A 57,671-nucleotide genomic window follows, 5' to 3' on the forward strand; every position below is an offset into this window, starting at 1 on the left:
TTTCTATCTCGTATGCCAAAAGTATATAGTCAGCGGTGTTATGGCGGGTGCCGTAAAGGGCTGATACTAAATTGCGTATACTAAGCAGCTGTACAGTTTTAGCTGTATGGCTGCTTTCGTATAACAGTGTACTGTGTTTGATGCTAATTAAATTCAATTTAATTTAATCGCAGGTGCTAAGGAGTAGCTATGAATTGGCTTTCGCCCGACTCGCGTTTTATGCAGGCGTGGGGTAATTTTACTGATGGAATTATCATCAATATCTTGATGATTCTTACATCAATTCCTGTGATCACGATAGGGGCGTCTCTTACTGCTGGAAACGTTACAGCTCGAAAGACTCTGTACGGTGAAGGTAGAGGAGTGCTACGCAATTACTTTACTGCACTGCGTGAGAATTTGCGTCAGTCAATTGTGCTGTGGCTGCCGTATATGATCGTAGGGATTGCTCTAGGGTATATGTGGTTTTTCGTGCATATTCGTGAGCTATTAATTATCCAATATGGCTTAAGTATCGTATGGGTTATCGGATGTGAATGGACATTCGCTACTCAAGCACGTTTTGAAAATTCTATCGGACGTACATTATTTAATGGATTAGTTTTTGGAGTGACACACTGGACGACGACCATAGTTCTTGTCATTATTGATGCGATTTTTGTTGGGATAATTATCGCTACTTTCATGTATATGCCACGTTTTCTTTTCCTCGTAATAGTTATTGGATATGGAAGTATGCTTATGCTTCATGTGCCGTTGACAGAACGTGTCTTCAAAAAGTATTATGCATAACGAAAATACGGCGGTTGCATTCCGTATAGCGTGCTAATGTAATAAACATGCCTACAGATCTTTTGGGACGAGAGTACGAAGCTTTCCCAGCACCGCGAACGCTTGAGCAGCATGGTCCAGCTCGAATTATTGCTATGTGCAATCAAAAGGGCGGTGTCGGTAAAACGACAAGTAGCGTTAATATCGCAGGTGCTTTGAGCCAGTATGGGCGACGAGTGCTCATAGTTGATTTTGACCCTCAAGGGGCTGCATCGGTAGCTTTAGGCGTTAACGCTAACAAAGTTCCGAATACTATATATACCGCTATGTTTAATCCACGTATGGATGTGCATGAGGTAATTCAGCAAACGCGTTTCCCAAATCTTGACGTTATTCCAGCAAATATTGATTTGTCTGCTGCTGAAGTTCAGCTTGTTACGGAAGTTGGTCGTGAACAAGTATTGGCATCGGTTTTGCGTCAAGTGAAGAATGAGTATGATCTTATAATTATCGATTGCCAGCCTTCTCTTGGTTTGCTCACAGTTAACGCACTTACAGCTGCTGATGGCGTTATTATTCCTGTAGCAGCAGAGTTCTTCGCATTGCGTGGTGTGGCTTTGCTCATGGATTCTATCGATAAGGTGAAGAGCCGTATTAATCCAAATTTGGAAGTTTACGGTGTACTCGTAACGATGTATACGCGTACATTACATGCGGAAGAAGTTCTTCAACGTATTCAAGAAGCTTTCCCAGGAAAGGTTTTCCATACGGTAATTACACGCTCGATTAAAATTGCAGATGCATCTGTTGCAGCGAAACCAATTACGATGTTTTCTCCTCAACATGCTACTGCTAAAGAATATCGTGAGGTTGCTCGCGAAATCGTAGCTAAAGGAATTGTTGCATAGTACGAATTGGGCGGTTAGTGCTTGTGCTACTACGTATAATGCGATTTACTAGCCAGTTCATGAGTATCTGAGTATCGGAATAAAGCGAGAGAAGCAAGAGTGGCAGAGGTCTTTAACGTTAACTTGAAAAGTTATCAAGGGCCTTTTGACGTGCTGTTGAACCTATTGTCTCAAAGACAGCTTGAGTTAACTCAGATTTCGTTGTCGGAAATTACTGAGGAATTTGTGGACTATGTTAAGCACCTCGATATGGCTCGAGACGCTGACCAGGTTAGCTCTTTTATTGATGTCGCGTCCATCCTCGTAGAGGCGAAGTCTGCTAGTCTTATTCCACGAGATGATGAAAACTCGGATCTCGATATTAATCTCGAATCCTTGCAAGAGAGGGATTTGTTGTTTGCAAGGCTTTTGCAATATCGTGCGTTTAAACAGGCAGGCGAAGATTTTAGACAGCGCATTGCGGCGAATTCGGGACGATTTGCTCATCCCGGTGTTTTGATGGAAACGTTGCAATCCTTGATGCCGCAGCTAGAGTGGTCTATGCCAGCTGATGACTTTGCAAAGCTTGCAGCAGAAGTTATCTCTAACGCTCCAGCAAGTGAGGTATCTATACGTCAGCTTCATGTGCCACTTGTCGATTTGCGAGCTCAAGCAGCAGTTGTTCGAGATAAACTGCGTGCTGCTGGTAATAAAAAAGACATTACATTTAGTCAATTGATAGCTGATGCTACACACAAGATAGAAATCGTTGCTCGCTTCCTTGCGTTGCTCGCTTTCTTTAAGCAAGGAGTTGTCCAATTTAAGCAAGATGAGCCATTTGATGAACTACATGTGCGTTGGCTTAGTGATAACGATACTGCAGAAAATACGGACGTGGTCGCAATTTCAGAGGGAGATTTTGCATGAGTGAGCGCGAAGAAAACTACATGGACAGCAATTCGCCCGTTTCCCAGGATGCGTTATATCCTGTATTAGAAGCTATTCTTATGGCATCTGATCGCCCGATCGAAGCGAATGAACTTGTACATGTCCTTGTGCAAACAGGCTATATTTCTGAAGAAAACGGTGATAATGAAGACAATATTGAGCTAATCAATCAAATGCTCGACAAGCTTAGTCAGTCCTATGACCATGAAAAACGAGGATTCGAACTCCATCATAGTTTGCAAGGATGGCAGCTGATGAGTGCTCAAGAATTTGAACAAGTGGTTGCAAAATTTATTACCGATGGTCAAACATCACGGCTTTCGCAAGCTGCTCTTGAATCTCTTGCTATTATCGCGTACAAGCAGCCTATTACAAGAGCTCAGGTAAGTGCTATTCGCGGAGTGAACTCAGATGGAGTTATTCGATCGCTTACTGTACGAGGACTTATTCGTGAGCAGGGCGAAGATGAACAAACACGTGCTTCTTTGCTCGTGACTACGGGTCTATTTTTAGATAAAATGAATATACAAGGAATAGAGGAGCTACCAAGTCTTGCTCCATTCCTGCCACAATCAATTCCGACAGATGTTTCTGATGACGTTGCTTAAGGATATCGCTTGATGACGTTTGTTGATAACAGTTCTCGATAATGGTTATCAAGTAGGCGTGCGCGGATGCCTGCAGGGGTATGTAATCGTGTGTCTTTAAGCAAGCGTAAGCTTACAAAGGTTTTTATTAAGTAATTAAAGAGGTTAAATCAATGGCAATCCGCTCTAATATCCGTAATGTGGCTATCGTCGCACACGTAGATCACGGTAAGACCACTCTCGTAAACGCGATGCTTCAGCAGTCCAACGTTTTCTCTGAGCGTGAGGAAGTTCCAGACCGTGTTATGGATTCTGGTGATATCGAGCGCGAGAAGGGTATTACTATCCTTGCAAAGAACACAGCTATCGATTATAACGGTCCAGCAGCTGCTGAGCTTGGCGAAAAAGACGGTATCATCATTAACGTAGTTGATACCCCTGGCCACGCTGATTTCGGTGGTGAGGTCGAACGTGGTATTTCCATGGTTGATGGTGTTGTTTTGCTCGTCGATGCTTCCGAAGGTCCTTTGCCACAGACTCGTTTCGTATTGCGTAAGGCGCTTGAAGCAAAGCTCCCAGTAATTTTGGCCATTAATAAGACCGATCGTCCTGACGCTCGTATTAGCGAGGTTGTTTCCGAAGCAACAGATTTGCTTCTTGGCTTGGCACAAGATGTAGTTGAAGAAGGTATTGAGCTTGACCTTGATTCATTGCTCGATTTGCCAGTAATCTACTGCGCTGCTAAAGCTGGACGTGCATCTGTAAATCAGCCAGCTGATGGAGATGTTCCAGACAATGATAATCTTGAGCCACTCTTTGAGATGATTGTGAAGAATATTCCTGCTCCACATTACAACGAAGATGCTCCACTTCAAGCACACGTTACGAACATTGATGCATCCGATTATTTGGGACGTTTGGGACTCGTACGTATTTACTCTGGTGAACTTGTGAAGGGAAAGCAGTACGGTCTGTCGCGTACTGATGGAACAATTCAAAACTTCAAGCTTACCGAGATTTTGCGTACGGACGGACTTGATCGCGTTCCAGCAGAAACCGCTGGTCCTGGCGATATCGTTGCAATCGCTGGTGTTAACGATATTATGATTGGTGAGACGATTGTCGATCCAAGCGATCCACAGCCATTGCCTCTGATCCACGTCGACGAGCCAGCTATTTCGATGACTTTTGGTACCAATGATTCACCTCTTGCAGGTACTGAGGGTAAGGATCATAAGCTTACAGCTCGTATGCTTAAGGATCGCCTTGATAAGGAATTGATTGGTAACGTTTCTATTCAGGTACACGATACTGATCGTCCGGATGTGTGGGAAGTACGTGGCCGTGGCGAACTTGCTTTGGCTGTTCTCGCGGAAGAAATGCGTCGTGAAGGTTTCGAACTTACCGTTGGTCGTCCTCAGGTAGTGACGAAGAAGGAAGATGGTAAGACTCTCGAGCCATTTGAGCATTCGACAATTGACGTTCCTGAAGAATACATGGGTGCAGTTACTCAGCTTATGGCTGCGCGTAAGGGCCGTATGGATTCAATGACTAATCACGGATCTGGTTGGGTACGTATGGAGTTTACTGTACCAAGCCGTGGTTTGATTGGATTCCGTACCCAGCTTTTGTCAAGCACACGTGGCACTGGTATTGCTTCCTCCATTTCTGCTGGTTATGATCAGTGGGCAGGCGAAATCGTGGTGCGCCAAAATGGTTCCATGGTTGCAGATCGTCAGGGTAAGGCAAGTCCATACGCAATGCAGAAGTTGCAAGCACGTGGAAACTTCTTCGTACAGCCACAGTCTCCGGTATACGAAGGTCAGGTAGTAGGCGTTACTGGTAAGCCGGGTGATTTGGATATCAATATCACCTTGGAAAAGCATATGACCAATATGCGTTCGGCAACTGCTGATGTTCTTGAAACATTGACACCTCCAATTCAAATGAGTTTGGAAGAATCCCTTGACTTCGCAAATGATGACGAATGTGTAGAAGTAACGCCAGAATCCATCCGCGTACGCAAGATTATCTTGAGTCGTGATGCATGGTACAAGTGGCATGCTCAGCAGCGTCGCCAGTCCAAGCAAGGTCAGTAAAACTAGAATAGAAGTAGAATTACTGGTTACATAACCGTAAGTAAGTAAACGGTAAGGAAATAAAGTGCCTTCTCAATCAATTATTCGAGATGTCTTATGCACAGTTATCTCAGCTCTTGTAATTGGTATAGTAGGCACTTTTACATACCGTTTGGGAGCTGCTTATAACGTCCCGTATGGGTTGGTTCTTAGCTTATTAATTGTTGCCTTTTTTGCATTTCTAGCGGGAGTGCGTGGCGGTATCTGGCATGAGTTGCTCCATGCTGTGATCGCTAGTTGTGCAGCGTGGTATCTTGCTTTACAAGGTAGTATTACGAGTACCCTTGTCGTCACTGGGGGAGCTGCGTTAACGACATTTTGGTCTATTAATGCTGCGTATATATGGCTCTACGGAATTATTTTCGTTCATGTGGTAGTTGCATTTTTACCAAGTAAGTGGTTAAGAGCATTCAGAGACGACGAGTAGGATTCGCCATTATGAAGCTTTTTTATCTAGGTCCTGAAGGTTCCTTTACATTCCAAGCGGCCCGTATAGCAGGCACAAAATGTTTTACAAACAATGAAATTGAGTACGTTGCCTGCGCGAGCGAACGAGAAATTTTTAATAATGTCGAACAAGGTCGTGGCGACGGCATAATTGCGTGGGAAAACAATGTCGAAGGATATGTGGCAACGAATCTCGATCGACTTATGAATTCCCATAACGTAGCAGGAACGCAGCGCATTAGCCTTAACATACAATTTGATGCATTTGTACGTCCTGATTGTGGCGAAATCACTGAAGTGACAGCGCATCCTCATGGACTAGCCCAATGCACTCAATTTATAGAAGAGCATAATTTACGTGAAGTTCCATCTTCTTCTAATAGTGCTGCTTGTAAAGATCTTAAACCGCATCAGGTTGCTTTGGCGCCTCACAAAAGTGGCGAGTTATACGGACTTCATACTTGGCAGGAAAGTGTTCAGGATTATGCTCATGCGCATACAGATTTCCTGCTCCTACAATCACGTGAAAAAGCCTTGGACACTAATACTATTCGTGAGAATTGTGGAATCGAATGTGAAACTATTCTTACAGTTATTCCACTGTCGATTGGTCCAGGCGTTATTGCTAATTTGCTTGACGTTTTTCGCGATAATGGATTAAATATGACGAGTCTTATTTCGCGTCCTATTAAAGGCGTGGATGGCACGTATAGCTTTGTTATAACAATTGATGCAGCACCTTGGGAATCTTCAGTCCAGCATGTATTTCAGGAAATTGAGGAACATGGCGATTGGTTAAAAATTATGGCGGTGTATCCTCAGCGTACAACTCATTCGCTGCCCATTAAGCAATGGAATCTCCCACACAGGGGTATCAATGCAATGCTAACGCATATGAGAGTGTCACAGGAGCATGGATTAAGCACCGACTGTGATGGAGAAAGTGGGGAAGAGCAAGCATGAGAATTGCTATCGCTGGATTAGGTCTCATCGGAGGATCTCTTGCCCGCATCTTAGTGAATTCAGGCTATGATGTAACTGCATGGAATCATAGAAGTCAGTCATATGAGGCTGCTCGGAAAAATGGTATCGTATGCGTGAAAAGCCTTCCAGAGCTTGCAGCATCTCAGCCAGATATCCTCGTACTTTGTACGCCTCTTAAGGCTATGGATTCTGTTTTAAAGCAGCTATCCGACAAACTCGCTCCATCGACGACCCTGACGGACGTTGGGTCGGTAAAGCGAGAAGTGCTCGCTACTGTAAGCAGATACGGGCTGCGTAAGCAATTCGTGGGTGCCCATCCGATGGCAGGTAATGAACTTGCTGGGTTTGATGCTTCCGATGTTAGCCTTTTTGATAATGCTACATGGGCGATTACTGTAGAGAATGATACTGAGTTTGAGCATTTCTTAAAGGTCGCACGAATGGTATGCGATGGAGTACATAATCGTTTTGTTGTCGCAAGCGCTGATGATCATGATCAAGCGACAGCTCAAATATCACATATGCCACATGTGGTTGCTACAGCTCTCGCTGCCCAAATTGTGCGTAATCCTCAGTCGAATCTTGCATTAGCTTTATCGGCGGGTTCGTGGAGAGATATGACACGAGTAGCTTTAACAACTCCAGATAGAACGTTTGCGATGGTTGATGAAAATCCAGATAACGTTGCGAACCTATTGCATGATATTTCTCAACAGTTGAGTGATATCGCCGACTTGCTTGATAAGCGCGAAACTGAGCGAAATATATACGATAAAGGTCTCGAACAATTCTTTGAGAGCGCACAACCTTATAGAGATGTACGTGCAAAATTGAAGGATAAAGTTCCTGAAGGTGTGTATTCGCTTGCTCTTTCAACGAGTTCTCATGAATGGGCAAATCAGTTGGTTCAAGCCTCACGCAAAGGTGGGCGAATTGAATTCATTGACTCTGTTGAAGCTATAGTGCGCCACTTTCCACATTTGCGCGACGAATAGGGATAATGGGACGGGAATACCTGTAACTGTACAAGTGTTCGTGCGGCTTCTGACGCTCAATCGATCTTTTTCAAAACTGGTCGTTCTGGGATTGGTTTGAGTCGTACAATTTTTGCGAATGGTATGTCAACAATTTCAGAAGGACGATGACCGTTTGCTGAACCATCTCGATTGAGAACGATCGAATTATCGGTTGTATGGTCTACGTGGCCTACATAATCGCGGTATTGAATTCTGCCTGAGAACTCATCTATACCGTCATGCGTGCGAATTACTACGCGTGCACCTTGTGGAATGTTTGCATATTTTTTCGCGATATCCATATAACTATTGTAATTTCAAGAGGACAATATATGAAGGTGTCAGAGAATAATTATCGCTATCATGAACTTTGATATGCGCAGTACTGTAGGGGTGAGCTACGTGACAGATAAAGAATTGTATACGCTAAGTCCAGCAGTACAAGAATGCGTTGATGCATATAGTGAGTATTTGACGATTAATAAAGGGTTGAGTGCTAACACGGTAAAAGCGTACATCTCTGATATTGAGCAGGCAATGCATATTTTGCATTTGCGAGGAATAGATAAATTGGATGATGTTACTCGTGATCAGCTTCGATCTTGGATGGCGCACGCTTTGCATGCAGGGATGAGCAAGACCTCGCTTGCTCGAAAAGTTGTAGCTTTACGTGGCTTTTTTGAATATGCTCATGGTCACGACATGGTTCAATCGAATCCTGCAGCTAATCTTGCGACTCCTAAACAGGCATCTCGACTTCCGGAAGTACTCAATAAAAGTCAAGCTCAAGCGATAGTCGAAACTCAAACTGTACGCGAACAAGAAGAAGACCACAGTGCGATCGCTCTTCGTGATAATGCAATGATGGAGCTCATGTATGCCACTGGGGTGCGCGTAGCCGAATTAGTTTCGCTCGATTTAGGTGACATCGATTTAGATCAACGAATAGTTCGAGTCACAGGTAAGGGCAATAAACAACGCGTTGTACCATTTGGTCTTCCGGCTATGCATGCTCTGGATAGTTGGATAAATAGTGCAAGAGTGCAACTTGTAACAGAGGAGACGCCATCGGCTGCTCTATTCCTAGGCTCTCGTGGAGGGCGTATTAATCAGCGACAGGTGCGTTCTATAGTTCATGAAAGAGCTCGAGCGGCTGGAGTTCCTGACATTGCACCTCACGCGTTACGACATACTGCTGCGACGCATCTTCTGGATGGAGGAGCAGATTTGCGCGAAGTTCAAGAAATGTTAGGGCATTCTTCTTTATCTACGACTCAACGCTATACACACGTTTCTTTGGAACAACTGAAGAAAAAATATGAGCAGGCTTTTCCTCGTGCATAAAACTGGTACAATGAGTAATAATTAGTTAACAAATTCGTAATATGTCAAATTCAATAACACGATAATCTCGCAAATAAGTAATGAAATCTCATTATGTGATACAAATGGATATTTTTATAAATATTCATGAATAATGGCTATTTTCCTCAGTTTATGCATGTTTTTATACAGTACATTGTATAAATATTTAAGAAAAAATATGATTGTAAACGAAATATGACTTGTATTGAAACATTTTTCTGATACATTATTCGATACGTTCAAAAGACGCAATCATGTCACATCGTTTTTTATGCGTATTTTCCTTAGCGGATTCACCTAAGGATAACTAAAAGAAAGAGAAATCATGAAGAAGTCTAAGATTACAATGATCACCGCTGCAGTTGCTGCTGCAGTGTTGGCATTGGGTGCTTGCGGTGCTGGGAATAATAACAGCTCTTCAAATTCCGCATCCACTGATGCTGTGATTACTGCATATGGTTCCGAACCAGAAAACACACTTATTCCAGCAAACACTAATGAAAATGGTGGTGGCCGAGTAATTCAATTGCTTTTCTCCGGTCTTGTTGGTTTTGATGCTGATGGCAATGCGCATAATGAAGTTGCAAAGTCTATCAAGGCAAACGATGATAATACTAAGTTCGATATCGAGATTAATCCAGATTGGACCTTCTCGGACGGTACTAAGGTAACAGCAGAGTCCTTTACCAAGGCATGGAGCTATGCAGCAGTAGTAACTAATGCACAGCTTAACAATTCTTGGTTCTCTAATATCAAGGGTTACGATGATTTGCAGGCTGATGGAACTGCTTCAGATGCTCAGCTTTCTGGTTTGAGCGTAACTGATGCAACTCACTTCAGTGTAGAGCTCACTGCTCCATCATCTACATTCCCAATTCAGGTTGGCTATTCTGCATTCTCGCCACTTCCAGAATCCTTCTATAAGGATCCAAAGGCATTTGGTGAGAAGCCAGTAGGTAACGGTCCATACAAGTTCAAGTCATGGACTCACAATCAGTCTATTTCTTTGGAAAAGAATGATGATTACAAGGGTAATTTCCCAGCAAAGAACGCAGGCGTAGATTTCAAGATCTACACTGATGTCGATACTGCTTATGCAGATATTCAGGCTGGAAACCTTGATGTAATGGATACTGTCCCTTCATCAGCAACTACTACTTTCGAGTCTGATTCCACCATTCAGGCATTTAACAAGCCAGGTGCTACAATTCAGACAATCATCATTCCTGCAACTATTGAACACTTTGGTTATAACGAAGAAGGTCGCTTGCGTCGCCAGGCTATCTCTCGCGCTATTAACCGTGAACAGATTGTACAAAAGGTTCTTGGTGGGACCGGTACTCCAGCTGTTGACTATATCAGCCCTGCGATTCCTGGATACTCCGAAGACCTCAAGGGGAACGAAGTTTTGAAGTATAACGCTTCTGAAGCTAAGAAGCTTTGGGATCAAGCTAATGCAATCAGTGATTGGGGCAACTCTAAGCTCACATTGGCTTACAATGCTGATGGTGGTCACAAGGACATCTTTGACGCTTATGTCAACTCCATTAAGAATGCATTGAATATTGATGTAGCAACTAACCCAGTAGCTACCTTCCAGGAGCTTCGCCAGGAAATTAACAATCGTTCCCTGAAGTCTGGTTTCCGTGCAGGTTGGATGCCGGATTATCCATCAGCTGAAAACTACTTGCAGCCTCTGTACAGCTCTTCGGCAGCAGACGGTCACGGCTCGAATGATGGTGACTACAAGAACCCAGAATTCGATGCATTGCTCGAAAAGGCAGCAGCAGCTTCTAGCACAGAAGACGCAAATAAGATCTACCAGCAGGCAGAGGAAATCTTGCTCCAAGATCTTCCAGCAATTCCTATTTACTATCGCAATAACACTGGTGCAGCAGCACAGGGTGTAAAGGGCTTCAACATCGGTTGGAACTCTTTGCCAGACTATGCAAACATTACCAAGTAAGGTATTGCGAATAAGTAGCGAACGCATTTATAATGATGGTGCTCATTTCGTTTCATGAGATGAGCACCATTGATGATAAAAAATTTGAATTTTATAATTTAATACTTGTATTAATATGTGTGGCATAAATTAAGAAGGCAGCATGATGCGCTTACAAAAACTTAAGTTTTGTAAGCACGTGTTGTGCAAGCAATATATATGCCGCTGAGTTTTCATCGCAAATATTTGATGAATCGATGGAACAAAACGAAGAATCTCGAACGAGAGTCTTAACTGCTTTATAGCTCAAACTTTTACAAGAGGGAAAAGCACAAGGAGAAGATATAATATGTGGAAGTACTTTCTGCGCCGCGTGCTACAAATGATACCTGTTATCTTGGGCACGACTTTGCTGATTTACGCATTGGTCTTCGCACTTCCAGGTGATCCAGTTGTGGCAATGTTTGGCGATAAGCCTGTAAATCAGGCAATTGCTCAACAGATTCGTGCTGAGTACCATCTCGATCAACCATTTATTATTCAGTATTTCTACTTTTTGAAGAATGCACTGACATTTGATTTTGGTAATACGCTTCGCGGCAATCGCCCAGTAATTGACGTTATGGCGGCCGCATTCCCGGTAACTATCCGACTAGGCTTGATGGCATTCGTCTTCGAAGCTATTTTTGGTGTTATTTTTGGTATTGTTTCCGGACTCAAGAAGGGCAAGTGGTACGACTCCGTTATCTTAATTGTCTCACTCTTGCTCATTTCTGTACCAACCTTCGTAACTGGTTTCGTTATGCAGTACTTCCTTGGTGTGCAGTGGCATATCTTCCCGGTAACCGCAGGAGCAAATCCAGGATTTATCGATTTGCTTATGCCAGCTATGGTTCTTGGCTCAACTTCCATGGCATACATTATTCGTTTGACTCGTACTGAGGTTGCATCTAATAGAACACTTGATTATGTGCGTACCGCACGTGCAAAGGGCCTGAGCAATCGTAGCGTTATCGTTAATCATATTTTGCGCAACTCGCTCATCCCAGTGGTGACATATCTTGGAGCTGATTTGGGTGCCTTAATGGGTGGCGCTATGATTTCTGAACGCATCTTCAATATCAACGGTATCGGTAATACTTTGTACAAGGCAATTCTCCAAGGCGAATCGAACTTGGTCGTATCCATAGTTACTGTGCTTGTACTTATATTCGTTGTATGTAATTTAGCGGTTGACATGCTGTATGCGGCACTCGATCCACGAATTCGTTACGCGTAAGGAGAGGCTGAACATGACTAATACTATTTCTGCACTGCCAGGTCAAGAGCGCTACGTGGCGCCAATTGAAGAAACTCCGTTACGTGCTGTCGATGCTGTAGACACCGATGCTCCTGCTACAAGCATGTGGGCTGACGCGTGGAGAACTCTTCGTAAGAATCCGCTGTTTATCATTGCAGCATTGGTGATTCTTTTTATTGCATTTGTGGCTGTATTCCCACGAGTATTTACGAATCTTGATCCGAACTATTGTACATTGGATAACTCTAGGGGAGCGGCAACTGCTGGTCATCCTTTTGGATTTGATTTACAGGGCTGCGATATTTATGCTCGCGTTATTTACGGCACACGTACATCTCTTACTGTTGGTATTGCGACCACGCTGATCGTTATCTTACTTGGTGGAATTATTGGTGCAATCGCAGGTTTCTTCGGCGGTTGGATTGATTCTATTCTTTCCCGTATCGTAGATATCTTCTATGCAGTTCCGCTGCTTCTCGGTGCTATCGTAGTTCTTCAGATGTTCCGTTCATCTACTTCCATTTGGAAAATCATTTTGGTAATGGCAATGTTTGGTTGGGTTTCTATCGCTCGTATCGCTCGAAGCTCTGTTTTGGAAGCAAAGAACCTTGAATTTAACACTGCTTCTACTGCATTGGGGTCGACACCAATGCGTAATTTGTTCCGCCACATTATTCCAAACGCGTTAGCGCCAGTTTTGGTTGTGGGTACAACGTCGCTTGCTAGTTATATCGTTCTTGAAGCTACATTGAGCTTCCTCGGTTTAGGTATGCCTTCAGGGAATGTGAGCTGGGGTGGCGATATTTCTACAGCACAAACCATGCTTCGTACTCAGCCAATGATTTTGTTCTATCCATCTGCTGCATTGGCTATTACAGCTCTCGCATTCATCATGCTTGGTGATGCAGTGCGTGACGCATTAGATCCAAAGAGCCGTACTGAGTAAGGTCGAGGAGTAAATAATGACTGAAAATACAAATATCCCTGAGCCAATACTCGAGGTCAAGGATCTTCAAGTTGAATTCAATACTTCAGCTGGAGCAGTTAAAGCAGTTCGTGATGCAACTTTCAATGTTTATCCTGGTCAGTGGGTGGCAATTGTAGGTGAGTCGGGATCTGGTAAGTCTACATCGGCTATGTCTGTCCTAGGTTTGCTCCCGGGTACTGGTCATATCACTGGTGGAAGCATTAAGCTTGAGGGCAAAGAAATTTCTCATTATACCCAAAAGCAGTTTGAAGCAATTCGCGGTCTGAAGATGGGCTTAGTTCCACAAGATCCAATGTCTAACCTCAATCCTGTGTATCGTATTGATACGCAGATTAAGGAAGCTCTTAAAGCGAATAATATCGATATTACACGTGAACAGCGCATTAAAATTGCTGAAGGTCTAAACATGACCGAGGCTGAAAGAATTGCATATGAAAACGTTCACGATGATTCTGACGAACTCTTCTTGGGTTCTGATAAGCGTTCAGCTTTACTTGAAGCAGCTAAGAAGGCTGGAGAAGGAATCATCTCTGATGAGACCTTTGACACTTGGGATAAGGAGTGGACTGCAGGATCCGTTACTCGATGGAATGTTCGCCATGACATGGTGAAGGCAGGGATTGACGAGAAAAAAGCTGAAGAAATAGCTAACGAGTATGTGACTGGTTCCTCGATGAGTGATCGTATTGCGGGGCTTCTCGATGAAGCTGGTCTTCCTGACGCTGCTATGCGTGCACGTCAATATCCTCATGAATATTCAGGCGGTATGCGTCAGCGTGCACTCATCGCTATGGGTCTTGCTGCTCGTCCTCGTTTGCTGATTGCAGATGAGCCTACTTCTGCTTTGGACGTAACAGTTCAAAAGCGAATTTTGGATCATTTACATACTCTGACTGATTCATTGGGAACAGCTGTTCTATTCATTACTCACGATTTGGGATTGGCGGCTGAACGTGCTCAGCATATCGTGGTTATGTATAAGGGACAGATTGTAGAATCTGGTCCTAGTTTGGAAGTTCTCCAGCACCCTCAGCATCCATACACTAAGCGTCTGGTTGCTGCTGCACCATCTTTGGCATCTAAGCGATTGGAATCTACAAAGGAACGTGCTGAAGTTCATTCAAAGCAGCAAGAGAGCGGTCATCCTGAGAATATTAGCGATACCGTTATCTCGGTGAAGAACCTTGTCAAAGAATTCAAGGTACCGGGACGTCGTGAGCTGTTTAAGGCAGTTGATGATGTGTCCTTCGACGTTAAGCGTGGCACGACATTAGCTATCGTAGGTGAGTCTGGCTCAGGTAAATCAACAGTTGCAAATATGGTTTTGCATTTGCTTAATCCGACTTCAGGTACTGTCACGTACGAAGGTGAAGATATTCATAGCTTCAATGCTAAGCAATTACTTGATTTTAGACGTCATGTGCAGCCTGTGTTCCAGAACCCTTATGGTTCATTGGATCCTACATACACGATTTATCGTTCTATTGAGGAGCCACTTCGAATTCATAAGATAGGTGATCAGAAGTCTCGTGAAGCACGTGTACGTGAATTACTTGACATGGTTGAGATGCCTCAGTCTGTTATGAGTCGTTATCCAAACGAACTTTCGGGTGGGCAGCGCCAGCGAATTGCAGTTGCTCGTGCAATGGCATTGAATCCTGACGTTATCGTAGCTGATGAAGCTGTGTCTGCTTTGGACGTACTTGTTCAAGATCAGGTGCTGCATTTGCTTAATGATTTGCAAGCAGAACGTGGATTGACGTATTTGTTCATTACTCACGATTTGGCTGTTGTACGCCAGATTGCTGATGAAGTCGTGGTTATGCAGCACGGAAAACTAGTCGAGCATGCAACTACTGACGAGGTCTTCAATAATCCACAAACCCAGTACACGCGCGATCTCTTGGATGCTATTCCTGGTGGAAAGCTTGAGCTAGGTTTGGACTAGAAAAAGGCATAATGATACATTACTGTGAGGTTGAATTCTTAATGAGTTCAACCTCACATTTGTTTATGGATGATTTGGGCATGTTGGTCAGTGTTGCCGTTAGAGTAGTCCTATGACCATTTCTATCACCACGTCGAATTTGAACGGTATCCGAGCAGCGAAACGTAAGGATATGTACGCTTGGGTAGAAGAGCACACTCCTGATATTTGGGCAATGCAAGAAGTGCGCGCTCCTCAGGATGAAATTGATCCTATCTTTGATGAGATTAGCGCGATTTATATGCAATCTGCGCGCGGCGAATCTATGAGTTCACCTTTGAATAGGCAAAATGAAGTATGCCGGATTAAAGGACGCGCGGGAGTAGGATTGTTATCGGCTTTACCTGTGACGTCACAACGGTATGGCTTACCTGGGCTAGAAGAAGATGTAGATTCTGGCCGTTGGATCGAATCTGATATTGTCACTCCCGATGGATACACCATCACAGTCGTGAGCGTTTATGTCCACGCGGGCAATGTGGATCATCCAGATAAGATGGAGCAAAAATTCCGTTTCCTTGACACTATGACCGAAAGAATGCGTGAGCTACAAGATATAGCCGCGGCGGGCGGAAATCAAGCAGTATTGTGCGGAGATTTCAATATCGCACACACGCCAATTGATATCAAGAATGCGAAAGCAAATGAGGAGTCTTCCGGATTCCTTCCTGAAGAACGTGTCTACATTGATAAGTGGCTCAATGAGCTCGAGTATGTCGATGTAATGCGTGACCTCGCCGGTGATATTCAAGGTCCATATACATGGTGGTCTCAGCGTGGAAAAGCATTCGATAATAATACAGGCTGGCGTATTGATTATCAGTTTGCTACACCAGAATTAGCTGACAGCGCACGGGGATTCGTTATTGATAGAGCACCTTCTTATGATGCTCGTTGGTCTGATCATGCGCCGCTGACTATTACATATAACGTTTAGGAATAATTCGCCAGCACCGTGTATAAGCTGCGCGATGCGACATTCAGACACTTTTAAGGTATGTGCTGTATTCTTAACAACCAGTGACATATACGAAGAAAATTGTCGAAAGGGACATAATGCGATTTTTCGGATTCGGTAAGAAAAAGGATGCCGAAGTTGACGATGAAGTCATTGAGGATGCTGTTGCTGAGGAAACTGCTGATGAAGCAGATGAAACAGTAGAGCCTCACGGCCCATGGGATATTAACGATGATAATGCTCCAGATTACGACGAGTATCTTAATATGGGGGCACTTTATTTACCATTCCTCTTTGGAATTGAACTTCGTTTGAAGGCAACGAATCCTGAAGGTAACATCATTAGCGCGACAATCACATATGAGAAGTCGTCGTTAGAGATGGAAGTTTTCGCAGCCCCTAAGTCGAGCGGTATTTGGGATGAAATTCGTCAAGAACTCTTGGATAATCGTATGAAAGCTCAAGAGGTCAATGGAGAGTTTGGTAAGGAAATCCTTCTTCCAGTGCAAGTGCAGGGGCGAGAAGTAACTTCTCGAATCGTGGGAATTGATGGTCCTCGCTGGATGGTTCGTGCTATTTTTACTGGTCCGGCAGCGACTGAAGAAGATTCCGAGGAAAAGAAAGCACTTGATAAGTTCCTGTCTGATGTCGTCGTAAATCGTGGGGAAGAACCACTCGCTCCTCGAGATCGTGTTTTCTTAAGCAGACCGCTTACTCCTTCTCAGATGCGTGAGATGGAAAAGGCAGCTCAGGAAGCTGAGGAAGTTGACGAGGACCATAGCGAACTGATTTTGCCAGATGATCCTAACGGATATGGCCAGCAAAGTCAGGTTCAGCATACGCTTCGACGCGGTCCTTTATTCTCTGAAATGCGTTAATAAAGAGTATGTCATCGTTAGCTCTCTGCTTTACTGCAGGGGGCTAACTTGTTCAAGGTAATTGATTTTTATGGTTCAAAAGCAGCATAATACTGGTATTAAATCCCTCGCCGATTCTACAGAAGAATTTTCAGTTTGGGATAGTATCGGGGGATGGCGAGGAATCTTCGAAGCTGTTATTCCTGTGCTCGTTTTTATAGTTGCATATACAATAAGCGCGAATCTTGGTGTGTCGTTGACTTTAGTGGGTGTGATTATCGTCGCCATCATCGTAGCTCGATTAATTCAACGACAGACTTTAATGGGGGCATTGTCAGGAATCGTTGTCACAGCTATCTCCGTAGTTTTCGCATTACTTTTTAATTCTGCACGCGATTTTTATACACCGGGAATTTTTATTAACATCGCAGCTGTCATTGTTTTACTCGTTTCCATAATCATTCTTAAGCCGGGTATTGGCTGGATGCTTGAACAATTTACGAACGATAACGCTATGCATGAGCTTTTTAAACCGTACATGTATGCAACGTGGGTCTGGATTGTGGGATTTAGTATACGACTAATTGCTGAAATTCCACTGTATCTTACGCACAATGTGGGAGCACTGGGTGTGACTCGAATTATCACCGGTGTACCGCTCTTTGCGCTCATGCTTCTAGTATCATGGTTGATTATTGCTCCGCAGCGTAAGAAACTTCTTACAAACCGTGACATGAGTGAGAAGTAAAATTAAGCATACGCAACTACAAACTGCATACAATAGATAATGACTAAGGTAAATTTTTCCGCGAAGGGGAAGAAAATGGTTGATAATGCACAGATAAGCGATTCCTTTTCGCAACTCGAATCAGTAGGAGATGGACGTCTTGAAGCGGACGTGACGATAGAAAGATTTGCTGATCAAGGTCGATGCGTGGCACATATTGATGGGCGAGTAGTTTTTGTAAGATTTGCTTTACCAGGTGAAAAAGTTCGAGTGCGTATCGATGAGCCTCATAATCGCCGAGATCGTTTTTGGACAGCAGAAGTAACTAAAGTTTACGAAGAAAGCCCGTATCGTGTCGAGCCTAGCTGGTTACTGGCTGGACCTCTTGCATGGGGAGGCGGAGTAGGCGGTGCTGATCTGACCCATGTGTCTCTTGAAGGGCAACTTCTATGGAAACGAATGAGCATTGAAGAACAGCTTAAGCGAATTGGCAAGGTTGAAGACCCAAGTGTGCCAGTGCTGAGAGTACCTGAAGATGAGGGCGCTCAGGGGCTTCATTGGCGTACACGCGTAGAGTTTATCGCTGACGATTTGGGATATGTTTCGATGCGACGTCGTGAATCGCACGATCGTGTGCGTGTTAAGGAAATGCCATTGGCAAGCGAACAAGTACTTGCCGTAGCTGATGAATTAGGATTATTTACCCGTCGTTTTGAGCCAGGAGCACATATTCGTATCACGGCTCCAGAACCCCGTGAAGGTCAAAGCCCGGTACTTGAGAGTGGAAACTGGGCAATGATTGTTAACCGCGAACTTGCTGAAGGGCATGAGTATGTACGCGAACGCGTTGTCCTCGCCGATGGAAAAGCATATGAATACAGTGTTCTTGCATCGGGATTCTGGCAAATGCATCGTATGGCTCCACAGGTACTCGTACGCGATGTCGTGAAGCAAGTGCAAGATTTCGCTGTTAAAAATGGTGTGCTGTCTGAGAACGGAACTATCTGGGATTTGTATTCTGGATCTGGACTTTTTACTATGCCGCTTGCTTCACGTTTCGTTCCGCGCGGGCAGGTGCTTGCAATCGAGGGGGCTGAGCAAGCTGTTTCTTCCGCAATGAAGAATGCAAAACGAAATAATATTTCGAACGTAACTGAAGTTGCTGGTGATGTCTTACAATCTCTACGCCACGTGAAGAATAATTTCCCAGAACTTGCAAAACCTGATGTGGTTGTGCTTGATCCTCCTCGTGCTGGAGCAGGAAAGAAAGTTGTTGAGCAAATTGTTCGAGCTAAAGCGCCTGTAGTTGTTTATGTATCATGTGATCCTGCATCTTTGGCTCGAGATATAGCGGTATTTCGTGAGAATGGGTATGCTTTGAGCTTTATTCATGCGCATGATATTTATCCAATGACCCATCATGTGGAGACGGTGGCTGTACTGACAAAGGCATGCTAAATATAAGCTTCTCGAAGGCTTGGGTAACTGTACCTGTTTAGACGTTGCGTTATCAGTTATTCTGTGCGCTATTATGAGTTCCGTAGATGTGCCTGTAGCATCATGTCACGGAACTCATATGTTAGAGCTAGCTATCAGCATCTTACTGGCTATAAGATTATCCAATCCACGGTCAACGCATGAGTAGAACTGATTTCCTAACATGAACGCATGGTGATAGGAATATTCATAATCTATGAAGCTTCAAGAATAATTCGGGTATAGATTCTCAATACAAAGCCGAGCTATCAATGGAATCACAATCGCCACAAATAGGTATATGATTTGATGATGATGAAGCCAGATTATATGATAAGTATTTAGTGTGATATCTAAAATTCAAGGTGGATCTGTCAGGATAGTTGGTTTTTATAGGTGCATCGTTGTAAAGATGTACAGGTTAACTTATAAAGTTTTAGCTATATAAAAGCTGTCATGTTCTAGGGAAGATTTATGAGCGATTTTGTTGTTAATGATGCCGAATTGAGAAAATTGAAAACCGATATTCAATCTGCTAAACAAAATCTTTCAGATATGACAGATATCGATATTAGCGCAGGAAAAATAGAACATCCTGATGTGGAGAAAGCATTGTCAGATTTTTTGGACGGCGTTAAACTTCACAAGAAAAACATTACAAAGGGTGTTGAGGTATGGCTACCGCAATTGATAACGCTCTTGATAATACGGATAAAGCATATACTGAAATGGCAAGTTCTCTCCAAGGATCAGGTTCGGAAGAATAAGTATGAAGAGTGTCCAGTACACGTTAATGATTCCACCACAATGGAATGAGTTTTCTCTTACTGAGAAAAATATTAGTAAGGTAGCTCGCAAGAGCACAGATAATATTATTAAAGCTATTCCAAGTTTAGAACGTAAGCGAGCTCAACTTCGTAATTTTTGGCAAGAGCAGCTTTCTCATGCGAAGTCGGTAGGCATCAATCATGTTGCTAGTTATTTTGAACAGGCAGAGGATAACGCGATTATCTTACTTATGCAGGTTCAAATTATGCCGTTACCAGTTGTAGATCCAGACGATACGGTATTAGATACTTTGTATGATGCATATAGTCGTCCAGATGAAAATTCTCTCCGGCTGCCTGATATAGCGATTATAAATCATCCTAATGTTGGTAAGGGAATTAGAAGTATTTCATACCAATTTTTGGATGAGGAGCGGACGATTAGTGATCTCGAAATGGTTGTGATGAGATCAGTCTTCCCGCTGAACACATGCGTTTTTGCGGTTAATTTTATGACACCGAATGTTGGAGAAATTACGCCACTCATGGAACTATTTGAATTAATAGTATCAACACTTCACGTATCGGAAGAAACGGAGGACTGAACATGTCACGTCACGATATTTCTGAATGGAATGAAGTTGGCTACTCTAAGGATCAGGTTCCTGGAGATAGTGAGTCAATTGCAACGCTTTCTGCTAAATTTGCTACTAATGCAAATAGTCTTATTGAGCTTGCTGGACTACTAAAAAAGGTTAATGGCAGTGCTTCTGATGGTGCAATTTGGACTGGTAAAGGTGCTGAAGAATTTAAGAAGGAATATAAAGATTTTGATACAAAAGTTACTAAGGTAGCTGACAGTTTTGAGAAAGTAAAGACTCAGCTTAATACGATGGCTGATACTGTGAGCCAATATCAGCCGCTTGCTAATAATGCGTTGGATGAAGCGCTTGAAGCAAAGAGACGTATGAAAAACTTGGGAAATGAGATGGTGTCTGCGAATGCTACGCTAAATCGAGCTAAACATGATGTACAGGTTGCTAAAAGTCTACCGCCGTCTGATAAAAGTGCCCACGATAAGCAGTCGCAGGCATCTTCGGCTTTGAGTAGTGCTCAATCGCAATTAGATATGTTTAAGGCACAGCTAAGCTCAGCTCGTAATGATTTAGATGACGCAAAGCGACGAATTAATTCTTATCATGACTCATATGACGAGGCAGCACAAAATGTTGCGACTCAGATTCGTGATGCACAAAATACGGGTGATTTAAAAACAGGATTTTTTGAAAAATGGTATTACTCGGATGTGTGGAGAGGGATCGTTAAGGTTGCTGAAGTTGTTGGATTTGTGGCTGGTATTGCTGCAATATGTCTTGGCGGTGGTGGTCTTATCATTGCTGGGATCCTTCTTGCAACGAGTTTGATTTCTTTTGTAGATACCGCAGTTGGATATCAAGTTGGTGATAAAGACGGTTGGGATGTTTTATTTAGTGCAGTTGCACTGGGACTTTCAGTAGTTGGTATGAAAGGTGCTGCATCAGAGTTTGAAACAGGACTAAAAGCTGTGAGATCTAGCGGATCTCCAGTGAAGATGGGGCAAGCGCTGTTGGGACGTTTTGATAAGGCTTCAAGTGTATTTATTGTTGGTACAGAGGGTGCTTCGCAAACAGTGAAGCATACGGCTACATGGGGTAATTATATTAAAAATAATCTTAAAGGATATGGTGCAAATCTCATCAATCCGTGGTATATGAAGACTGAAGTGGATACGCTAACTGGCTTTGTGGGTAAAAGTAAGTTTGTGGGGCGCTCTGAATTTATCAAAGGTGCTGTGGAACATGCTAATGAGTTAGGTAAAGGTATTCATGGCATGGTAAATGATTTGACAGGTGATAAGAGTGCCAGGGAGTCAGGTATTAGTACGTCTGTTGAATTAGTTAAATCAACGTCAAGCAACGTATTTGGAGAGATATACGACAAGTTTGTTGATGGTCCAAAGAAAATCGGTGAGCTCATTACAGGAGAGTGGTAAAAATGGCTAAGAGTGAGGGTTGGTATGAGAGAAATCCTTGGGCGAAGGATCGTGCTTCTTTAGATTATGATACGTTTGATGTTAGTTATGTTGATAATCTTTCGTTGATTATGAAAAGTTTCCTTCCTGCACCGTTGTTTTTAGTGAAGAATAATGAGAAGAAGGTATTTTCTGTAAAAGGCGTGAAACTTAAGGCTCTTGGGTATTTGGTATGGCTAGCTCTTGCGTTTGTAGTGTCGTATTTCTTTGTTGATTTTGATGTATCCCAGCAGACGGATAGTCAGAAGATGATTTCTTTTATCTTTATCATTCTTATACCTGTGTGGTTTGCTTTGCCGATGTGGCTGAATGGACACTATACCGTGATAGCGTTTATTTTTTCGCGTTTCTGTGAGTTGGCTTTTCTTGCTACAGTTGGGTATCTTGCTGCTAGTGGTGTGACATCTCGTCCTTCAACATTGCCGCTGGTTATTGTTGTGTTTACTGTTTCTGTGTTATGTGTATTGTTTATTGATAGACTCACTGGAAGTAAGGTTGGTTTGCTTACTAGGACGGTGGGTGTTTTAGGAGTTTCGATTAGTGTTGCTTATTTTCTGAGTAGATTAGCTGTTGATGTTCCTGTTTTCTCTGTTTTTGCTGGATTGTTCCTAGCTGTGTTTGCGATTCTTTCATTTTATATGGATAGCCGTGTTGCAAAGGTGATAGCTGATTATGGTAATGTGCATAGTCGTTATGAATGGGCATTTGCTTTTTGCTTGGTCTTCGATGTTGTGCTGTGTGTAGTCGGCTTGGTAAAAGCAACTGGGAAGACATCAAGTGATATTTCAAGTTCGAATATTCCGCGTTAATTTCAAACAAATTTATAAAAGGAAGAGTAATTTTAAAACTCTCGATTCATAAAAATACTTTAAACTCAGCAATTTGAACGACTTAGGTATGTAACGTTGCAAGAGCGAAGGAACTAGCTATCAGATAGTCGAAAAAGTATCTAAAATTAATATGTGTAAGTGCGCATAATAGGAGGGGATTGATGAGTATGACTAAGAGTGAGGGTTGGTATGAGAGAAATCCTTGGGCGAAAGATCGTCAGGAGCTTGAGCTTGGTGATTCGTGGAAAAGAAGTGATTTATCTGTTTTGATGGATCAATTATTGCCTGAGCCATTGTTTAAAGTTCGCAATCAAGGTGAGGTCGCATTTTCTTCTCGTGGTGTGAAGATTAAAGCATTGGTATATCTTGCTCTTCTGACTATTTCGTTCTTTAGATCGTATTTTTTTGTTGATTTTAATAATATTCCTGACAAGAATGATGCGATAAAAGCAATGATGATTGTGCCGGTTTTTGTTGCTATCGTTGCTTTTTGCTTCTTATTCTTGGTTGAACATATGTATTCAGTTTGGGGATATGCCGTCTCTCGTATTTGTGAGATTATATGGGTTGGTGTTTTCGGATATCTCTTTGCGTGGGGTGTTCATGATCGTCCTGAGACTTTGCCTATTGTGATTTCTATTGTGTGTATATCCGGGTTATGTATTGTACTTTCTGGGAATTTAGCACGTGCTTTGGGTAATCGTCGTGAGTTATTGCGCATCGTGGGGATAATGCTTTTGGCGTCCACGTTGGTGTCGTATTTTTTGAGTTTGGTGATAGCTGGGAATCAGATTATTGGTAGTATTGCAGGTTTAGTTGTATCTGGTTTTGCAGTGGTATCTTTTATCATGGATCTGGCATCGATTGAAGCCTTATCGGGCTCGCGAGAAGTTTATCGTGGATATGAGTGGGTAACAGCATTCTGTTTGGTTTTTGACGTCGTTCTATGTGTGGTGGGTATGGTAAAGGCGACGAAGAGTAACTAAATAGCTACACATCGTGAAAAGCAGAACTTACTGTTGATAGTTCGATGTCTATTTTTCTACGGATTTATATCGTTCGGTTATTGTTAAGCATCACACCGGTTTTCATACTATGAAAACCGATATTGCTGTTAAGGGCAGCGTGAAGGACAATCAGAATTTTAAAGGTTGGTTCGTGATAATTATAAGAGTAAGAATCTCAAGTTGTTGGCTGTGAAATCAACTATGCAGATTGCTGGTAGTACCTGGATGCAAGTGAGCAGTGAAAGCTATTCGAAGTTGTGTGATGGGGGCTAAGAAAGAAGTGGAGTTTTCCAAAGGAAGTGGGATTAGGCTACGCGTGAGGATATACGCAGTGAACCGATGCCGGATATTACCACTTCTGATGTGGATTATAATGTGTTTGAGTTTAAGGGTTCGTATTAGCGTTCTGATTTGTCATATATTCTTGATGCTGTTTTACTGGAAGATTTATATTATCTTGATAGTGCTCATACACCGTTTACGAGTAAAGGGGTGAGGGTAAAACATTATTCTTTAATGCAGTGATGAGTATCGTTTTTTGCTACTCGGTACATGTGTGAGTATTAATCCCTATGTACAAACAGATTTAGATAAAAGCATACCCGGAATTGGTATTCTTATTTCTTTAATCATGTTTGGACTATACCTATGTTGGTTTGCGTGTTTATGTAAAGTTGGGTTTTGTTCTGTTACGCGGAAGTGATTGCTTTGTGACTGACGGAGTGGCTTCTTATTTGCTGTTTTTTTGTTTAGTGTTTTCTGATGAGTTAACGGCTGCTTCTATTGGTAGGAGGGTTGCTCGGTTTATGGATATCACGTCAGGGTTTAATCAGTGGTGCTATCGCTGTGATAGATAAAGAATCAAGTGAACACACGATATGAGCTCGATATTTTTGAATCAAGTTAGATACGTAGGTAGTCTATTTTCGTTATCTCATCAATGTGGATACGGGTGTACTGTCATATTATTGAAAAACTTTATAGCTCGTAGCAGAATTTCGATGAAAGATATGCTTAATAGCGTTGGAAATACAGGTCTTACTGATTCGAAATTTAAGTTGTCATAAAATAATTGACAAGTAGAAAAAATCGTGTATAGTTGTTGGAAGTTGTAATAAAAGTTATTACAAACTGACAAAGGGGATATCATAATGAAGGTAGCAGTAGTAGCAGCAAACGGAAAGTCAGGAAAGCTTATCGTTGAAGAAGCAGTAAATCGTGGTATGGATGTTACTGCAATTGTAAGAAGTGAGAATAAGACAGTAGCACCTCATTCTATTGCAAAAGATCTCTTTGATTTGACAAGTGAAGATCTCAAGGGTTTTGATGCAGTAGTGGATGCATATGGTAATTGGACTCCTGATGCAATTAACCTCATTCCAGAAGCAACAGTGCATATGGCGGAAATCCTTTCAGATAGTGATACTCGCCTCCTTGTAGTGGGTGGAGCTGGAAGTCTTTTTGTAGACCCAGAGCATACTAAGACTGTTGTCGATGTGACGCCTTTCCCAGAGGAAGCTTTACCAGTGGTAAATGGTCACGGGAAAGCTCTCGAAGAGCTTCGTAAGTTCAATAATGTAAAGTGGACGTATGTAAGCCCTGCTGGAGATTTCCGCGCTGAGGGTGAACGCACTGGAGAATATATTCTCGGTGGCGATGAATTGGTTCTCAATAGCAAGGGGGAAAGCGTTATTTCTTATGCTGACTATGCTATTGCTGTGGTTGACGAAATTGAAAAGGGTAACAACATCAACGAGCGAATCAGCGTTGTAAGCGAATAATGCACGAACGGTATGCAAATTACAAGTAGATTTACGGTAGCAATTCATGCTTTGGCATTCATAGATTTGTTCCAAGATAAGATGCGCGTTACGAGTGCTGTGCTAGCGAGAAGTACTCAGGTTAACCCCGTTATCATACGAACAGTTCTTTCTAAATTGAAAGAAGCTGGTGTTGTTGATGCGCGCAGGGGAAGCGGAGGCTTTAGACTAGCCAAACCTCTCACAGAGGTAACGTTCTATGACGTCTACGCGGCTACGGACACAGTAGATAAGACCGGGCTTTTTCATTTCCATGACAACCCTCATCCTGATTGTGTGGTTGGTGGGAATATTCATGCGGCTCTTGATGGCAGTCTTGTGGCTGTCCAAAAATCTATGGAAGACGAAATGAAAAAGATCTCGGTGGAAGATATTGTTAATAATCTTCGGCATGAGATACAGATGCGAGGTCAATCTATTTCTTAGCTAATCAATGCAAAATCAAATATTAACGCCTGTAGTTTTACTGCAGGCGTTTGCTTTTAGTGTATTTATATTTATTCGTGATGATGCGCAGTACGTGTTTGTATGGACCGAATTTTGGCCGAAAATATGTCCGAGTTCTTCAAGAAAACAATGGAAGCAAAATAGCGAACTCTAAACATGAGTGTTGATATGTGACGTTTGTAGAGAAGTTACTTTCCGTATCAAAAAATTGATAGAGCGGTGAAGCGAGAACACTTACTCGTATTCTCGCTTAGATCCTTATCTACGATAATTTACCGATTCTAGTGGATACGGATTCGGGTTCAAGACAACCCAACTGACTGCAAGCTCGCATAAGCGATCTGCTGCAGTAAAGTCAACCTCACCATGAGCAAGGATGTGCGAAGCAACGTTTTTCGTCTCTTCCAACTGTTCTTTGGAAAGCGGGGTACCAGTAGCGAAATGATGGGGAAGTGAATTAAGCATATCTCTATAATTTCGATCCCAATTTGCTCCACCATTTCGTGTAATCTCATCATGAATTCTACCTGCGATACGAATGACTTCTCCCTGGACTGTCTGTGCTACTCCCTGTGAAGGAACGAGCAAATCCCACAAGTCGTTGTATTGATGCTGCCAAGAATCTTTTTGTATTACGATAGGTGAAACTCCATCATGAATGACACGGTGTGCAACAGGCTGTACGCCGAAAATATCGTAGAGTTCTGTCAGAGCTTCTTCTGTTTGTGGTAAATTAGCTTTGTTAAAACCATCTTTGTAGAATTCAAATTCCTTTCCAATTGTCGAAACTCTTTCTGACATAGCAGGCGTAACGGTAGCACCTGCAGAAATTAGCATGTTAGCAATTTTGACCGTAGGGATAATGTGCTGGCCTCGGCACGATATGAGAGCAAGCGATAAAGGAGTTTGTCCTCGTTGATTCTGTGCATGAACATTCGCGCCTTTTTCAATGAGGAAACGGACTGTTTCAACTCGAAAATACTCAGCTGCAGCATGAAGTGGTGTATTACCGGATTTATTAGCGAATTGGATATCTGCACCGAGCTCATAGAGTAGCTTAACCGTATCTTTCCCGAACGTAGCCTGAGTATATAACGGTGAACAACCATAATAATCAGGTATATTCACATCCAATCCCTGTTCTACAAGCCATGTAACAAGTTCATCGGGAACATTACTGTAATGCAAAGCCGTTCTCAAGCTGTATCTACCACTATGGACTGTGAGTTCACATTTATCATAGACTGCTTTGAGAGCTTCAACGTCACCTGATTCGATGAGTTCGTCGAAATTTTTAGGTAAAGTAATCCGCTTCTTCGCCATATTCGCTCCTTGAATTGCTTGCCTATGGTAGGTACATGCTTTTGACAATGCTGTTTTTATTTTATAACAGTGAAAAACGTATAACTGGAATGATAATTGAACAAACTTTCAGTTGCATACCGATATAAGTGAAATCTGGAAATTGAGATAACGGTGGCAAGCGGTTATATGAATCGAAGAGGACAAGTCATTTTCTAGACTAGAACGCAATTTATCGAATCGCCGTGCACAAATGATATTGGGCAATGGATAAAAACGAGCGATGCTACTCATTCTTATATTAAGTATAGTTCAGGCGTTAGTAATTTGTGATTTGTGGTATATAAGTTTGTTGCTAAGCACAATGAGTGTTGGGTTTGTGATTACTTGGTCGAGTGTACAACTGACACAAAAAGTTCCTTTAGAAAATATCTATCGATATCACAACATGGTAATGACGAACTGTTATGGATATAGAAAAGAATTGGCGATATAAGTGATGCGAAGAAACTGATATTGCGATTTAAGATTAGTTTGTGTTGGAAATCATATTCGTGCAGTTTTATTCCTAGAGATTATGACACCGATGATTGTGCGAGGTTACATGGTAGATATGGTATAACGTTATATTGGGGTTGCTATCCCTGAGTTTTAGTATTCCTAATCTAGTTTAGTCAAGTAACAGTTTGATTGGGGTTTATTATAATAATGATTTTTATGCTAAATAAACTGTCTCCCTTTTTTGGGAGGTTGTTTATTTGTGTCAGGCTGTGAGTACCTGTGTTTTGTATTCTACTGGGGGTTAAACCGTTAAGTTGTACTTGCCGGCGTTTAGTGTTCCAGTAGTGAATATAGTTGTTGAGGTCTGTAGCGAAGTCTTCAAAACAATCCCATGACTGTCCCGTGAAGAATTCGTCTTTAAGATGTCCGAATACTTGCTCGGTAGCAGCGTTATCCGTACACATGCCTTTACGACTCATAGACTGACGAATACCATGCTCGTGTAGTGTTGTGACCCAATACTGGTGTTGGTATTGCCATCCCATATCGCTATGTAGCACCGGGTATGTTCCTTCGGGCATGCGCTTGATGAGTTGGTTGAGCAGTCGTTTTGGCTGATCAAGATTAGGACTCATGCTAATATCCCACGCGATTATTTCTTTACTTGCAAAATCATAGACCGGAGCCAGGTATGCTTTACCCCACGCGTGTTTAAACTCGGTGACATCAGTTCCCAGCTTAGCCCAAGGCCGCTCGGCATGAAAATCACGGTTAATAATATTAGGTGCGGTATTACCCACGATACCCTTATACGAGCTATACTTCTTATTCTTATTACGGGAGCGAATCTGACAGTACAAGCCTAAAAGCTTCATAATTTTTAATACAGTCTTATTCGCAATCCTGATCTCGTATTCGTGTCTCAGACACATGGCTATCTGCCGGTGTCCCATACCATTAGCCGTACGCGAGTAAATAGCTCGGATAGTATCATAGAGCTCAGGGCGAGGCATTTTCTTTTCGTGACTCTTATCGTAGTAATACGTTGAAGAAGCAAGCCCTGCTACCTGGAGCAGAAGAGAGACTGGGTAGCGCTCTGAAAGCGATTGGATAGCGAGTGTTTTCATCCTAGGAGTTACCTGCTGGCTTTCAGAGCCTGTAATTTTTTTAAATACGCGTTCTCCGCTTCCAAATACTCGATACGTGCTATAAGCTCGTCATGCTCACTCGTATCTGTTGCCTGACTCTTACTACCCTGGGGTCTGCCGGCTGCGCGTGGCTCTAAACCAGCAACACCGTGCTGTTTATATGCTCGAATCCATGATTTAAGACTCGTCATTGAGCGTATATGTAAACGCTCTAACACGCTGGCTTTACTCTCCTCATTGTCGATAACTGCAAGGACTGCTTGAAGCTTAGTCTCTAGCGAATATGTCTGCTGCTTGCTCATATTATGCTCTGCCTGACTGCCTTGTGATCGATATGTGTAATAGTATTCTTTCGCACTATAAACACTCATATCAAGCACGCGAGCAACATATTTATACCCATATCCTTGAGCAAACAAGCTGAAAGCCTGCCCTCTCACACTCTTACTATCTACGTTCACGGAGGTCTCCTATTCCCAACCTCCAAAAAACGGGGAACAGTTTAAAATAGGGGGGGGTGAATAGGAACATATAAAAGTGAAAGACTTAAAGAGTAATATAGGATATATGACTTATGAAGAAGATAAGAATGTAAATGAAAAAAAATGAGTATTCAAAGGAAATCCTTGGCAATTCTGATGAGCTATTAAAGGTAGATAGAAATGCAATAGATTATGAACGGCTTACATGTATAACTGAATCCATAGGCAGGGCCTTTGCTTCTGTATCAAATTCAATAGATATTAAACCACTATCAAATGCTTTAGAGATGTTGGGAGAGAGAGCAAAAATAAATTTTGATAGTACGATACTTAATAATATTACGGAAAATATTAAACCAGTTATTCCCACTCCAAATTTCTTGTCTAAATTAGCGTTCAACAACCTTAATTTTGAAGCCTTTGATTCAATAAGTAAGGAGCTTAACGTTTTCCTAGTTAGCTACCAAGAATCTGTCCTAAAAGAATTATCAGAACAAATTAAGAAATTCGCTCAATATGAGAATGCGATACGTGAGAAAATAATCATTAAGAATTTGGCAGAGAATGGTTGGGTCTTATATTACAACGATAGTGAATGGACCTATAATATCGGCTCGAAGAAAATAGAATCTGTACAAAGCCATTGGATTAGATTGTTGACGGAGGATATTGAACGTGCTGAAGTTATAAAGGAATTGAAACAAAGTGAATTTATTCCAGAGATACTTATCGATTCAATGATTCAAAGCTATCGGTCTCAGAATTATTATGCTGCTTATACACTTGCAACTATTATCATTGACGGCGCTTTGAATAGAATTGCCGAAAAAACTTACGATGCATCAAGACATGGTAACCGTAAGGTGATTGTTGGATATAAGACAATTTCTATATTGAATTCTCAAATCATCAATCTTTCCATAAGCGATTATGGGTTAATGATTTGGCTAGGACAATTTTATGCAGATACGAAAAACTTTACAATAGATAATCCCAACAGGCATATGATTAATCATGGACGCTGGGAGAAAGAAATAAGCAAAGAAGCATTTCTTAAAATTTTTAATTCATTATTATATGTTGAAAAGCTGCTTAAGACCAGAATAAGTTATGAATAATCGTGAAAATGGTAGTTATATACTATTCAAGTACGATAGCTATTTCTGGGAAAGTGACGTGTCCCGTTACATACAATGGCTGTTACTATTGCACCAATAATCGATTTACTTGGTCGTATGTGGTCTCTGCTCGTTCGAGTAATGCTGCAAGTAGATTGATAATCTTTCAAGATAATAGGTAAACAAATATAAGTAATAAAGATTGAAGGAAATGATGAACGTCTTTTTAAGCAATATAACTGCAATCCTGTCAATAATAATTTCTATTGCTACTTCAATATATACAGTTATACGAGATCATCGTAATGATAAACGATTAGAACAAACTGAAAAAATTAATAAAGAGAATCAAAAATGGAAGAAGGATTTTGATTTATTCAAAGAAGATAATAGACAAAAATATTTATTAATTCAAAATTTGCTATCGAGACAGCAAACTCGGGCATCAATTATTCCGTATTTCAATATTGTGCTCAAAGATAATAGAATTAGAAGAGACAAAAATAGCTTAATTTTAGAGATAGGTCTCATAAATATAGGAAAAGAAAGTGCAACAAATATACAGCTATCACCATACTCTTCGAATGAAAATAAGCTAGTATATTTTAAAAATAAACAGGAATTTAAGTGGCAGTATTATATTAATGAATATCTAAGTCAGTATTATGCTTTCCCGGGAGATGAAGTTACATATAAAATCTCTGTAGATTTGAACGATAAAGAAAAAATTAATGATTTTTTAGAATTCAAAATCAAGTATTCAGATCTCATAGGAAATGTGTACGAACAGGGCTTTAAGTTTGGAATTCATTCGACATATCAAAGTGGTCTAGAGAAGATTTTTTATAATCATGCTAATAGCTCACGCAAACCTACTCTTATCCAACAATCAGAATAGTAATAATACGAAACGCAGTGTTTTGCGTTGGCATAGTGCTTATCTTTCTAGTAATGAGATGATGTTGTAAATTTGTCGGTAAAATCGAGCAAACCTCAGGAGATAATTACTTGTGCTATAGAACTGAGTATCGTTCGTTTGTCTGTTTTGGTGGTTAGGGTGGTGGTTATGGGTGATTTTGTTGTTTGTGAGCAATCGTTGGGTGAGTTGAAGAGTTCTTTAACTATGGCTAGTGGGAGTGCGCAGCCGTATACTCATCAGGTGACTGGTTGTGTGGGTGGCAAGCTTACGAAATCGTGTATGGACAGTATTGATACGGGTATGGTTGCGGCTCAAAAGAAGCTTGCCCTGGGTATTGAGGCGTGTGTGAAGTTGATTGATGCTGCGGGTGTGGAGACGACGAATTTAGATGATGTGTTGGGGCGTTCTGCTGGTTCGGAAAAATAGAAAATAGGTTAGAGATAGGTTAGGTTTTTGTTATGGCTTCGTATAGCGCGAATGATGACTGGTCAATTTTAGGGGTTGCAAATGACCCTACTCCTGGTAAACCGGAGGAAATTGCACAGCTTGCAGCTGAGTTTTCGCGCGCGTCGTCGACTTTACTCACTACGGTTCAGGCTTTGCGTTCGACGTCGGGTACGTATGTGAAGTTGAATGGTCAGTTTTATCAGGCTTTTAGTGCTAAGAAGGGTGAGGTTTCTCGTCTTGCTGAGAGTGTGAAGGATGAGTCTGATCGTGTGAAGACTACGTTGGATTCGTGGGGTAGCACGGTTGCTGATTGTCAAGGCAAGATTGCGGGTGAGTTAGAAAAGGCGAAGCAGGCGAAGGAGACGATTGATCTGCAAAATCTTGCTATTACGGAAGCTCGAAATGATAGTGATGAGGCTCATCGTGAGAGTAGTAGGACAGTTATTGAGCGTGCGCAAAAATTGAAAGCTCAAGCCCAAACTGAGTTGAATGATTGTAAGAGTCGTGCGGCTCAAATTGTTAATGAGTATAATCGGGCGGATAGTGCGTGTAATGCTCGGCTTCAGGGTGCTGTTCCGACTGCTTTGGCTGGTATTGCTGGTTTTGCTGGGCTTACTAAGGGTGTGCGTTCGTTTGGTTCTCGTGGTATTAAGTTGTACAAGGGTGCGAAGGTTTATAAAGAGCTTAAAGGTAAAAGGTTTAGTGTTGTGTCTCATCGTGTGGGTAAGAAGGGTCGTTTGGATCATGATGTGATGATGGGTAACCATAAGATGTATGAGAAGAATAGGAGTAGGTATTCGAAGATTGGTCGTAAGTATGCTGAGGAGTTTAAGAAGCGGACGGATGTAGATTTTACTACTATTCGTTACGCACGTACTGCTGCTGGAAAGATGGACTGGTCGGAAGTAGGCAAGGCGGCGAAACGTGGGTTTAAGGATGGTCTTAATATTGCTAGTGATTTTAAGGGGTATAAGAATGCGAGTTGGTTAACTAAGAGTGGTAAAGCCCTGGGTGCTGCGGGTACTGTTTTGAGTGCGGTTAGTAATATTAAGTCTGATTTTATAGATGATACTAAGTCAAGCACAGCTGAAAAAACCAAAAACTTTGTCGTAGATACTGCTGTTGATGTTGGATCGGGCGCTGCTGCGGGCGCAATAGGAGCGGCAGCAGGGAGTTTAATCCTGCCACCCGCTGGAACTATAGCAGGATATGCTGTAGGAATTGGAGCCAGCATATTAATGAATCAGAAATTTGGTGGGCAGTCTTTGACAGGAGTAGTGAAATCGGGTTTGAAAGGAATGTTCCACTTCTAATGAGTAAAAATAAAAATAAGTCAAGTAATCTACAAGCTAATCATGATGAAGAAGTAATAGAGGAGAGGTTTTTCTTCCCTCTCTTAAGTGGATATATGACTCCTGACGTTTTAAGGCTTTCATGGTTAGGTGCAATTCTATGGGGCATATACAGTGCGATATGTATTGTGCTATTAGATTGGGTGCCAATTTACTCGCAAATCTGTTTAGGGTTCTTTATTTATTCATGCGTATGTTTGTTTCTGTCTTTTATCCGCCCATTTGTCGAGCAAGCGCAATCCTTGTGTCTTATACTTTTTAGTTTGATGTGGGTTACGTGTATTTTAGCGTTTATGATGATTGGCTGTATTGCTACTTTTAGCGAGGGTGATGAGGCAATCTTAGATTCTTCGCGAACTGTCCCGTTTATGCTGTGGTGGAGTGTTTTTGCGGTGGTGATGGGATGCGTGTACGCGTATTTTTATGTGCACCAAGATAAGCATGTGCATTGGTTGGAGAAGTTACGTGAGCAGGATTCCTCTGCATTTCTCAGCTTTGGTATGGTGTTTTTCGTTGTAGCTATTGCGCCAATGGTTATGTCGTTGATAAGCGCGGGTATTCAGCACATTATGTGGATTCTGTTCACGGCACTTTTCGCAGGTATTTTCCCAGTTGTAGTTGTAGACGCAATTTACGGTGCTATCTGGGTAAGGAAACATCCGTATGTATTCGCTGATGGTGATGAGTAAAGTCATTCGTAAATGAAGAAAATCAATAATAACTTGTGAGGAAAACTTATGCATACCGAGTCGAAAACCTTAAGTATCATACAAGCTATTGGGTTTACACATGATTACAATGGACGGTCGAAACCGGAAGAATTATGCGAAGAAATTTTTGAACAGACTCAAAATTTCATTGCAAAAATGATTGATACCGTTTACTCAGACGGTCCTGTTTACTTTGTGTGGAAACCGTTTAGTGATGAAACTCATAACGCATTGAAAATTTTCACAACATTTGGCAATAAAATTGGTACGAATGGCGTGAATACAAGCGATTTCCTTTTCTCACGCAAAATCGTCATACGCACGGATGATTTCGCTGTCCTTACTCCTGAAGAACTTAACGAATACTATGAGTCTCTTCGCGATAAATATTCTCAAACCGATTTAAGCCAGCTTAGCGTTTATCACGTTCTATATTTTGACGATGATCAGTTACTGGTTGATGTATATAGTACTCAAGAAAGTGAGTGGTAAACATGTCATACAAAGCTGCAGAAGGCGTTTCAGGTGCTGAAGTTTTTGAAGTAAGAAATGTTATTCGCTATCGTTCAACTTTTCCAGGCGAGTATTTTGAATCGGAACTACAAAATTTTACGCAAACGATTGCTGCTAAGGGAGCACATGCGGTAGGGCCACTCTTTTACAGTTTAAATAACGTTCCAAGTGGCGAAAAGTTAGATATGGATGTCGAATTTTTCATGCCAGTTGAAGAGAATTATATTGATATTCCGGGTGCTGAATTTTCCTCATATATCGAAATTAATAATTTAATTTTGACAACCGTTAATCACGATTTTGAAGATGAAACTCCGCGAGCGTATCAACGACTTCTTGATACGCTTTCCATGAATAATATAGACGTAAATACGCCTTTTTATCATGTGCTCTATCCAGAAAACGGTGAAGTGGTTATATTCTTGGGATACGCGTATTAATGAATGACTAATACGCGTTGATGTTATTCGACTAAAACTATCTTCTACACACGCGAAATGGCGTCGCTGAGATATTTGCCAGCTTTCATGACGAGTGGCGCATAGTGACGTCCTGGTGAGATGCCCATACGATCGACAGGGCCGGATATCGAAATTGCTGCGATGACGTGACCTGCAGAATTACGAATAGGTGCAGAAACTGAGCAAACACCTTTTTCGCGCTCATTAATTGATTCACTCCATCCGCGACGGCGCACGGTATTGAGCGTCTGAGCAGAAAACTGTGCGTGGCGCAACCCTTGATGAAGATGCTCAGTGTCTTCCCATGCAAGAAGAATGTGAGCTGCTGATCCTGCTTCCATGGAGAGCATAGCGCCTACCGGAATGGAATCACGCAAACCACTTGTGCGTTCCACGGCAGCAATGCATACACGCTGATCGCCTTGACGACGATAAATTTGTGCTGATTCGCCAGTGCGTTCGAGCAAAGTTTGCAAAATTGGCTCGGCAGATGTGAGCAAACGATCTTCGCCTGCAGCGGTTGCTAATTCAGCAAAACGCGCTCCAATAGTGAAGCGGCCTTGTTGATCGCGTGCGATAAAGCGGTGTCGTTCCAAAGCGATCGCTAAACGATGTGTAGTTGGACGTGCTAAGCCCGTGCTATTTACCAACTGCGAAAGTGAGCATGGCCCCTTCTCTAAAGCGTCCAAAATGAGAGCAGCCTTATCTAAAACCCCAACTCCAGATTTAATTAATTCTAGCTTTTCTGAAGTACCCGCAGGGCTTGTATTACTAGGGGAAAGGGCGAATTGCTCAGTAGTCATGACCCAATTATGTCATCTCAGTATGTGATATGCAAACCCAAACTTTGCTCTCGTGTCGCGACAATAGTAAGTATGGGTAAGACTATGGCTGAAAAAGTATGGGAAGATCACCTCGTTCGACATGGCGAGGATGGTGCTCCTGACCTCATTTATATCGATTTGCAATTAATGCATGAAGTTACCAGTCCACAGGCTTTCGAAGGATTGCGCTTGGCGGGACGACAGTTGCGTCACACGGAGCTGACATTGGCGACGGAGGATCATAATACTCCTACGTTCAATATTGATCAGGTGTCACCAGATGAAACGAGCGCAAAGCAGATTTCAACTCTTGAGGCGAATTGCAAAGAGTTTGGTGTACGTTTGCACCCTCTCGGTGATGCTGATCAGGGAATCGTACATGCAATGGGTCCTCAACTTGGCGTGACACAGCCAGGTATGACGATTGTGTGTGGTGACTCCCACACATCAACGCATGGGGCGTTCGGTGCTTTGGCTTTCGGTATTGGTACTTCCGAAGTTGAGCACGTAATGGCCACGCAGACTTTGAGTCTCAAGCCATTCAAGACGATGGCAATTAACGTCGAAGGTGAACTTCCACCGGATGTTACCGCAAAAGATATTATTTTGGCTATTATCGCTAAAATCGGTATCGGTGGCGGACAAGGGTATGTCTTTGAATATCGCGGTGAAGCTATCCGAAAGCTTTCTATGGAAGCGCGTATGACCATTTGTAATATGTCCATTGAGGGTGGTGCTCGAGCAGGAATGATCGCCCCTGATGACATAACCTACGAGTATCTCAAGGGACGTCCTCATGCTCCACAAGGCGAAATGTGGGATAAGGCAGTCGAATACTGGAAATCATTGGTTACCGATGATGATGCAGTATTCGATAAGGAAATTACCTTGCGTGCTGATGAGCTATCTCCGTTTGTAACGTGGGGAACGAATCCGGGGCAAGGAATTCCGCTGAACGAGCAGGTTCCTTCTCCTGAAGATTTTGCAGATCCGACAGATAAAGCTGCAGCTGAATCTGCTCTCGAATATATGGGACTTGAAGCGGGAACAGCGATGCGTGACATCGCGGTAGACACAGTATTTATTGGCTCATGTACTAATGGTCGTATTGAGGATTTGCGAGCTGCTGCTTCCATTATGAAAGGACGTCATAAGGCGAAGAATTTGCATCGCGTTCTTGTCGTTCCGGCATCATCACGGGCACGTATCCAGGCAGAAAAGGAAGGCTTGGATAAAATCTTCCTCGACTTTGGCGCTGAATGGAGAAATGCTGGCTGCTCAATGTGCTTGGGTATGAACCAAGACCAGATGGTGGCTCATGAACGTGCGATTTCTACATCGAACAGGAACTTTGAAGGACGACAGGGAAAGGGAAGCCGCACGCATTTGGCTTCTCCACTTGTTGCAGCAGCTACAGCTGTTCGAGGAACGATTAGCTCCCCAAGTGACCTTGAACCACTTTGTGAACCACGTCGTGAAACAATTGCTGAGTAACGAGACAGTGTAAGACAGCAAACAGAATATCTAAGGAAAAGCAGGAAAAGTAATGGAAAAACTTACTGTATTTACGGGAACTGGAGTCCCGCTGCGACGTTCAAGTGTCGACACTGATCAGATTATCCCAGCAGTTTTCTTGAAACGAGTAACTCGCTCAGGATTTGAAGATGCGCTCTTCTACGCATGGCGACGTGATCCTGAGTTCGTTTTGAATCAAGAGGCATACAAGAATGGATCCGTCCTCGTAGCAGGGCCTGATTTTGGAATTGGTTCTTCGCGTGAACATGCTGTGTGGGCGCTGCATGATTATGGCTTTAGAGTAGTAATTGCTCCACGATTTGCCGATATCTTCTACGGCAATACTGCAAAAAATGGTGTATTAGCTGCGCTCATGCCGATGGAATCTATCGAACTGCTCTGGAAGCTTCTTGAAGAAGAACCAGGAACGGCTATAACCGTAAATCTCGAGAATCGAACGGTTACTTGTGCAGATGTGACGCTTCCATTTGACGTAGATGATTACGTACGCTGGCGTTTAATGAATGGTTATGACGACATTGATCTCACTCTTCAGCATGAAGATGACATCGAGGCGTATGAGAAAATGCGTGCCGAGAAATTCCGATTCAAGCCAAAGACGATTCCAGCGCTGACAACTCCATCGGAAGTTGTTCAATCAGCACCCGAGGTGGTTATTACGGATTGGGCTGGACCACTTTCCGATCGTATTTCTGAGAGCGACAAGTGACCAAAATCGCGAGTAGGCGTAGATAGAAGGTCCGTAAGAGCTTGTCTCATCTCATATCATTCGTGGAATCTATCGAGTGCGAATGAATTTTTTGCAGGATGGTCGAAAACGTGGAAACGTTCTTGACCATCTTCTTTATAAAATGCTTTGTGAGGAGCAGGAAGTAAGATACAAACAGGTACAACATGCAAAAAATTATGGAGAAACCATGAGTGCTACGCAGTTTTACGATGTTAAATTAACCTACGAAGACAATTATGAGCGAGGGCCTTTCGGTGATTTTGCCGGACTGGATAAAACGCCTAGAAGTTCTAAAAGTTATACAGGAGAGAATACGGCGCAGGGTTCCTTCGATTTCTTCAGGCAAAAGGTCAATACTCCATTTGGTATCCCGGCTGGTCCTTTGCTTAATGAGCATTTCACAACAGCAGCTTTCCGTGCAGGATTTGATATTGCTACCTATAAGACGGTACGCTCACGCGCATGGGGGTGCAATCCATTCCCGAATGTGCTCTCCGTTCATCCAACTTCAGCTGATGGTTCTTTGACCGCAAATTCCCCAGAAACGATTCAAGGCCTTCTTGCAGATACGAATTTCGGTGAGCCAAGCGATATCTCGATTTCAAATTCGTTCGGAGTTCCGAGCCAAGACCCTGATGTATGGCAGCCCGATATGAAGAAGGCGATTGAACAAGCTGGAGAGGGCCAACTACTTCTGGCGAGTTTCCAAGGATCTCGTACCGCAGATATGACAGAAGAAGAGTACATTGCTGATCATGTGACCGCTGCTCGTCTTGTCGTTGAGACGGGAGCTAAAGTTCTTGAAATGAATACGAGTTGTCCAAATGAGGGCAAAGGCCGTTTATTATGCCATAATCCGGAGCTTGTAGGCAAGATTACTGAAGCTGTTAAAAATGAAATCGGCGATATCCCGCTCATCATTAAGCTCGCATATATGGCTGATGATCAAAGTGTTGAAACGATGATGCGGTATACGGCTGTGCGCCAGAGCGTTCAAGGATTTGCCACAATTAATACTATTTCAGCAAAGCTGATTGATAAGAATGGTAATCAAGCCTTGCCGGGTGTAGGCCGCGAAACTTCAGGGGTGTGCGGTGCAGCGATTAAGAAAGCTGGACTGGATATGGTGGAGCGTGTAATTCGCGTGCAGCGAAGTTTGGGAATGAACGATAAGGATTGTGGTGTTATAGCAGTAGGTGGTGTGACATCTGCAGCAGATTATGTGCTTTATCGTCAGCTTGGCGCTACAGCGGTAATGAGTGCTACTGGTGCTATGTGGAACGCTCAGCTTGGGGAACAAGTTCGTGAAATCATCGCGCACTAATTTCTTACGCGATGACTTCGCGATACCTACACGCTACATTCGCGATACCTACGCTTTATCACGTGCTGAGTGATGGGCTAAGCGCATAACCACAGGCTGTTCAATGTCTGAGGTAAAAGGTTAGCGAATATTCACAGCTCAACCACAATAGATATGACACACTAGAAGTAAGTAGAAATGCCAAGGAGCTCAGATTTGTCGTTATAAAGAAAACGTTGGGTACAAGGAATCAGGCATTTGGGTGCTTGCATACCAAACGAATTACGAAGTATCACGCGCAATTGAAGATATAAAGTGTGGTGAGATACTTCATAGGGAACGACGAAACAGCTCTTGAGAGAAAGCGTTGACATGACACGTGAAGATGATGTTTTACACGTAGTGGGCGGAAAACCACTTGGCGGTGAAATTAAGGTACGAGGTGCAAAAAATCTCGTATCCAAGGCAATGGTAGCGACTCTATTAGCGCCGGATACGTCTGTTCTTAAAAACGTCCCAGAAATACGCGACGTTCAGGTAGTGTCTGATTTGCTACGCTTGCATGGAGTTGATACAACCGTTGATGGTAAGACCGGCGTTGTAACGATTAACGCAAGCCATGTAGAGATGCCAGCCGTATCTGACGTGGAAACATTATCAGGTTCTTCTCGAATCCCAATTCTTTTCTCTGGGCCACTTTTGCATCGTTTGGGCGAAGCGTTTATTCCTTCGCTTGGGGGATGCCGTATTGGGGATCGCCCAATTGACTATCATTTAGAAACGTTACGCAAGCTTGGTGCTGAAGTTGACAAAGAGCATGAAGACGGTATTCATATTACTGCACCAAACGGTTTGCGTGGTACAAAGATTCACCTTCCTTACCCATCCGTTGGTGCAACAGAACAAACTCTTCTTGCAGCAGTGCTAGCAGAGGGTAAAACTGAGCTTTCTGGAGCGGCAATTGAGCCAGAGATTATGGATTTGATTGCTATTTTGCAAAAGATGGGCGCAATCATCTCTGTAGATGTCGATCGCACAATCCGTATCGAAGGTGTCAAGGAGCTCAAGGGCTATACTCATACAGCGTTGACTGATCGTATTGAGGCAGCTTCTTGGGCAGCAGCTGCTTTGGCTACTCGAGGAGACATTTTCGTTAAGGGTGCTACACAGCCTGAAATGATGACCTTCTTGAATGTGTATCGCAAAATTGGTGGCGAATTTAACGTCACTGATGAGGGCATTCGTTTCTGGCATCCAGGTGGGGATTTGAAGCCTGTTGCAATTGAGACTGACGTTCATCCGGGATTCATGACCGATTGGCAGCAGCCATTGGTTGTGGCACTCACCCAAGCTAAGGGCTTGTCTATCGTACACGAGACTGTTTATGAAAACCGTTTCGGGTTTACTGAACCACTCGTTAAGATGGGGGCAACGGTCCAGCTATACAAGGAGTGCCTTGGCTCGCTTCCATGCCGATTTGAACAGCATAACTTTGAACATTCGGCAGTAATCTTTGGGCAGACTCCACTTACCGGTCGTGATATTGACGTGCCAGATTTACGTGGTGGCTTCTCTCATTTGATTGCAGCACTTACTGCAACGGGTGAGTCTAATGTTCGAGGAATTTCCTTGATTGATCGTGGATACGCAGATTTCCGCGGAAAATTGACAGCTCTAGGAGCAGACTTCGATTAAAAAGATGGGATGAACCGTGACGATTATGATGCGTCAATAATTCATCTATACCGATACAAGTAACACAAAACGCCTAGTTAAGCACAAATTCTGTGATGAACTAGGCGTTTTGTATTGGATAATAGAGCGCCCGCTTTAGAATAGAGCCTATGGTATCTCGAGGAAAACCAAGTCCAGGAAATTCTGTACCGCCGTTGAGCTCAGCTCAGGTACGAAAATTAGCGAACAAACATCATTTGAGTGACCCGTTTAAATATTTGCCAACTGGTGTCCCTCGCAGAAATAATGAAGAAGAAATCAACGCTCAAAATCCTGTCCAAGCTAAGCGTTTGCTTGACATGATTTCGGGTGTGGCGCATAGCCGTATGAAGGCGTACTCGTGGGGATTAGAGAATGTGCCTGAAGATGGCGTATTTATTACGGCTGCTACGCATGTGACCCAGTTTGATGTATTTGCTCCGATGTGCGGACTCTTCCATCAAGGGCGTAGGCCGCGGTATATGGCTAAGGCTGAGATGGCAAACTGGCCTATTATCGGCGAGTGGTTTAAAACCGTGGGTATGCAACCAGTGCCACGTCGAAGTGGTAAAGCTGATGCGATTATCCATGAGTCGGTCCGTATCTTAACTGAAGATAATCGTCCTTTAACTATTTGGCCAGAAGGAACGGTAACTCGTGACCCACTCAAGTGGCCGATGAGTTTGAAAAGTGGTATGGCAATCATAGCGTTAGAAGCTTCGCGTAAGCTTGGCAAACAGGTTCCATTATTCGTCTCTGTCACATGGGGTGCTGCAAGCATCAATCATTTCTTCCCATGGCCACGAAAGAACGTCGTCATGGCGTACGATACTGCTCTCGATTATTCCGATTTGCTTGAAGGCATGGAAAATTGGGAGGAATACGGCGCTCCACAAAAGGCTGTGGAGGAATTAACTGAGCGCGTAGTGAGCCGCATGGAAGTCCTTATGGAAGAGATTCGTGGGGAAAAAATGCCAGCGGAAGGACGTTGGGACTTCAGAACGATGAGCCGAAAGCCACGTCCTGTGTATGAAAAGTCTCAAGAGGGCATAAGTGGTTCAGCGCGAGAGGGCGAAGTAACGGTTACTGTTGTTGATACGACGGCGGATGCAGCGGTTGGTAATCCGGTAGATGGTGCATCAGAAAACTTCGACCAGATCGATAATTCGGCTGAGAATTCGGCAGTTGAAAATTCGACAGTTGAGAATGTAGAAATTACAAAAGCTCAAGATGTGGACATGGATGGCAAGGAGTAAATAATGGCACAAATAACAGTTCTCGGAGCAGGAGCATGGGGCACTGCGTTCGGCCAAGTACTCGCGGATGCTGGAAATAATGTCACGATGTGGGCTAAAGAGCCTGAAATTGTGGAAGCGATTAATTCTGAACACAAAAACCCTGTGCGCCTACCAATCGTGGATAAATTGCCTGACAATATGAGCGCAACAGGCGATCGTGAGGTAGCTGTTAAAGATGCCGACATCATTGTCGTTGCTATCGCAGCGCAGTTTGCGCGTGTAGCATTAGAGGAATTCAAATCATTCATTCCTTCTAATGCAATCGTCGTTTCTCTTATGAAGGGCATCGAGCGCAATACAGATAAACGCATGGACGAGGTTGTGACCGAAGCTCTGAACCTTCCTATGGAACGTTTCGCAGCCGTCTCTGGCCCAAATCTTTCGAAGGAGGTTGCTCTTCGACAGCCAGCTGCTGCAGTAGCGGCATCCGTTAACCGTCAAGTTGCTGAAAAAGTTGCGAAGGCAGCAACCAATTCATATTTCAAGACCTTTGTTAGCGATGATGTCGTGGGTATTGAAATGTGTGGTTCTCTCAAGAACGTAACCGCGCTCGCAGTCGGAATGGCTCGAGGCGCTGGATACGGTGAGAATACAGCTGCAATGATTGAAACTCGAGGTCTGAAGGAGCTTACTGAACTCGGTCGTGCGCTTGGGGCAAAGCCAGAGACATTCTTCGGTCTGGCTGGAGCAGGCGATTTGATTGCTACATGCGGTTCGCCATTGAGTCGAAACTATACGTTTGGTGCAAACCTTGGCAAAGGAATGAGCGTTGAAGAGGCAACAGCTGCTTCAAATGGTGTAGCAGAAGGTGTGCCAACGACTGCAGCTGTAGTGGCTTTAGGAGAGCAATATGGCGTTTCTACACCATTGGCATCCGCTATGAAGAATGTCCTTGAAAATGGCATTTCATGCGCGGATATGCTTAGCCAGCTCTTCGACGACGAGATGGTCGAAGAGTAGCCAGGCTAGGCTAAATAGGATTGAAAAGGATCGTACACACGATGAGTAAGAAAAATATCGTTGTTTTATACGGCGGAAAAGCTGACGAGCATTCAATTTCATGTATTTCTACATCTGGAGTGCTCAATGCGTTAAATCATGAGAAATTTAATGCGATTCCTGTGGGAATTACAAAAAGTGGGCAGTGGATTGTCAATGGGCAAGATCCACGAACATGGTCACTTGATGATTCGAAAGCATCAGGAAAACTCCCAGAAGTTGAACCAACAGAAAACTCCCGCTACATAGTTCTCGATCCTTCGCGTGGAGGCGATGGATTCTTGGCAATGAATTCTGATGGCTCTGTTGAATCTATTGGTCATATAGATGCCGTATTTCCTGTATTGCATGGTCCATTTGGTGAGGATGGAACTGTGCAGGGATTGCTTGAAATGATGAATGTACCTTATGTAGGATGTGGAGTTCTTGCATCGTCGGCATGCATGGATAAGCATTACACCAAGGAACTTTTGCGCGAGGCCGGCATTCCTGTGGCTGATGGGTTTACTGTGGATGCACGTCATGAGCAGCAACGCTCTGGTGATTGGCTCCAAAAGCGTGTATCTGATGAAGGATTGCAATACCCAGTATTTGTAAAGCCATCTCGAGCTGGTTCTTCATTTGGAGTAACACGTGTGGATGCGGCTGATGCTGGCAAACTTGAGGCAGCAGTAGCTGAGGCGGCTAAACACGATTGGCGAATTCTTGTCGAGCAAGGCGTCAACGGTCGAGAAATTGAATGTGCCGTGCTAGCTCCACGTGCTGGTGAACTTCCACGTACGTCTTTGCCGGGTGAAGTTGTTATCGATGCCCATAATACAACTGATTTCTATGATTTTGATAGCAAATACATGGATGATCAGGCATCTCATGTCGAAGTACCTGCCAGCCTTCCACAAGAAACCTTGGAGAAAGTTCAAGAAGTAGCTGCTCGTGCGTTTATCGCGGTAGATGGAAGTGGCCTGAGCAGAGTCGATACATTCGTTACTACGGATGGAGACGTGATGGTTAACGAAATTAATACGATGCCAGGATTCACACCGATTTCTATGTATTCAAAAGCGTGGGAGGCAACCGGATTGCCATACTCGGAGTTGATTACAGAGCTTATCGAGGGAGTGCTCGAGGAGAAGTAGGAAATATACGCGTATCTGTATATGTAGTCATCGATACATCCCGTGCATATGCAGTCCCCGCGTATTTTTTGCAAGTTCGACCGTCGTCAGTGCATAAATAAGAAAATCGGATATACAAAGCGGGATAACTTGCAAAAAAATAATGAATAAGCCGACCAATGCGTTACTATTGGTCGGCTTTAGTGTCCTTTGAGACTTTGGATTTTAAGAAAAGGGCATATTCACCTTATACTCGAACGCAATTAATCCTTTTCATCTTCGTTGCTATCTTCGTCCTCATCGTCAGCAAAAATTTCAACTGGTGGTTTCATGATTCGAGTTGCCACTAAATCGGCCAAATCCGATGAAGGGCCTAGATTGTTTAACGCAATCGTTGATGCTGTCGGTGTGGTTGGGGTATCTTGCGCAGTTGCCATGTAAGGTTTTCCTGCTAGAGCGCGCGCGGTCGCATCTTGGATGATGGCAAATGATGTCTTATCTTTTGCATAAAGGATTACGTTAGCTTCGATTCCGTACGCGGTGAAACTCGTTAAACGTACAGTTGGAGTCGTACCTCTCATAGCATGATTGAGAGTAGCGTTTTTCACAGTTTCAACAATGTCAGCAACAGTTTCGCGCACATTAATATTGGATTTGAGCAATATCGGCAAAGTAGTAAGTGCTTCATTCGTACGTGGAAGTTTTTCAAGAGTAGCTGTATTGAGGACAGAGTTTGGGATCCACATTTCATTGCCGCCACGTTCAGTAACGACAGTATGCCTCCATGTCACATCCTTAACAGTGCCACGAACCCCATTAATTGCTATACGATCTCCCGGTTTAATAACCTTTCCAGCCATAAGCCCGAAACCGCTGACTACATTCGAAATGGTAGCCTGTAAACCAAGAGAAATAGCAACACCACCGACTCCAAGAGCTGTTATGAGGGAATTAGCTTCAATTCCAAAAACAGGTTTAAGAACGACAATCGCTGCCAATACCCAGATAGTTACGCGAGTGATGTTGATGTACAGTGATGTGCTTGGAATAGGGGAGCGATCAAGAACCGCGTGCATTCCTTTAGCGGTATACCGTGAGATGAGCCATGCCAGAACGAACGCAATTGCGAAAAAGATAATTCGGTCTGTGTGGCTATTAATCCATGAAGTAAACGGTTGCAAAAAATCTGACATGAGGCCTCAACTACTGTGATTTATCTGTACTATCTGAATTAATGTATATCTTTTGCGTATCCGGTACAAGGAGATTGCGTATATCCCGCCGATATTTTCACAGTGATTTCGTTGAGGGCGTAGCACGCGAGGATTGAGGAGAAAACCACAGAGAAAACCGTGGAGCAAATGGAGAGAAAACCGAGAAGAAAAAAACGGAGAAAATGACAAAGCAAGCAAGCGGGAAAATGATGGAGAAATTGTTAAGCTGTGAGGAATGACGGGGAGTCAAGATTTGCAAAGGTCTGCCTCCTCGTGTAACATAAAGAAGTTGTTTGCGCTAGGTGGATTATGCCCACAGGCTTATTTATCTAGATGCATGGAAGATGTGAGTTTAAGACTTAAATAAGCAGAGGAGTCCATCATGGCAGCTCGTTGCGCAGTATGCGGTAAGGGTCCACAGACCGGTTATAGCGTATCGCATTCGCATATTCGTAATAAGCGTCGCTTCCTGCCAAACCTCCAGGCTGTGCGTACTACTGTTGATGGCGAGAACGTTCGCCTCCGCGTGTGCACCTCTTGCCTTAAGGCTGGCAAGGTTCAGCGTCGCGTGGCATAGTTAAGCCACGAACTAACCCCGGGAGAAATCCTGGGGTTTTTTATTGCCAGCGCCGAGCTGATAATAGCCGGCTTATAGGCAATAAGTTCGTGCGAATTGGGGCTCTTACAAGCTATCCATACTGAATTTTTTGCAACTCGTCCCGTTTAATTATCTTTCACAGCTCGTATCCGTTCGCGAAATGGGAAGATCTGCAAAAAATAAATTGGAATTGACGAAAAAGTAATAGATTGAAAATCGGCCGTAAGACTGGTATACATTTAGCGCCACGATTACAGTAAGATTAAATCAAGTCGTGAAACGCGACCAGTCCAGAAGACTCACAAGTATAGGGAGCTACAATGGTTGATATTCATTCAGCAATATCATCGGTGCTAACGAACAAGCGCCGCATTGGTGCCCTTAAAAAGCTAGGTGTTATTACCATCGCAGATGCTATCGGCTATTACCCGTTCCGCGCTACGAACCGAGTACCGGTAAAATCAATTGATGATATAAAAATTGGTGAGAATGTAGCTTTCAGTGCAACAGTAATGGACACGCGTGTGACTCCAATGTCCGCTCGAAATGGGTATCGAGTAGAGGTGCGCGTAAGTGATGGTTCGCGTGTAGATGCGCGTCTTGTCTATTTCACGTATAAGAAATATTACGTTTCATATATTACAAATCGCCTTTATGCAGGTGCGCAACTTGCCGTCCAAGGAATGCCGAGTGAATATGGCGGTTTTATTCAATTTACGCATCCGCAGACATGCGTTGTCCGTGATGATTCATTCGACGTCCCACGATCGGGTGAAGCGGACACAATAGAGGAAGCAATTGATCGTCTGAGCCGGCCGCGACCTGTTTATCATGCGAACTCAACGATTTCATCTGAACATATTCACGAATCAATTGTGAGCATGCTCAAGGCTCTTGCGGGTGAAATGCCTACGATTCGGAAAGAGGAGGATGCGAGCCCAGAAGTGCTCGATGAGTCAATTGTAGATATCGAAAAGCTTTGTCATGTTATTCCTGATGTCATACCTGAATCTGTCCGAGCTCAGCGGAATTTGTTGCATAAAGCGGAAGCAATTATCGCAATTCATCTGCCATCTGATGAGCAGAATTTTAATCGTGGTATAGAAACATTACGGTATGAGGAAGCGCTCATATCGCAAACTGCCATGGTTAAGATGCGAGAGGATAATTCTTCGGCTCATGCATACAGTTGTGTCGATGAGCAAGGATATGTCGAGCGGCTTATTTCCTCTCTTCCATTTAAGCTTACGGGCGGGCAGCAGGATGTTATTAAAGAAATTACGCGCGATATGACGTCCGGTAAGCCGATGAGTCGACTTCTTCAAGGAGAGGTCGGATCTGGTAAAACTATCGTCGCGCTTGCTGCTCTCCTCCAAGCAGTGGGAGCCGGTAAGCAAGCGGTTATCGTAGCTCCAACACAAGTTCTTGCACAACAACACATCGCAAGTATCTCGAATATGCTTACGGCAGCCGGACTAAGTGAGATTCCTATTGTACTTCTGCACAGTGGTATGAAACTCGCTGAGCGTAGACGTGCGCTTTCGATTCCTGCTTCTGGTGTGCCATGCATTGTCGTCGCAACTCACGCCGCTTTTGCAAAAACTTTCCAAGCGCCTCATTTAGCAATTGCTGTTATTGATGAGCAGCATCGTTTTGGCGTGGAACAACGTGAGATTTTGCGTTCTGAAATTAATACAGATGGAATGGTGCCGCATATGCTCGTCATGACTGCGACCCCTATCCCGCGCTCTGCTGCAATGACGTGGTTCGGCAACCTTGATATTTCTTGGCTAACGGAGCTTCCAGGAGGCCGAAAGCCTATACGTACGGTACTCGTGCAAGAAAATGACGGCGCAACTATGCGTAAGGTCTTTATACATGCTCGACAACGAATAGATGCTGGTGAGAGAGTATACGTTGTTTGCGCTCGCATTGATGATGATACCGAAATTGACGAGACAATGGATTCCTTTACGGATGAGCTTTTTAATCCGCAAACGGGTGAGCCTATTGAAGACTCGAATCGTAGAACTCTTCACTCGGTAAATGAAATTTCTGAACGTTTGCGCTCGCTTCCACAGTTCTCCGGTATCGAAATTCAAACGCTTACAGGGCGAGATGATGACGAGACGAAAAATGCTGTGATGGAACGTTTTGCGAACGGTGAGGCACCCGTACTTGTTGCTACTACTGTAATCGAAGTAGGAGTGGATGTTCCTCAAGCAAGCTGTATTATCATATTTGATGCTGATAATTATGGTCTTTCTCAACTTCATCAGCTACGAGGTAGAGTAGGTCGTGGCGGTACGCAATCGTGGGCGTTCCTCGTCAATAATGCTCAGCCAGGAAGCGTGGCAGAGGAAAGATTGGATGTCATCAAAAATTCTCTGGATGGAGCTGTGATCGCACAGGCTGATCTTGAATTGCGAGGTGCTGGCGATGTGCTGGGAGACTCTCAGTCGGGAATTGCTTCTTCATTTAAGCTTCTGAGAGTTGTCCAAGATGCGGAAGTTATCGTCCATGCTCGCGAAGATGCTGAGGCTCTTATCGAAAAGGATAAGAATCTGTCTGTCGAACCTGAATTACTCGGAGCAGTGCTTGACTTTGAACGAGAGACAGCTGAATATTTGAAGAGCTCGTGAGTGTGAGTGTGAGTGTGAGTGTAAATATAAGAAAACTATAGTATCTGCAAATAACCCCTAAGTGCTAAGTTATCAGTATGCGCATTATTGCTGGTCGATTTAAAGGTCAAGAGATTAAGACGCCGAAGAACGCGTCGACGACTCGTCCAACGACTGACCGTACGAAAGAGGCGATTTTTTCCCATCTTGAGTCTATGGGGATGCTTGATAATACGCGCGTGGCTGATATCTACGCTGGTACGGGAGCGTTAGGATTTGAAGCTCTTAGCAGGGGAGCGGCTTCGGTAACTTTTGTGGAATCAAATGCGCAGATTGCTCGTTTGATTGCTCAGACTGCGCAGAGTTTTAAAGGGCCTCATGCGCGTGAATTATCTATTAAAATTATTCGTGCGCAGGCGGAAAAATATACGCAAAAAGTAGCAGGAAGCGCGGAACTTTTCGATCTCGTTTTTATGGATCCTCCGTACGCTGTGGAAACGGACACGGTGAATGAACAAATCGCACGTATTAGTACTACTCTTTCTACTGACGGCGTCCTTATGGTGGAACGTTCAATTCGTTCTACGGATATTTCAGCTCCGGAAGGATTTGAAATATACCTACGCAAGGATTACGGCGAAACTGAAGTTTTCTACATACGAAGTTTAGCATAAATATGGATAGCAAGCCCAATTCCGAAAAGAATAGTGGCTGCATTAAATACAATCCCAAGCACAGTAATATTGCTATAGAAATTCGGAATGAGCAAGAAAGCAATCCCAAAGATTGCATATAGCGAGCGGATAATAGTATCGACGCTTCCTAAACGCTGATGGTCATATGAGCTAAAGAGCATCTTACTGAAGTAATTTCCTGAGATGCCAATGACGAAGTAGCCGATAGCAAATGCAATAATCTTCGCCGGGATTGAAGGCATGACAAAAACGAGCAAAAGAGCAGTACCTGAGATAATGTAATCCCAGCAGAAGAAGTGTGTAGGCTTGATACGGATAAATGGCGCGCAAACAGAGCCCAGTAAATCCGCGCCTTGTTGAATAGCAATCACAAGGCCAATCCATGTAACATCTATGTGGATAGACACGAGATAGAGTGGTGCTAATGCAAAAAGTACATCGAGAGCTCCACTGAGAAATGCTTCACACATGATAATTGTCGAAGGCACACGTTGCTGAGAAAAATATCGGATGGAATCATGGAAGCGATATCGTGTTGATTCAGCAGAATCTGATGAGTTAATCAATGGTTGATTATTTGAAATTTTCATCCTCCAGAAGAAGAAAATTCCTGCGACGAAAAATGGAACACTTAGATTTAGCACAACGGAATATGTGACGAACCCAAGAAGTACGGAAGCTGCGAAATTGGACGCAATATTGAGGATATTTCCAGTCAAATATTGAACATCGACAGAACGCTCGATAAGCTCCTCATCATCGTCAAGCGCCTGAGGAATGACACTCGTATCGAGAGCGCTCATAACAGATGTTAAGCAATAAAAAAGAAAATTCACTGCGCACAAGACAGCCACCGGAACGCGCATATACATACATAAAGTCATGAGAATGACGAGGAATACGTACATGCTTTGACATGCGATAAGCCAATTTTTCTTCGCCTTAATGGCATCAATTCGCGCTCCGACAAGAAAACCAAACATCGCCGGAATCATGGCGATAAGCGTAAAAGTTGATAATTGCCCTGCTTCAATGTGATAGATAGATACAAGACCTACGGAAAGCGCTACGGCGTAGAAACTGTCGGCGATATTGAGCAGACTCTTACCATAAATGAGTTGGCGGAAATTAAAGGGGAACGATTGAATCCCAGCGATAGTCTTTTTCATTGTAGTCGTCATCGTTACTACTTCTTTCTCGCCTTTTGGGAGAAGCAGCAATTCTGGAAGTGGGAGCCCCCCTAAAATAAGTATTAACAGTTAGTGTAATACTCTGATTCTAGGAGTTCTATTGATGGTCACACTTTGGACATACACAGTAGATTGTGTGTAATTCTGCCGCGATAGCGGAAGATGCCGTAGATGATATTATCTACGCGGAAAATCACCCGAAACGTTCCATCCAAGCTCCATGAGAATCTTACGATCCTTCTTATCGAGAGTACGGCAATCGAGCTTCTCAATAATATCTGGACGAATTTCAGACGTGCGGCGTAATTCTTCATCTCGACGGAAACGGTTAATGTGTGCATGATGTCCAGAAAGTAAGATTTCTGGGACATTCATACCGCGCCAAGATGCTGGCTTAGTGTATTGACGATGTTCCAAAAGTCCTTCTGAACCGGTGTATGATTCTTCCTCAATAGAGGCGTGATTTCCCATGAAACCGTCAATGAGACGAGTGGTAGCTTCTACCATGACAGATACGGCAACTTCTCCACCGTTAAGCACATAATCACCGATAGAATACTCGCGTACATCAAATCCTTGGGCTTCGTAATACGCTGGCAAGCGTCCGTCATATCCTTCATATCGACCGCAACCGAAGATGAGATGGTCAGCGTGTGACAGTTCTGTAGCATCATTTTGAGTAAAGGTGGGTGCTGAAGGATTTGGAAAAACGAGAATAGCATTGGAATTTTTTCCACGCTCAGGATCTGCATCGCGTATATCAGTAAGAGGAGGAATCCCCAGTAAATCGTCTAAACAGCTTGCCCAAATTTCCGGTTTCATCACCATGCCGGCTCCACCGCCGACAGGAGTATCATCGACACTGTGATGGACGTCGTGTGTCCAATCGCGTAGATTATGTACCTTGAATTCAAGAAGACCCTTATCCTGAGCTTTTCCAAGTAAACTCAGATTGAGTACATCGAAGTATTCTGGGAAAACTGACACGATATCAATGAGCACGGGACACCTTAAGAAATTTTTAGGGGAGGGAAACTTTATACATGAGAAGTATGAGCAGATAACTACAAATCAAGCAGCCCTGCTGGAGGGTCGATAAGAATATATCCTTCATCAATATCCACAATTGGTACGATTTGCTCGACAAATGGGATGAGTGGTTTTCTGCCGTTATCTAAACGTAACTCGAGCAAATCTTGTGCAGCGTTATTAATTACTGATGACACTGTACCGATAGGATGTGCTTCGACACCATCATAGTCCGCAGCGCGTGCAGCTTGCGGATCATCCACCTGTAGTACTTCAAGTCCTACAAGATCGTCCAAATACCAACCTTCATTTTCAGTATTTTCATCTGATTTGCTAGGTTCATGAAGGGTATCTGAGTTATCGTTAGCTGATATTTCCTCATGGTGCTTGGATTCAGGCGTAGGTGTGGGGTCGGATACGCGTTCCTTCTCAATGAATAAATCTATACCGTTCAACGCTTCGGATGCGTTACGATCTGTTACACCTTCAAAGAGAACAATCCAACGGCTCTTATAATTGCGTGATTTGAGCACTACGAATTGACGACCGTCACGTGCAAGAAGGGTAGAACCAGGAGTAAAACGATGCTCAGGATCATCAGTAAAGAGACGAACATTAACTTCGCCTTTAAGACCCTGAGCTCGTCCAATACGACAAACCCTCAACAACTTGCGCTGTTGAGGGTTGGTCTGCGTAGAATCAGCGGCGCGCATCGAGGATATCAATTCGGACGTTGTGGTCTGCAATAGCTTGAACCACAGTTCGGATAGCTGATGCTGTACGACCCTGACGGCCAATTACTCGACCGATATCTTCAGGATTAACACGTACACGAATATGCTCACCACGAGAGCTTTCATGAGACTTTACTGATACATCGTCAGGAAAATCGACGATGTTCTTAATCAAGTGCTCTACCGCTTTAGTCAACATTTTTACTCAACCTCAGAACCTGTTGCTTCAGCAATGCCTTCAGCTTCTGCCTTAGCTTCTTCTTCAGCTACACGAGCAACCTCAGCTGCATCTTCTGCAACTGCTTCTGTTGCAGCCAAAGCCTTAGCTTCAGCCTTTGCAGCCTTGAGCTTCTGAGCCTGATTGTCAGCAGCTTCAATACGTGCTGCTGCATCTGGACCGTCTTCTGCTGTACGCAATGTACCTTCAGCGCCTGGCAAGCCCTTGAACTTCTGCCAGTCACCTGTAATCTTGAGCAAGTTCAAAACAGGCTCGGATGGCTGTGCGCCAACGCCAAGCCAGTACTGAGCGCGCTCAGAATCAATCTGAATGAGGGAAGGCTGCTTGTTTGGATCGTATACGCCGATCTCTTCAATAACCTTACCGTCGCGCTTTACGCGTGAATCTGCTACTACTACGCGGTAGAATGCGTAGAACTTCTTACCGAAACGCTTCAAACGAATCTTAGTTGCCAAGATGGCTCTCCTTGTATCATAAGGGTGTTTATCAGGTCATCCGTGTGGGGCACGAAATCATTGACAAACGTGTACCCCGCGAACGCTGGGATTGAGGGCGCCAACGCACGCAGATAACGTTCACTATGATATACGAAAGACTCGATAAATCCTTGCCGTGAAGTGAATATGATTGTGCAAAGGATTGCTACGAGATTTTATTGTTTCTGTAGCACGATATCTTTGTTTGAACGGTACAACTCGCTGCGAAATGGATATGACACGAAGTCTCTCGATTCAGCACGTTATATTTAGGTACATTCGTCACTTAAACAGGATTACTTATACCTTTCAGCCTCTAATTTTGTTTTATATTTATAAACAATGATGATAAAGGTAGTATGGCTCTCACCTTTTATCCAAGCAGAAGTACCTCCTGCGAAATACGATGAAGCTAGGCTGTATGTATCCCCTCCTTTGTTTGCACAGCCTTCCACTAAACCTATTCTGCGCTTTTCACCAGTTTTATTAGCAACACCGAATGAGTAGGAGTAATTATTCGATGGTGAGCAAAGCATCGTAAGCTGGTAAGTCTCATCTTTAGCAACAGGTTCTGAAAATTCTACAGATCCTGACCCTTTAATGACAGCGGCGCCAAGCTCGGTATGAGGGTTGAAATGGTTGACCGTGTATGTTTCTGTATATCGACGCAACCATGAAACGGTGAACTGTGGGTTTTGTGCTTCTTCAAAACTCATTGGCTCAGATTGTGAGTGGGTGATGGGAGAGCATGACATTGTAGATATGATGAGCAGGAGTACGCATATCTTGGATATTGTCGTTATGCATCGTCGATGATACATTGTGATTTCCTTTTTAATGTGGGTAAGTTTTATACACTTCATGTGAAGAATGAGGTGACGGGATATGTATTCATCTATGAATACATATCATGACAGATAAGGAACTAGCGGAGTCTGTGCCTTATCTGTATGAAGGAGGGGATGGATTATGATGAAGAATCATCATAATGAGAGGTGTAATTGACTGAGTACCTTTAACAAAATAGATACCTCCCTCAAATTCTCTCTCGAACTGTGTATACAGTAGTGCTACAACTTTTGCAGTGACATTAATCGTTCCTTTTGGGATACATCAATGTATCTAAAAGTTAATAAATATTATAGTATGTTTTTTCTTGTCAGCAAGCTATACGATATTGATTCTACGGCAAAAAAGTGTGCTCAGCCTAAAATGCTCCATGTTTGAGAGACTGTACATTACAAATCAACAAATATGGACCAACTCAGCTACTCGAAGCACTCATTAATTCGTTAATTACGCGTAGCCTTTTGTGCTGCAGCGATATCGTCTGCGATAATGTTGTCGACAATGCCGTGAGGAATGAATTTACTATCAGTCTGTATCTCATAATCGCCATTTACGAGTTTGAGATTACCAGCATGGCTAAAGACTACTGAGAAAATAGATGTTCCATTTCTGCGCGCGATATGTGCACGAACGCCACTTGGATGTGTATAATCCCACTCTTCAGAAAAACCCTGAGCTGAGTTGTTCTTACCACGTGCTTTTGCCATAGTAGTATTCCTTATCATGCTGTCAGATGCGATGGGCACTGCGTAATTTTAAGTATATTGTACGAGCGGGCTGAGATTACCTTCGTTTATTTCCATGTAATTGTCGTAACGAGCGCACGATGATCTGTACGTGGAATCTTTACTGTTTTCATATCAATCGCGCGCAATTCACGTGTGTGCAGCACATGATCGATTTCGATAAGAGGAGGAACGAACGCCCATGAAGATGGGAAAGTTGTATGCGGTCCATGATGAATTTCGAGCGACGAATCAACCAACCCTGCATCGACAACAGATCGGAAAGTTCCGTGAAAAGTACTCGAATTAAGATCTCCCATGACGATACTTGGTACATCAGAGTCGGTGGTCACTTGCTGGAGTGCAGATATATCACTGTGCCACTGTTTGAGGCTACGATGAGGAGAGTACGGGTGAGTAGAAATAATGCGCACTAGATGATTAGCTACATTAATAGTCATCCAAGGGGTATTAGATCCCATATTTTTGAGCAATTCAGCACCAGTTTGAGAAACAGGGTAGCGTGACCATAATGCATTAAAACCTGCATTATCATGATTAGTTTTTTCGCCTAATTGTTCGAAGCCTAATTCTTGAAGAATTCCGTTATCGTGCAATTGCTGAACAAATTTATCGTTGACCTCTTGTACAGCAAGCACATCAACATGCTCATGCTTTATTGTGTGCATGATAACGCTTGTATCAGCGCGACCGCGCATGACGTTGGCAGTCATAACTGTAAGAGTTGGAGTAGGCGAATCGCTGTGAGCAGTCTGAGAACTAGAAACTGTTGACTCAATTGTTTGCTGTGGTGATCCAAGTACCGTGGTTATGGCAGGCGGCATTGGAAGGTAAAAAGTAAGTGACCACAGCATATGAATGACGAGCAGAATGGTCGTAACCCATATTTGCGCGGTATTTTTTGTTGCGATAGCAAAGATTCCAATGATAACTAACGGCACCGCAAGCAAAGGAATGAGGGCTATGAGATACGTGAATGGATATTGAGCATCCATTCCTGCTGGAAGATACCTTAAAACCATCCATCCAGCTATGAGAACAATTGCTATCCAAGCAATAACTGACATTGCTGAAATCATAGTAATTTTCCTTGTGTTACGATTACGGGAAGAACCGGTGCGATGCTGATAACTCTTGTTACTACTTTTGTTGCTACGCACGCCGGCACGCTGAAGAAGCTCAGAACGTTGCTTTGAGGAAGATAATTGATTACGTTGAGAGCCACGCGATTTGCTCAATCGTGTTTTATCAGATTTAACAGAAGAAGCGCGTCCTCGTGAAACGCTAGCTGAACGCGATGTTTGCGTAGACCTAGTTTTTCGTGACGAAGACGCGCTCTTTTGTCGAGATGTACTACGTTTAGTTGCCACCGAACAAATTGCCTAATCCACCAAAGCCTTCAGGAAGCTGTGGCATTCCTTCATGCATGCCTGAAGGAAGTGTCATGTCATCAGCAGATGGTTGCTTCATAAAAGATGCACCTTGAGGTGCGGAAGAACCTGTCTTCTTGCCTGAAAGGCGATCTCGAAGTGCCTGCTCTTCTTGAGCGCGCTTCATCGGATTGCCACTCTTGCCCTTCATCTTCTTCTTATTGGCAGCCTTGAGCTTCTTACCCTTACGAGAATTCGATGCTGGTGCTCCCATGCCCATCGCTCCGCCGAAGCCTGGAATACCAGTGGATCCGCCCATACGCTTCATCATCTTAGCTGCTTGCTCAAAGCGCTGCAACAAACCATTAACTTGTGTTACCGTCACGCCAGAACCGTAAGCGATACGTGCTCGGCGAGATCCGTTGATAATAGAAGGATTGCGACGCTCTTCAGGAGTCATAGAGCGAATAATTGCTTCAGTGCGATCAATTTCGCGCTCATCAAGCTGTTCGAGTTCCTTACGGTGTGCTGCCATACCAGGAATCATTCCTAGTAGTGACTTCATAGAGCCAAGCTTTCTTACTTGCTGAAGCTGCTCGAGGAAGTCATCTAAGCCGAAGCTACCTTCCGAGAGCTTAGCAGCGGCTTCGCGTGCCTGATCCTCATCGAACTGCTTCTGAGCTTGTTCGATAAGCGTGAGGATATCACCCATATCAAGGATACGAGAAGCCATACGGTCTGGATGGAATACCTCAAAATCCTTAAGACCTTCACCAGTCGAGGAGAAAAGAATTGGTTTGCCAGTGACGCTGGCGACAGAAAGTGCAGCACCGCCGCGAGCATCGCCATCAACCTTAGACAAAACGACACCAGTAAAGTCGACGCCTTCATCAAAAGCCTTAGCAGTTGTTACAGCATCTTGACCAATCATGGCATCAATAACGAAGAGAATTTCGTTTGGCTGTACAGCATCGCGAATATCGCGGGCTTGTTTCATAAGTGCTTCATCAACGCCTAAACGGCCAGCGGTATCGATAATAACCGTGTCATACATTTTCTGACGAGCGTACTCGATAGAATCACGTGCGACTTGTACTGGATTTCCTGAATCTTTTCC

At 43.4% G+C, this 57,671-nt stretch carries 54 protein-coding genes and 2 pseudogenes (1 of these 56 running past the window's edge); 41 read left to right on the forward strand and 15 right to left on the reverse strand.

Translation table 11 applies throughout. From position 1 onward, the window contains the following. The first annotated feature begins 189 nt into the window (after positions 1 to 189). From EJ419_RS02025 to EJ419_RS02060, 8 genes are all read left to right on the forward strand, one after another. Positions 190 to 792, forward strand: a complete 603-nt coding sequence (locus tag EJ419_RS02025; RefSeq protein WP_131283262.1) for a YesL family protein — start codon at positions 190 to 192, stop codon at positions 790 to 792. A 47-nt stretch (positions 793 to 839) separates the two neighbouring features. Next, positions 840 to 1,679 (forward strand): ParA family protein, encoded by an 840-nt coding sequence (locus tag EJ419_RS02030; RefSeq protein WP_131283263.1) that lies wholly within the window; start codon positions 840 to 842, stop codon positions 1,677 to 1,679. A gap of 99 nt (positions 1,680 to 1,778) precedes the next feature. Continuing rightward, a complete protein-coding gene (locus EJ419_RS02035; RefSeq protein ID WP_131283264.1) occupies positions 1,779 to 2,585 on the forward strand; it encodes a segregation and condensation protein A in 807 nt (268 codons plus the stop codon). Beyond that, positions 2,582 to 3,214: an SMC-Scp complex subunit ScpB gene (gene scpB, locus EJ419_RS02040; protein WP_131283265.1), complete on the forward strand. Its 633-nt coding sequence runs from the start codon at positions 2,582 to 2,584 to the stop codon at positions 3,212 to 3,214. The genes EJ419_RS02035 and scpB overlap by 4 nt, the downstream gene beginning before the upstream one ends. 152 nt (positions 3,215 to 3,366) lie before the next feature. After that, entirely contained in the window at positions 3,367 to 5,292 is a 1,926-nt protein-coding gene (typA, locus tag EJ419_RS02045; RefSeq protein ID WP_131283266.1) for a translational GTPase TypA, read from the forward strand. 64 nt (positions 5,293 to 5,356) lie between these two features. Continuing rightward, a complete protein-coding gene (locus EJ419_RS02050; RefSeq protein WP_131283267.1) occupies positions 5,357 to 5,758 on the forward strand; it encodes an alcohol dehydrogenase in 402 nt (133 codons plus the stop codon). Between the two features lie 11 nt (positions 5,759 to 5,769). Beyond that, positions 5,770 to 6,741 (forward strand): prephenate dehydratase, encoded by a 972-nt coding sequence (locus tag EJ419_RS02055; protein ID WP_131283268.1) that lies wholly within the window; start codon positions 5,770 to 5,772, stop codon positions 6,739 to 6,741. After that, positions 6,738 to 7,757 carry a prephenate dehydrogenase gene (locus EJ419_RS02060; protein ID WP_131283269.1) on the forward strand — a complete coding sequence of 340 codons (1,020 nt, stop codon included), beginning with the start codon at positions 6,738 to 6,740 and terminating at the stop codon, positions 7,755 to 7,757. Before EJ419_RS02055 ends, EJ419_RS02060 begins: the two co-directional genes overlap by 4 nt. Before the next feature lie 56 nt (positions 7,758 to 7,813). Here the strand turns inward: EJ419_RS02060 and EJ419_RS02065 are convergent, their stop codons facing one another. Then, entirely contained in the window at positions 7,814 to 8,080 is a 267-nt protein-coding gene (locus EJ419_RS02065) for a DUF6725 family protein (protein WP_131283270.1), read from the reverse strand. Between the two features lie 100 nt (positions 8,081 to 8,180). Here EJ419_RS02065 and xerA point away from each other — a divergent pair, with 100 nt between their 5' ends. From xerA to EJ419_RS02145, 16 genes are all read left to right on the forward strand, one after another. Then, positions 8,181 to 9,122: a site-specific tyrosine recombinase/integron integrase gene (xerA, locus tag EJ419_RS02070; RefSeq protein WP_240680305.1), complete on the forward strand. Its 942-nt coding sequence runs from the start codon at positions 8,181 to 8,183 to the stop codon at positions 9,120 to 9,122. Positions 9,123 to 9,468: 346 nt separating this feature from the next. Next, positions 9,469 to 11,109 (forward strand): peptide ABC transporter substrate-binding protein, encoded by a 1,641-nt coding sequence (locus tag EJ419_RS02075; RefSeq protein ID WP_240680306.1) that lies wholly within the window; start codon positions 9,469 to 9,471, stop codon positions 11,107 to 11,109. Positions 11,110 to 11,437: 328 nt separating this feature from the next. Further along, positions 11,438 to 12,367 (forward strand): ABC transporter permease, encoded by a 930-nt coding sequence (locus EJ419_RS02080; RefSeq protein ID WP_131283272.1) that lies wholly within the window; start codon positions 11,438 to 11,440, stop codon positions 12,365 to 12,367. A 13-nt stretch (positions 12,368 to 12,380) separates the two neighbouring features. After that, positions 12,381 to 13,334: an ABC transporter permease gene (locus tag EJ419_RS02085; RefSeq protein WP_131283273.1), complete on the forward strand. Its 954-nt coding sequence runs from the start codon at positions 12,381 to 12,383 to the stop codon at positions 13,332 to 13,334. Between the two features lie 16 nt (positions 13,335 to 13,350). After that, a complete protein-coding gene (locus EJ419_RS02090) occupies positions 13,351 to 15,324 on the forward strand; it encodes a dipeptide ABC transporter ATP-binding protein (RefSeq protein WP_131283274.1) in 1,974 nt (657 codons plus the stop codon). Positions 15,325 to 15,436: 112 nt separating this feature from the next. Further along, positions 15,437 to 16,300, forward strand: a complete 864-nt coding sequence (locus tag EJ419_RS02095) for an exodeoxyribonuclease III (protein WP_131283275.1) — start codon at positions 15,437 to 15,439, stop codon at positions 16,298 to 16,300. Between the two features lie 119 nt (positions 16,301 to 16,419). Beyond that, positions 16,420 to 17,199: a DUF3710 domain-containing protein gene (locus EJ419_RS02100; protein ID WP_131283276.1), complete on the forward strand. Its 780-nt coding sequence runs from the start codon at positions 16,420 to 16,422 to the stop codon at positions 17,197 to 17,199. A 70-nt stretch (positions 17,200 to 17,269) separates the two neighbouring features. Beyond that, the gene (locus tag EJ419_RS02105; RefSeq protein WP_131283277.1) at positions 17,270 to 17,926 is read left to right on the forward strand and encodes a DUF3159 domain-containing protein; all 657 of its coding nucleotides are present in this window, start codon (positions 17,270 to 17,272) and stop codon (positions 17,924 to 17,926) included. Between the two features lie 75 nt (positions 17,927 to 18,001). Beyond that, complete coding sequence (locus EJ419_RS02110; RefSeq protein ID WP_131283278.1) at positions 18,002 to 19,363, forward strand: class I SAM-dependent RNA methyltransferase; 1,362 nt, start codon at positions 18,002 to 18,004, stop codon at positions 19,361 to 19,363. Positions 19,364 to 19,855: 492 nt separating this feature from the next. Then, the gene (locus EJ419_RS02115; protein ID WP_131283279.1) at positions 19,856 to 20,197 is read left to right on the forward strand and encodes a hypothetical protein; all 342 of its coding nucleotides are present in this window, start codon (positions 19,856 to 19,858) and stop codon (positions 20,195 to 20,197) included. Beyond that, positions 20,151 to 20,753 carry a hypothetical protein gene (locus tag EJ419_RS02120; RefSeq protein WP_131283280.1) on the forward strand — a complete coding sequence of 201 codons (603 nt, stop codon included), beginning with the start codon at positions 20,151 to 20,153 and terminating at the stop codon, positions 20,751 to 20,753. The genes EJ419_RS02115 and EJ419_RS02120 overlap by 47 nt, the downstream gene beginning before the upstream one ends. Positions 20,754 to 20,755: 2 nt before the next feature. Continuing rightward, on the forward strand, positions 20,756 to 22,180 hold the full coding sequence (locus tag EJ419_RS02125; RefSeq protein ID WP_131283281.1) for a WXG100 family type VII secretion target: 1,425 nt from the start codon (positions 20,756 to 20,758) through the stop codon (positions 22,178 to 22,180). Between the two features lie 2 nt (positions 22,181 to 22,182). After that, the gene (locus EJ419_RS02130) at positions 22,183 to 23,028 is read left to right on the forward strand and encodes a hypothetical protein (RefSeq protein ID WP_131283282.1); all 846 of its coding nucleotides are present in this window, start codon (positions 22,183 to 22,185) and stop codon (positions 23,026 to 23,028) included. A gap of 188 nt (positions 23,029 to 23,216) precedes the next feature. Next, positions 23,217 to 24,035 carry a Bax inhibitor-1/YccA family protein gene (locus EJ419_RS02135; protein ID WP_165496200.1) on the forward strand — a complete coding sequence of 273 codons (819 nt, stop codon included), beginning with the start codon at positions 23,217 to 23,219 and terminating at the stop codon, positions 24,033 to 24,035. Between the two features lie 1,172 nt (positions 24,036 to 25,207). Continuing rightward, positions 25,208 to 25,837, forward strand: a complete 630-nt coding sequence (locus EJ419_RS02140; protein WP_131283284.1) for an NAD(P)-dependent oxidoreductase — start codon at positions 25,208 to 25,210, stop codon at positions 25,835 to 25,837. Between the two features lie 12 nt (positions 25,838 to 25,849). Continuing rightward, a complete protein-coding gene (locus EJ419_RS02145; protein WP_131283285.1) occupies positions 25,850 to 26,302 on the forward strand; it encodes an Rrf2 family transcriptional regulator in 453 nt (150 codons plus the stop codon). 279 nt (positions 26,303 to 26,581) lie between these two features. On the opposite strand, the gene EJ419_RS02150 is transcribed toward EJ419_RS02145, so the two are convergent. The 3 genes and pseudogenes from EJ419_RS02150 to EJ419_RS02160 all read right to left on the reverse strand — a co-directional run bounded on the left by EJ419_RS02150 (position 26,582) and on the right by EJ419_RS02160 (position 29,735). Further along, positions 26,582 to 27,646 carry an ankyrin repeat domain-containing protein gene (locus EJ419_RS02150; protein ID WP_131283286.1) on the reverse strand — a complete coding sequence of 355 codons (1,065 nt, stop codon included), beginning with the start codon at positions 27,644 to 27,646 and terminating at the stop codon, positions 26,582 to 26,584. Between the two features lie 761 nt (positions 27,647 to 28,407). Next, a pseudogene (locus EJ419_RS02155) lies at positions 28,408 to 29,253 on the reverse strand (IS3 family transposase); the annotation flags it as partial. Positions 29,254 to 29,261: 8 nt separating this feature from the next. Then, complete coding sequence (locus EJ419_RS02160; protein ID WP_131283288.1) at positions 29,262 to 29,735, reverse strand: helix-turn-helix domain-containing protein; 474 nt, start codon at positions 29,733 to 29,735, stop codon at positions 29,262 to 29,264. A gap of 134 nt (positions 29,736 to 29,869) precedes the next feature. Here EJ419_RS02160 and EJ419_RS02165 point away from each other — a divergent pair, with 134 nt between their 5' ends. The 7 genes from EJ419_RS02165 to EJ419_RS02195 all read left to right on the forward strand — a co-directional run bounded on the left by EJ419_RS02165 (position 29,870) and on the right by EJ419_RS02195 (position 35,255). Next, positions 29,870 to 30,874, forward strand: a complete 1,005-nt coding sequence (locus EJ419_RS02165; protein ID WP_131283289.1) for a hypothetical protein — start codon at positions 29,870 to 29,872, stop codon at positions 30,872 to 30,874. Between the two features lie 211 nt (positions 30,875 to 31,085). Continuing rightward, on the forward strand, positions 31,086 to 31,772 hold the full coding sequence (locus EJ419_RS02170) for a hypothetical protein (RefSeq protein WP_131283290.1): 687 nt from the start codon (positions 31,086 to 31,088) through the stop codon (positions 31,770 to 31,772). 168 nt (positions 31,773 to 31,940) lie between these two features. After that, positions 31,941 to 32,219, forward strand: a complete 279-nt coding sequence (locus EJ419_RS02175) for a hypothetical protein (protein WP_131283291.1) — start codon at positions 31,941 to 31,943, stop codon at positions 32,217 to 32,219. Positions 32,220 to 32,251: 32 nt separating this feature from the next. Further along, positions 32,252 to 33,553, forward strand: a complete 1,302-nt coding sequence (locus tag EJ419_RS02180; protein ID WP_131283292.1) for a hypothetical protein — start codon at positions 32,252 to 32,254, stop codon at positions 33,551 to 33,553. Positions 33,554 to 33,885: 332 nt separating this feature from the next. After that, positions 33,886 to 34,281 carry a hypothetical protein gene (locus EJ419_RS02185; RefSeq protein ID WP_131283293.1) on the forward strand — a complete coding sequence of 132 codons (396 nt, stop codon included), beginning with the start codon at positions 33,886 to 33,888 and terminating at the stop codon, positions 34,279 to 34,281. A gap of 48 nt (positions 34,282 to 34,329) precedes the next feature. Next, positions 34,330 to 34,794 (forward strand): hypothetical protein, encoded by a 465-nt coding sequence (locus tag EJ419_RS02190; protein ID WP_131283294.1) that lies wholly within the window; start codon positions 34,330 to 34,332, stop codon positions 34,792 to 34,794. Between the two features lie 2 nt (positions 34,795 to 34,796). Further along, complete coding sequence (locus EJ419_RS02195) at positions 34,797 to 35,255, forward strand: DUF5085 family protein (RefSeq protein ID WP_131283295.1); 459 nt, start codon at positions 34,797 to 34,799, stop codon at positions 35,253 to 35,255. Positions 35,256 to 35,299: 44 nt separating this feature from the next. Here EJ419_RS02195 and EJ419_RS02200 read toward each other — a convergent pair whose 3' ends face one another. Further along, the gene (locus EJ419_RS02200) at positions 35,300 to 36,079 is read right to left on the reverse strand and encodes an IclR family transcriptional regulator (protein WP_131283296.1); all 780 of its coding nucleotides are present in this window, start codon (positions 36,077 to 36,079) and stop codon (positions 35,300 to 35,302) included. Between the two features lie 72 nt (positions 36,080 to 36,151). Here EJ419_RS02200 and leuC point away from each other — a divergent pair, with 72 nt between their 5' ends. The 7 genes and pseudogenes from leuC (at position 36,152) to EJ419_RS02235 (ending at position 44,815) form a co-directional block, all read left to right on the forward strand. Next, positions 36,152 to 37,594, forward strand: coding sequence for a 3-isopropylmalate dehydratase large subunit (leuC, locus tag EJ419_RS02205; RefSeq protein ID WP_131283297.1), 1,443 nt, complete (start codon positions 36,152 to 36,154; stop codon positions 37,592 to 37,594). A gap of 52 nt (positions 37,595 to 37,646) precedes the next feature. Further along, positions 37,647 to 38,345, forward strand: a complete 699-nt coding sequence (leuD, locus tag EJ419_RS02210; protein ID WP_131283298.1) for a 3-isopropylmalate dehydratase small subunit — start codon at positions 37,647 to 37,649, stop codon at positions 38,343 to 38,345. A gap of 208 nt (positions 38,346 to 38,553) precedes the next feature. Continuing rightward, on the forward strand, positions 38,554 to 39,690 hold the full coding sequence (locus EJ419_RS02215) for a tRNA-dihydrouridine synthase (RefSeq protein ID WP_131283299.1): 1,137 nt from the start codon (positions 38,554 to 38,556) through the stop codon (positions 39,688 to 39,690). A 351-nt stretch (positions 39,691 to 40,041) separates the two neighbouring features. Beyond that, positions 40,042 to 41,364: a UDP-N-acetylglucosamine 1-carboxyvinyltransferase gene (gene murA, locus EJ419_RS02220; protein WP_131283300.1), complete on the forward strand. Its 1,323-nt coding sequence runs from the start codon at positions 40,042 to 40,044 to the stop codon at positions 41,362 to 41,364. 149 nt (positions 41,365 to 41,513) lie between these two features. Then, a pseudogene (locus EJ419_RS02225) lies at positions 41,514 to 42,395 on the forward strand (lysophospholipid acyltransferase family protein); the annotation flags it as partial. A 246-nt stretch (positions 42,396 to 42,641) separates the two neighbouring features. Continuing rightward, complete coding sequence (locus tag EJ419_RS02230; protein ID WP_131283301.1) at positions 42,642 to 43,640, forward strand: NAD(P)H-dependent glycerol-3-phosphate dehydrogenase; 999 nt, start codon at positions 42,642 to 42,644, stop codon at positions 43,638 to 43,640. Between the two features lie 41 nt (positions 43,641 to 43,681). After that, entirely contained in the window at positions 43,682 to 44,815 is a 1,134-nt protein-coding gene (locus EJ419_RS02235) for a D-alanine--D-alanine ligase family protein (RefSeq protein ID WP_131283302.1), read from the forward strand. 242 nt (positions 44,816 to 45,057) lie between these two features. On the opposite strand, the gene EJ419_RS02240 is transcribed toward EJ419_RS02235, so the two are convergent. After that, the gene (locus EJ419_RS02240; protein WP_131283303.1) at positions 45,058 to 45,987 is read right to left on the reverse strand and encodes a mechanosensitive ion channel family protein; all 930 of its coding nucleotides are present in this window, start codon (positions 45,985 to 45,987) and stop codon (positions 45,058 to 45,060) included. 403 nt (positions 45,988 to 46,390) lie between these two features. Between EJ419_RS02240 and rpmB the strand changes: the two genes are divergently transcribed. The 3 genes from rpmB (at position 46,391) to rsmD (ending at position 49,901) form a co-directional block, all read left to right on the forward strand. Next, the gene (rpmB, locus tag EJ419_RS02245) at positions 46,391 to 46,585 is read left to right on the forward strand and encodes a 50S ribosomal protein L28 (protein WP_018142574.1); all 195 of its coding nucleotides are present in this window, start codon (positions 46,391 to 46,393) and stop codon (positions 46,583 to 46,585) included. Between the two features lie 341 nt (positions 46,586 to 46,926). Next, entirely contained in the window at positions 46,927 to 49,248 is a 2,322-nt protein-coding gene (locus EJ419_RS02250) for an ATP-dependent DNA helicase RecG (RefSeq protein WP_131283304.1), read from the forward strand. A gap of 77 nt (positions 49,249 to 49,325) precedes the next feature. Further along, entirely contained in the window at positions 49,326 to 49,901 is a 576-nt protein-coding gene (gene rsmD / locus EJ419_RS02255) for a 16S rRNA (guanine(966)-N(2))-methyltransferase RsmD (protein WP_131283305.1), read from the forward strand. On the opposite strand, the gene EJ419_RS02260 is transcribed toward rsmD, so the two are convergent. The 9 genes from EJ419_RS02260 to ffh all read right to left on the reverse strand — a co-directional run. Continuing rightward, complete coding sequence (locus EJ419_RS02260; RefSeq protein ID WP_240680307.1) at positions 49,880 to 51,103, reverse strand: MFS transporter; 1,224 nt, start codon at positions 51,101 to 51,103, stop codon at positions 49,880 to 49,882. The two genes, rsmD and EJ419_RS02260, sit on opposite strands and share 22 nt — an antisense overlap. Positions 51,104 to 51,289: 186 nt before the next feature. After that, a complete protein-coding gene (gene trmD / locus EJ419_RS02265; RefSeq protein ID WP_131283306.1) occupies positions 51,290 to 52,114 on the reverse strand; it encodes a tRNA (guanosine(37)-N1)-methyltransferase TrmD in 825 nt (274 codons plus the stop codon). 62 nt (positions 52,115 to 52,176) lie between these two features. Then, on the reverse strand, positions 52,177 to 52,854 hold the full coding sequence (locus EJ419_RS02270; RefSeq protein ID WP_131283307.1) for a ribosome maturation factor RimM: 678 nt from the start codon (positions 52,852 to 52,854) through the stop codon (positions 52,177 to 52,179). Beyond that, positions 52,841 to 53,074, reverse strand: a complete 234-nt coding sequence (locus EJ419_RS02275; RefSeq protein ID WP_131283308.1) for an RNA-binding protein — start codon at positions 53,072 to 53,074, stop codon at positions 52,841 to 52,843. The genes EJ419_RS02270 and EJ419_RS02275 overlap by 14 nt, the downstream gene beginning before the upstream one ends. A gap of 2 nt (positions 53,075 to 53,076) precedes the next feature. Continuing rightward, a complete protein-coding gene (gene rpsP, locus EJ419_RS02280; protein ID WP_131283309.1) occupies positions 53,077 to 53,568 on the reverse strand; it encodes a 30S ribosomal protein S16 in 492 nt (163 codons plus the stop codon). 317 nt (positions 53,569 to 53,885) lie between these two features. Next, positions 53,886 to 54,305, reverse strand: a complete 420-nt coding sequence (locus EJ419_RS02285; RefSeq protein WP_131283310.1) for a hypothetical protein — start codon at positions 54,303 to 54,305, stop codon at positions 53,886 to 53,888. A 576-nt stretch (positions 54,306 to 54,881) separates the two neighbouring features. Beyond that, positions 54,882 to 55,145, reverse strand: coding sequence for a hypothetical protein (locus EJ419_RS02290; protein WP_131283311.1), 264 nt, complete (start codon positions 55,143 to 55,145; stop codon positions 54,882 to 54,884). Positions 55,146 to 55,231: 86 nt separating this feature from the next. After that, positions 55,232 to 56,554 (reverse strand): endonuclease/exonuclease/phosphatase family protein, encoded by a 1,323-nt coding sequence (locus EJ419_RS02295; protein ID WP_131283312.1) that lies wholly within the window; start codon positions 56,552 to 56,554, stop codon positions 55,232 to 55,234. Beyond that, positions 56,544 to 57,671: the 3' portion of a signal recognition particle protein gene (gene ffh / locus EJ419_RS02300; protein WP_131283313.1), read on the reverse strand. 543 nt of this gene lie beyond the right edge of the window; only the last 1,128 of its 1,671 coding nucleotides appear in the window; its start codon lies beyond the right edge, outside the window — the gene reads right to left on this strand; the stop codon is at positions 56,544 to 56,546. The genes EJ419_RS02295 and ffh overlap by 11 nt, the downstream gene beginning before the upstream one ends.

Source organism: Alloscardovia theropitheci (assembly GCF_004332295.1).
Classification (GTDB): domain Bacteria; phylum Actinomycetota; class Actinomycetes; order Actinomycetales; family Bifidobacteriaceae; genus Alloscardovia; species Alloscardovia theropitheci.

What these genes read in the sequence shown, in the direction of transcription:
- EJ419_RS02250 (WP_131283304.1), top strand. Translation starts at nt 46,927, where the DNA reads ATGGTTGATATTCATTCAGCAATATCATCGGTGCTAACGAACAAGCGC.
- EJ419_RS02100 (WP_131283276.1), top strand. Translation starts at nt 16,420, where the DNA reads ATGCGATTTTTCGGATTCGGTAAGAAAAAGGATGCCGAAGTTGACGAT.
- EJ419_RS02140 (WP_131283284.1), top strand. Translation starts at nt 25,208, where the DNA reads ATGAAGGTAGCAGTAGTAGCAGCAAACGGAAAGTCAGGAAAGCTTATC.
- EJ419_RS02175 (WP_131283291.1), top strand. Translation starts at nt 31,941, where the DNA reads ATGGGTGATTTTGTTGTTTGTGAGCAATCGTTGGGTGAGTTGAAGAGT.
- EJ419_RS02060 (WP_131283269.1), top strand. Translation starts at nt 6,738, where the DNA reads ATGAGAATTGCTATCGCTGGATTAGGTCTCATCGGAGGATCTCTTGCC.
- EJ419_RS02105 (WP_131283277.1), top strand. Translation starts at nt 17,270, where the DNA reads ATGGTTCAAAAGCAGCATAATACTGGTATTAAATCCCTCGCCGATTCT.
- scpB (WP_131283265.1), top strand. Translation starts at nt 2,582, where the DNA reads ATGAGTGAGCGCGAAGAAAACTACATGGACAGCAATTCGCCCGTTTCC.
- EJ419_RS02065 (WP_131283270.1), bottom strand. Translation starts at nt 8,080, where the DNA reads ATGGATATCGCGAAAAAATATGCAAACATTCCACAAGGTGCACGCGTA.
- EJ419_RS02290 (WP_131283311.1), bottom strand. Translation starts at nt 55,145, where the DNA reads ATGGCAAAAGCACGTGGTAAGAACAACTCAGCTCAGGGTTTTTCTGAA.
- EJ419_RS02055 (WP_131283268.1), top strand. Translation starts at nt 5,770, where the DNA reads ATGAAGCTTTTTTATCTAGGTCCTGAAGGTTCCTTTACATTCCAAGCG.
- EJ419_RS02095 (WP_131283275.1), top strand. Translation starts at nt 15,437, where the DNA reads ATGACCATTTCTATCACCACGTCGAATTTGAACGGTATCCGAGCAGCG.
- EJ419_RS02260 (WP_240680307.1), bottom strand. Translation starts at nt 51,103, where the DNA reads ATGACGACTACAATGAAAAAGACTATCGCTGGGATTCAATCGTTCCCC.
- rsmD (WP_131283305.1), top strand. Translation starts at nt 49,326, where the DNA reads ATGCGCATTATTGCTGGTCGATTTAAAGGTCAAGAGATTAAGACGCCG.
- EJ419_RS02275 (WP_131283308.1), bottom strand. Translation starts at nt 53,074, where the DNA reads ATGTTGACTAAAGCGGTAGAGCACTTGATTAAGAACATCGTCGATTTT.
- EJ419_RS02195 (WP_131283295.1), top strand. Translation starts at nt 34,797, where the DNA reads ATGTCATACAAAGCTGCAGAAGGCGTTTCAGGTGCTGAAGTTTTTGAA.
- EJ419_RS02025 (WP_131283262.1), top strand. Translation starts at nt 190, where the DNA reads ATGAATTGGCTTTCGCCCGACTCGCGTTTTATGCAGGCGTGGGGTAAT.
- EJ419_RS02130 (WP_131283282.1), top strand. Translation starts at nt 22,183, where the DNA reads ATGGCTAAGAGTGAGGGTTGGTATGAGAGAAATCCTTGGGCGAAGGAT.
- EJ419_RS02120 (WP_131283280.1), top strand. Translation starts at nt 20,151, where the DNA reads ATGAAGAGTGTCCAGTACACGTTAATGATTCCACCACAATGGAATGAG.
- leuC (WP_131283297.1), top strand. Translation starts at nt 36,152, where the DNA reads ATGGGTAAGACTATGGCTGAAAAAGTATGGGAAGATCACCTCGTTCGA.
- rpmB (WP_018142574.1), top strand. Translation starts at nt 46,391, where the DNA reads ATGGCAGCTCGTTGCGCAGTATGCGGTAAGGGTCCACAGACCGGTTAT.
- EJ419_RS02235 (WP_131283302.1), top strand. Translation starts at nt 43,682, where the DNA reads ATGAGTAAGAAAAATATCGTTGTTTTATACGGCGGAAAAGCTGACGAG.
- EJ419_RS02030 (WP_131283263.1), top strand. Translation starts at nt 840, where the DNA reads ATGCCTACAGATCTTTTGGGACGAGAGTACGAAGCTTTCCCAGCACCG.
- EJ419_RS02215 (WP_131283299.1), top strand. Translation starts at nt 38,554, where the DNA reads ATGAGTGCTACGCAGTTTTACGATGTTAAATTAACCTACGAAGACAAT.
- EJ419_RS02075 (WP_240680306.1), top strand. Translation starts at nt 9,469, where the DNA reads ATGAAGAAGTCTAAGATTACAATGATCACCGCTGCAGTTGCTGCTGCA.
- EJ419_RS02285 (WP_131283310.1), bottom strand. Translation starts at nt 54,305, where the DNA reads ATGAGTTTTGAAGAAGCACAAAACCCACAGTTCACCGTTTCATGGTTG.
- EJ419_RS02240 (WP_131283303.1), bottom strand. Translation starts at nt 45,987, where the DNA reads ATGTCAGATTTTTTGCAACCGTTTACTTCATGGATTAATAGCCACACA.
- EJ419_RS02110 (WP_131283278.1), top strand. Translation starts at nt 18,002, where the DNA reads ATGGTTGATAATGCACAGATAAGCGATTCCTTTTCGCAACTCGAATCA.
- EJ419_RS02180 (WP_131283292.1), top strand. Translation starts at nt 32,252, where the DNA reads ATGGCTTCGTATAGCGCGAATGATGACTGGTCAATTTTAGGGGTTGCA.
- EJ419_RS02080 (WP_131283272.1), top strand. Translation starts at nt 11,438, where the DNA reads ATGTGGAAGTACTTTCTGCGCCGCGTGCTACAAATGATACCTGTTATC.
- EJ419_RS02230 (WP_131283301.1), top strand. Translation starts at nt 42,642, where the DNA reads ATGGCACAAATAACAGTTCTCGGAGCAGGAGCATGGGGCACTGCGTTC.
- murA (WP_131283300.1), top strand. Translation starts at nt 40,042, where the DNA reads ATGACACGTGAAGATGATGTTTTACACGTAGTGGGCGGAAAACCACTT.
- EJ419_RS02185 (WP_131283293.1), top strand. Translation starts at nt 33,886, where the DNA reads ATGATGATTGGCTGTATTGCTACTTTTAGCGAGGGTGATGAGGCAATC.
- EJ419_RS02135 (WP_165496200.1), top strand. Translation starts at nt 23,217, where the DNA reads ATGACTAAGAGTGAGGGTTGGTATGAGAGAAATCCTTGGGCGAAAGAT.
- EJ419_RS02270 (WP_131283307.1), bottom strand. Translation starts at nt 52,854, where the DNA reads ATGCGCGCCGCTGATTCTACGCAGACCAACCCTCAACAGCGCAAGTTG.
- EJ419_RS02170 (WP_131283290.1), top strand. Translation starts at nt 31,086, where the DNA reads ATGATGAACGTCTTTTTAAGCAATATAACTGCAATCCTGTCAATAATA.
- EJ419_RS02085 (WP_131283273.1), top strand. Translation starts at nt 12,381, where the DNA reads ATGACTAATACTATTTCTGCACTGCCAGGTCAAGAGCGCTACGTGGCG.
- EJ419_RS02090 (WP_131283274.1), top strand. Translation starts at nt 13,351, where the DNA reads ATGACTGAAAATACAAATATCCCTGAGCCAATACTCGAGGTCAAGGAT.
- EJ419_RS02165 (WP_131283289.1), top strand. Translation starts at nt 29,870, where the DNA reads ATGAAAAAAAATGAGTATTCAAAGGAAATCCTTGGCAATTCTGATGAG.
- leuD (WP_131283298.1), top strand. Translation starts at nt 37,647, where the DNA reads ATGGAAAAACTTACTGTATTTACGGGAACTGGAGTCCCGCTGCGACGT.
- typA (WP_131283266.1), top strand. Translation starts at nt 3,367, where the DNA reads ATGGCAATCCGCTCTAATATCCGTAATGTGGCTATCGTCGCACACGTA.
- EJ419_RS02200 (WP_131283296.1), bottom strand. Translation starts at nt 36,079, where the DNA reads ATGACTACTGAGCAATTCGCCCTTTCCCCTAGTAATACAAGCCCTGCG.
- EJ419_RS02115 (WP_131283279.1), top strand. Translation starts at nt 19,856, where the DNA reads ATGAGCGATTTTGTTGTTAATGATGCCGAATTGAGAAAATTGAAAACC.
- EJ419_RS02150 (WP_131283286.1), bottom strand. Translation starts at nt 27,646, where the DNA reads ATGGCGAAGAAGCGGATTACTTTACCTAAAAATTTCGACGAACTCATC.
- EJ419_RS02145 (WP_131283285.1), top strand. Translation starts at nt 25,850, where the DNA reads ATGCAAATTACAAGTAGATTTACGGTAGCAATTCATGCTTTGGCATTC.
- EJ419_RS02190 (WP_131283294.1), top strand. Translation starts at nt 34,330, where the DNA reads ATGCATACCGAGTCGAAAACCTTAAGTATCATACAAGCTATTGGGTTT.
- EJ419_RS02125 (WP_131283281.1), top strand. Translation starts at nt 20,756, where the DNA reads ATGTCACGTCACGATATTTCTGAATGGAATGAAGTTGGCTACTCTAAG.